This is a genomic window from Tropicimonas aquimaris, from assembly GCF_042676185.1.
GTDB classification, from domain to species: Bacteria; Pseudomonadota; Alphaproteobacteria; order Rhodobacterales; family Rhodobacteraceae; genus Tropicimonas; species Tropicimonas aquimaris.
The window spans coordinates 384,211-440,594 of sequence record NZ_JBHTJT010000007.1 but is presented as its reverse complement, the minus strand read 5'-3'; the positions used below and the strand labels follow the sequence as shown (position 1 = coordinate 440,594).

Genomic DNA, 56,384 nt, shown 5'->3' with positions numbered 1-56,384 from the left:
TTTGTGCCGTCGCTCTCTTCGTTCTGGTCTCCACATTCGGATGGCTGGTCTGGGGGAGATATGTGATGAACGTCACTCCGACATGGGTTGAACAGCTCGGGCTTCTTCTGGTTGCCTACATCGCGTTCCTCGGCGCCGCGGTCGGCATCCACGAACAGTTCCATCTCAGCGTGACACTCTTCCGCGACGCATTCGGCCCGCGTGTCTCCGGGTTCCTGCGCTTCTTCATCGACATCATCCTTGCCTGCTTCGGCGCGGTCATGTTCTACGGCGGTATCGTGCTGTTCAACTTCGGCTGGGAAACGCTTCTGCCGATGCTGAACATCCCCGAGAGCTTCCGTACCCTCGCCATGGTGACGAGTGGTGGCCTGATCTTCATCTTCGCCGGCTTCCGCGCAGTCTTTCGCGTCATCTATTGGCGGAACGGCGAAGTCTATCCCGACCCCATCCATCACGAGGAGAACTGAGCAATGGGTCTTGGCATTCTCCTTGGCGTCTTCTTCGGAAGCGTGATCATCGGTGTGCCCGTGGCATTCGCAATGGGCATCGCGGCGGCCTCGGCCATGTGGTTCGAAGGTTTCCCGCTGCTGCTGACCTTCCAGCGGACCATGGCGGGCATCAACGTGTTTGCGCTGCTGGCGATCCCATTCTTCGTCTTTGCGGGCGAGATCATGCTGCATGGCGGGATCGCCATCCGGCTTGTGCGATTTGCCTCCACCCTCGTGGGCCATATCCGCGGCGGCCTGGCGACGGTGAACATCCTGTCCTCGATGCTCTTCGGCGGCATTTCGGGCTCGGCCATTGCCGACATCTCGGCGCTCGGCTCGATCCTGATCCCGGTCATGAAGGAACGCGGATACCGGGCGGATTACGCGGTGAACGTCACCGTCACCTCCTCCATCGCCGGGATCGTCATCCCGCCGAGCCACAACATGATCATCTATGCCGTGGCGGCGGGCGGCGGCATCTCGGTGTCCAAGCTGTTCCTCGCCGGCGTCATTCCCGGGGTGCTCATGTGCCTCTGCCTGGCGGTTGCGGCCTATGTCATCGCGATCAAGCACAAATATCCGGCCGAACCCTTCCCCGGCTGGGGTGAGGTCGCGCGCACCGGCGCCATCGCCGTGCCCGGCCTGATCACCGCCGTGATCATCGTCGGCGGCGTGCTCTCGGGCATCTTCACGGTGACCGAGTCCGGTGCCTTCGGTGCGATCTACGCGGTGCTGCTGACCGCCTTCGTCTACCGCTCACTCGGCTGGAAAGGCTTCACCACCGCGTTGACCTCGGCGGTGCGCACTACCGCGATGGTGATGATCCTGATCGGCTTCGCCGGCGCCTTTGCCTATCTTCTGGTGATCTTCCAGGTTCCGGACAAGCTCTCTGCGCTGCTGCTCAGCATCTCCGAGAGCAAGATCATGATCCTGCTGATGATCAACCTGATGCTGCTGGTGCTTGGCATGATCATGGACATGGCGGCGCTGATCCTGATCTGCACACCGATTTTCCTGCCGATCGCCAAGGATCTCGGGATGGATCCGATCCAGTTCGGTATCATGATGCTGGTCAACCTGGGCCTCGGCCTTTGCACCCCGCCGGTGGGCACTTGCCTGTTCACCGGCTGCGCGGTGGGCCGGATCCGGATCGAGGACGCGGTGAAGTCCATTTTCCCGTTCTACCTCGCGATCCTGGCCGCGCTGATCCTGGTGACCTACTTCCCGGCAGTCTCGCTGACGCTGCCGGCGATGCTGGGCCAGTAGGCAGAGCTCCCGCCCCGTACACGACACCGACCGGCGCCCCATCCCTTCTCGGGTGGGGCGCCAGCCCCTCTCCGCCCCGAGCGGAGCTGGCCTGGCCCGACAGGGCGCCCGATTGACGGAAGAACGGCCAAACCGCCTGCCCCGCAGGCACCTGCTCAAGACCCTCGCCGGATAACCAGGGACGTTCCCGCAGCCAGCCCGTGGCGGATGTGAAAGAGCCCGCGACGACCGACGCAGTGTGCCACCATTTGCGATCTGGAGTGCCGATGTCCGATACCCAGGCATCACCGACGATTCCGACCAACAGGGCCGTTCTCAACCTGGCCTGGCCGCTGACACTCAAGGCGATGATGCTGCACGGCATCGTCGTGATCGACGCCTGGCTGGTCTCGGCGCTTGGTGAACCGGCGCTGGCCGCGATGGGCCTCGCCGCCTCGTTCGGCGCCCTGCTTCTGGGGGTGCTCGCCGCCTTCGCGAATGCGACCCAGATCCGGGTGGCACAGGCCTTCGGCACCGGCGAGCCGGTCAACCTCAAGACCGCCTTCGTGGCCGGAATGATCATCAGCCTTGTTGTCGCGCTCATCGGCCTCGTGATCGTCTGGTCGCTGGCTGGCACCTTCATCGACCATTTCGCCCATACCCCCTGGATCGCCGGCGAGGCGCGGAGCTATCTCTCGGTGTTCCTCTGGGTGGTCATGCTGGAAGCTGTCGGCCAGTGCATGGGCAGCTATTTCAACGGTTGCGGCAAGACCAAGGTGCCGTTCCTGAGCTACCTCGTCGCGATCCCGATGAACGTCGGTATCAGCTACGCGCTGATCCACGGCCATTTCGGCCTGCCGGAGATGGGCGTCACCGGCGCCGCGGTCGGCAGCGCCGCCGGCGCGCTCGCCAGGGTGCTGTTTCTCGCTGTGGGTCTTCTCGGGATAACCGGCGGCTTCCGCAATGTCTCGGGTTGGCGCAACACCACCCTTCGGGTCTCGATCCGGCGGCATCTGGCCTTTTCCCTTCCGATTGCCGGCACTTTCGCCAGCAACACGGTCGCCAACTACGTTTCCACCCTGCTCTTCGTGAAGATGACGGTGAACGACTTCGCCGCGATGACGCTGATCCAACCTTGGGTGATGGTGGCGGGCACCTTCAGCATCTCCTGGGCGATGGCGACGGGGATCGCCGTGGCGCAGCTTCTGGGACGGGACTGCCGGGGGCCGGAGCTCGATAGCTTTCTCCGCCGGGCCTGGCGCGGCGCGCTGATCGCCGCCGGCATCGTTGCGCTCGCGTTTTTCGGAATCATCCTCGCCTCCGGCACGCTCTACGACAATCTCGAGGCCGGAACCCGCGCGGCGCTGCTGAGCTTCCTGCCGTTTCTGCTTATCCTGCCCTTCCCGAAGGGCTCGAACGCGATGTGCGGCCACACGCTCCGGGCGGGCGGCGATACGGTCTACGTGATGAACATCTTTCTCGCCGCACAGTGGCTGTTCCGAGTGCCGTTGACCGCGCTGTTCATCCTCTATCTCGACCTTTCCGTGACCTGGGTCTTCGCGCTGTTTCTGGCCGAGGAAGTTGTCAAGTTCCCGTCGTTCCACCTGCGCTTTCTCAAGGGTGAATGGAAGCGCGGCCTGGCGGACGACTGAGCGTCGGGCTCAAAGCTCCCAGGCCGCGAGCTTGCGGTCGATGGTCTTGCGTGACACGCCGAGCCTGCGGGCGGCCTCGGCCCGGTTCCCGCCGCAGTGGTCGAGCACGTGCAGGATGTGCCGTTGGACCACCATGTCGAGGTTCTCCTTCGCCTCCGGCCCCTTGACCGCGCCGCTGCCGGCGAATTCCTCGGGGAAATCGCCAAGGATGACAGAGCGTTCGATCAGGTTCCGCAGCTCCCGCACATTCCCCGGCCAGTCGTAGCGCCGCATCTTGAGCAGGGTCTGCTCATCCAGATCCAGCGCCGGCATACCCAGCGTGTTCGAGAATTGCTCCATGAAGCGGGCAGCCAGTTCAACGATATCCTCGGATCGCCGACGCAGGGGCGGAATCTCGATCGTGACGACATTGATCCGGTGGTAGAGGTCCATGCGGAACCGACCCTCCTCCACAGCCTTGTGAAGGTCGGCGTTGGTCGCGAAGAGGAAGCGCAGATCCAAGGGGATTTCGCGTTCCGCGCCGAGGGGGCGCACCTTCTTGTCCTCCAGCACCCGCAACAGCGCGGCCTGCAGTTGCGCGGGCATCTGGGCCACCTCGTCGAGAAACAGCGTGCCGCCATCGGCGAGTTGGAAGAGGCCCTGCTTCAGCTGCCCGCTGTCGTCGACCACGCCGAACAATTCGGCGACGATCCTGTCAGGATCGATGGCGGCGCAGTTCACCGCCACGAAAGGCGCCTCCGCCCGGTCCGACATCTCGTGCAAATGGCCGGCCGCGAGCTCCTTGCCGGTCCCGCTCTCGCCGAGAAACAGTACCGGCGTCGGCAGTGGCGCGAGTTTCTTGAGCATGGAATGCACGGCCGACAGCGCCTCGGACTTGCCGATCATCTCGCCGCGCAGGTTGTTGGCATAGAGTTCCCGGCGCAGCAGCGCGTTCTCCCGGCGCAGGTGCTTGCGGTCCAGCGTTCGCTCGATGGCGCCCAGGATCTGGTTGGCCCGGAAGGGCTTCAGAACGAAATCGCTCACGCCGGCGCGCAGCGCGCTGATCGCCGTTTCCAGGTCGGCATAGGCCGTGATCAGGATCGTGTCACCAAAGAATCCCTTGCGGCGCTGCTCGTCCATCCAGTCGAGCCCCTTGATCCCCGGCATCAGGTTGTCGAGGATCAGCAGGTCGAAATGCGCTCCGTCGAGCTTCTGGGTCGCCTCGCGCGGGCTCGCGGCCTGCTCCACCCGTTTCACGCGCGGCTCGAGCACCTTGGTCAGAAAGTTCCGCATCCCCGGCTCGTCATCGATCACGAGCACCGAGGCCCCCGACAGATTTCTGCCGTAGTCATCTGCCGCGCTGTCAGCCGCGCGCTGCCTTGGAGCGGTCATTGCGCTGTTGCCGCCTACTCCAGCCGCACATTGGTGCCGGTATAGACCTCCTGCGAGGAGAGCCCGAGGTGGTGGGCGCCGTACCAAGCGCCGATCGCGATGACGACCGAGGCCGCGAACCCTGCAAGCATGGCTTTCATTTCTGGTTCATTCTCCCGTTGTGGCCGTCTCGAGATAGCGGATCAGGTCGTCCCTGTCGCTGGCAGCAGCAATGACCTGCATCGGCATCTTCGAGCCGGGAATATAATGGTCCGGTCCCTCGTCGAACAGGGCGTTCACCGTCTCTGCGGTCCAGACGATATCAGACCCGTCGAGGGTCGGCGAATAGAGGTAGCCGGGCACCGTGCCGGCGCGGCGCCCGAACAGGCCGTGCAACGTCGGGCCGGCCTTGCGCGAGGGGCCCGGGCTCACATCGTGACAGATCGAGCACTTGCGCATGAACTGCCGCTCGCCGTTGGGCATGGTCTCGGCGTCGCGCAGGAAGCTGCGCTCCTGCCCCATTGCGGGATCGAACTCGCCGAGCGCCGACACAGGCCAGGCATAGACCACGTCGTCCAGTCCGCCGGCGTGAATGACCGTGCCGTCCGGCGAGAAGGCCAGCGCCCAGACCGGCCCTTCCCGCGTCGCGCGGAAGTCGCGGGCGATCCGCCAGTCGGCGGTGTCGAGCATCATGATGTAGCCCTGCCCGTCGCCAACGGCGATCTGGTTGGTCTCGGCGTGCCGCGCCATCGCGAGGATCGGCCGCCGCTCGAGGGTGAAATCGGCGATCTCGTCGCCGGTTTCTGCATCGATCACCCGTGTCTGGCCGTCGACCGCGCCATAGGCGACCCAGCCCTCGCCGAGGACGAGCCGGTTGATCCCGAACCCGTGCCGGGCCAGCGGCATCGGGGTGCCGCCGTTTGCGAGATCGTAACGGAGCAGATCGCCGCCATTGGTGGCGGCAAAGAGAAACCGGCCATCGGCCGAGAACGCCACGTCATTGACGCCCGCACCGGGGTCGGGAAGGCTTTCCTCCGCCCCGCCATCAAGCGGCCAGAGGCGGATCGAGCCGTCCCAACTGCCACTTGCGATCCTGTCCCCCGAAGGCGCGACGGCGACGCAGGCAACCTTTCCCTCGTGCTTCCCGAGGATTTGCGGTGTCTCGCCCCAGGTTCGGACGGCGAAATCGTCCCCTCCGCTCACCAGCAGCCCCTCGGGCCCGTAGGCGATGGCCGTCACCGCCGCGTCGTGGCCTTCCAGCCATTGCGGCGGGCCGCCGTTCCAGCGCCCCACCGAGTTGTCGAAGCTCGCGGTCGCGACCACCCCGTCGGGCGACACAGCGATGCCCATGATCGGCCCGCCGTGGCCCTTGAGGGTCTGGAACTCCTGCGCGGCCAGCATCCCGGCGGGTGCCGCCAGCCACAGGCCCAGCAGGCAACCCAGCGGCCTATTCCGCCGGCTGCGCCGCACGCTCATCCGCCTTCACCTCCTCGAGCCAGATCGAATGGTGCTCGCGCGCCCATTGCTCCTCGACATAGCCCGTGCCCATGGCGTCGAAGGCGCCCTCCATGCCGAGCGTTCCGATGTAGATGTGGCCGATGATCATCGCCATGAACAGGAACGCAAAGACGGCGTGGACGATCTGGGTATATTGCATCTCCTCCTGCGGCGAGAGGTGTACCGGCAGATCGCCGAACCCGAACCACGACAGCACCCCGATCCCGTTCACCCAGGCGAAGATGTCCCCCATGACCGCGAAGCGGAACGGCAGCAGCAGGCTGATACCCGTCGCAACCACGCCGGCTGACATCAGCATGACGGACCAGAAGATGATCTTTTGCCCGGCGTTGAACTTGCCCGCCGGCGGGTGGATGGAATCGTCGAATAGCCCGCCCATGACGCGGAGCCAGCGCAGGTCGTTCATGTTGGGGATGTTGAAGCGCACCCATTTCAGGAAGATCAGGATCACGCCGAGGATGAAGGCGAAGCTGACGCTGTTATGGATCAGCTTGGACCAGTGGGCGAGGTCGGCATGGGCCTCCTTGCCCATGACAGAGATCAGCCACGGCCGGCCATACATCGAAATCAGCCCGGTGATGCCGAGCAGAATGAACGAACTGGCGGTCAGCCAGTGGCAGAATCGGTCGATGCTTCCGAAGCGGAGGACCAGCCGGCCGGTCTTCTCGCCGGCGATCGGCACCCGGCCGCGGGTCAGGTAGAAGAACCCCAGAAGGCCGATCATGCCGACCAACAGCCATCCGCCCCACTTGGCGATGATGTTTTCGCGAAAGTTGAGCCAGGTCATGCCGCCATCCTGAATCAGGACGTTGGTCGCGGGACCACGGGCCGAGGCGTTGATATCGGCCGAGTTGTAGCGGAGCGCCCGCCACAGCTCGGGGTCGGAGACCCCGCCAAGCGTGCCGAGCTGCTGGTTCGGGGCCGCCCCCGCGGCGGGATCGCCGATTGCGGAGCTACGGAAGGTGTCGTCGATGGAGAGACCCCGCTGGCGGGCCATGATATCCTCGCGGGTCTGCGCCCCGCCCGTCGCCTCGCGGGCCGCCGCAAGGGCCGCCTCGTCCACGCCATTCGCATCGGGCGCGGCCAGAGATGCCACCAGCGCGGCGATCACGACCACCACGGTCAGGGCAAGGAATGCGCCGAAGCCGGAGTTTCGATTGCTCATGTTGTCTCACTCGATCCTAGCTTGGAAATTGCCGGACAACGCAGACCCGCCCCGGATCCGAAGATCCCGGGCGAGCCGCGCATTCAGGGCAAGTGGGTGCGGCGGCCGGCGCGTGTCCGGCCGCCATTCCCTCGGTCAGCCGCCCTTCTGGTCGTAGGCGGTTCCCCAGCCCCAGGCTCCGGAGCCGAAGCCACGGGCCACGACCCGCTCGCGATAGATCGCGGAGACGACATCGCCGTCGCCTGCGAGCAGGGCCTTGGTGGAGCACATCTCGGCGCAGATCGGCAGCTTGCCTTCCGCGATCCGGTTGCGACCGTACTTGGAGAACTCCGCATTGGAATGGGTCTCTTCCGGACCGCCGGCGCAGAAGGTGCACTTGTCCATCTTGCCACGGGAGCCGAAATTGCCCGCCTGCGGGTACTGCGGCGCGCCGAAGGGGCACGCGTAGAAGCAGTAGCCGCAACCGATGCAGAGGTCCTTGGAGTGGAGAACCACCCCCTCCTCGTTCTGGTAGAAGCAGTCCACAGGGCAGACCGCCATGCATGGCGCGTCCGAACAATGCATGCAGGCCACCGAGATCGACCGTTCACCGGGTTGACCATCCTGGATGGTCACCACGCGGCGGCGGTTGATGCCCCACGGCACTTCGTGCTCGTTCTTGCACGCTGTAACGCAGGCGTTGCATTCGATGCAGCGCTCGGCGTCGCAGAGAAATTTTGCTCTAGCCATTCTCTATCTCCTTACGCTGGCATGATCTTGCAGAGGGTGGCCTTGGTCTCCTGCATCTGGGTGACCGAGTCATAGCCGTAGGTCTGCGCGACGTTGGTGCTTTCCCCCAAGACGTAGGGGTCCGCCCCATCGGGGTACTTGGATCGTTGATCCTCGCCCTGATAGTGCCCGCCGAAATGGAAGGGCATGAAGGCAACGCCCTCGCCCACCCGCGGTGTGACCATCGCCATGACCTTGACCTTGCCGCCCTCCGGACCCTCGACCCAGACCTGCGCACCGTCCCGCACACCAAGGTTATTGGCGTCGCGCGGGTTGATCTCGATGAACATGTCCTGCTGGAGTTCTGCGAGCCAGGGGTTCGAACGCGTCTCGTCCCCGCCGCCCTCGTATTCCACCAGTCGCCCGGAGGTGAGGATGATCGGGTAATCCTTCGAGAAGTCGTTCTTCTGGATCGACTCGTACATGGTCGGCACCCGCCAGAACATCTTGTCCGCGTAGGTCGGGTAATCCGCCACGAGATCGCGCCGGTTGGTGTAGAGCGGCTCGCGATGGATCGGCACCGGGTCGGGGAAGGTCCAGACCACGGCGCGCGCCTTGGCGTTGCCGAAGGGCGCACAGCCATGCGCGATCGCAACGCGCTGGATGCCGCCCGAAAGGTCGGTCTTCCAGTTTACGCCCCCGATCGCATCGGCGAAGTCCGACGGATACGGGCCAGTCTGCGACTGCTCGCCGACCTCCGCACCCATCTCGGGACGCTCGTCGATGAAACCGGCGACGTACTCGATCATCCGCCGTTCATAGGCCGTAAGATCCTTGTCCCAGCCGAGGTCGATCAGCATCTGCATGGTGAACTCGGGATAGCCGTCCTGGATCTCCGAGCCTGCCGAGTAGACGCCGTCTGCCAGCAGGTTCTGGCCGTCCCGCTCGACGCCAAAACGCGCGCGGAAGGTCAGACCGCCCTCTGCGACAGGCTTCGACATGTCGTAGAGGTTGGGCGTACCGGGGTGGTCCATCTCCGGAGTTCCCCACGCGGGCCAGGGCATACCGTAGTAATCCCCGTCGGCCGGACCGCCGACCGCCTGCAGCGTCGTGCGATCGAAGGTGTGCTGGTTCTCCATGTGGAGTTTCAGCCGCTCCGGGCTCTGTGCGGTGTAACCGATCGTCCACATGCCACGGTTGAACTCCCGCGTCAGGTCCTCGATGTTCGGCTCGAGTTCGCCATCCATCGAAATGTTGCGGAAGATCCGGTCGTCGAACCCGAATTTCTTCGAGAACATCGCAAGGATCACGTGGTCCGGCTTGGACTCGAACAGCGGATCCACCACCTGCTCACGCCACTGGAGCGAGCGGTTCGAGGCGGTCACCGAGCCACGGGTCTCGAACTGGGTCGCAGCCGGCAGCAGGTAGCAGCCGTCGGTGCGGTCGTGCAGGATCGCCGAGACCGTCGGGTACGGGTCCACCACGACCAGCAGGTCGAGCTTCTCCATCGCCGTCTTCATCTCGGTCATCCGGGTCTGGGAGTTCGGCGCATGCCCCCAGAGCACCATGGCCCGGGTGTTGTCCGGCTGCTCCAGGTTCTCCTTGGCTTCAAGGACCCCGTCGATCCAGCGGCTCACCGGGATACCGGTGAGGTTCATCATCTGCTTGTCCTTGCCGTCGGCGCCTTTCATCGTGGCGAAACGGCCCTTCAGCCATTCGGGATCCTCTTCCCACACCCGGGCCCAGTGGCCCCAGGCGCCGGCCGAGAGGCCGTAGTAGCCCGGAAGCGTGTCGGCGAGCACGCCGAGGTCGGTCGCCCCCTGCACGTTGTCATGGCCGCGGAAGATGTTGGTTCCGCCACCGGCAACGCCCATGTTGCCGAGCGCGAGCTGCAGGATGCAGTAGGCGCGGGTGTTGTTGTTGCCGTTGGTGTGCTGTGTGCCGCCCATGCACCAGATCAGGGTGCCGGGACGGTTGTTGGCCAGCTGCATCGCCACGCGGCGAAGCTGGGACTCGGGCGCGCCGGTCACGCGCTCCACCTCGTCGGGCGTCCAGCGGGCGACCTCCTCGCGGATCTGGTCCATCCCCCAGACACGGGTGCGGATGAACTCCTTGTCCTCCCAGCCGTTCTCGAAGATGTGCCAGAGGATGCCCCAGACGAGCGCCACGTCCGAGCCCGGACGGAACCGGACATATTCGTCGGCATGGGCCGCCGTGCGGGTGAACCGCGGATCGCAGACGATCAGCGGGGCGTTGTTCTGCTCCTTGGCGCGCAGCACGTGCAGCAGCGAGACGGGGTGCGCCTCGGCCGGGTTGCCGCCGATGATCAGGATCGCCTTGGAATTGTGGATGTCGTTGTAAGAGTTGGTCATGGCGCCGTAGCCCCATGTGTTCGCAACCCCGGCAACCGTGGTGGAGTGACAGATACGGGCCTGGTGGTCCACGTTGTTCGTGCCCCAGTAGGCGGCGAACTTGCGGAACAGGTAGGCCTGCTCGTTGCTGTGCTTTGCCGAGCCGAGCCAGTAGACGCTGTCAGGGCCGCTTTCCTCGCGGATCGCCAGCATCTGGTCGCCGATCTCGTCGATCGCCTGCTCCCAGGAGATGCGCTTCCACTCGCCACCCTCTTTCTTCATCGGGTACTTGAGGCGGCGCTCGCCGTGAGCGTGCTCGCGGACCGACGCCCCCTTGGCGCAATGCGCACCGAGGTTGAACGGGCTGTCCCAGCCGGGCTCCTGCCCGATCCAGACACCGTCGGAGACTTCCGCGATCACGGTGCAACCGACGGAACAATGGGTACACACGGATTTCTTCAGTTCCACCGGCTTCGGTGCAACGGTCTGGGCGGTGGCCTGGGTGACGGTGCCGCCTGTCGCCGCAATGGCCGACAGACCCCCGATCACGAGGCCGGATCCGCGCAAGAAGGCGCGGCGATCGACAGAGGCGCTCGCGGCCTCGGTCAGGAGGGTGTTCCGCTGGGGGCGTCTCGCAACCCCGTTGGTCTTCTTCCTCAACATGGTTTCACTCCCTGGCTTGCACGGACTGGCGCCGCGCTCGCGTGGTTTCTCGATGGTGGCTCGGGCGGTCGGGCGTCACGCAACCAGTAGCCCAGGGCCGGGGGTGCCTCGCGCAATTGCAACTGCGCGCAGCGTGCATCGTGCGATCAGAATCGCGCGCTGCTGTAGTAGGCGCGGGTGTGCGCGGTATCCTGCATCGTCTCGACGCTCGGATCGGGTTCGGCGGCTTCGGCCCCCGAGGCCCCCGCGGTCACCGCCAGCGCGGCCACCGGCGCGGCCGTTCCCGCCAGCTTCAGGAAGTCGCGACGGCTCGTCGCGTCCTCTGGCTTCTTGGTCATGAAAGGTGCCTCCTCTCTCCTGTGGGTGGCGGCATGCCGCCGTTGTTGCGGGCCTCGTCAGCCCGCGCTCATCCGAAAGGCTTCCGCCTCGATCTCCATGAACAGACGGCCAACAGTGCCGACCGGCGCGTAGAAGACAGAGTTCTTCGCCCCTTCGAGATCCGTGAAAAAGTGACCGGCCCAGGGCCGGATGTGCTTGTTGAAGAAGTCCTTCTGGGTCGCGAGGTCGGCCGGCCTGCCGAAGCGGCCGACGATCATCGCCCCCATCATCTCCATCAGGCTCGCGATCCCGTCCTCGGGCTCGAACTTGTCCTCTGCGCGGACCATGCCGCGCGCGACCATGTCCCGGCGCAGGGCGGCCAGCGGCTTCTCGTTGAGAAATCCGGTAAGGTAATAGCTCGCATAGGGCAGCAGCTCGCCCCGGCCGAGACCGATGAACAGCCGGCCGAACTCGCCCTCGACCTTCTTGGGGCGGGAGACCTTGGCGACGCTCGAAAGCGTGTCGATGGCGCGGCCCAGTTCGCTGTCGGTGCCACTGAGCGCGGCCGTCTGCGCGAGCAATCCCTCGTCGGGCGGTGCGGCAAGGAGCAGCCCGAGGAAATTGTAGAGGTCGGCCCGGAAGCGATCCTCCTCGGCGATGGTCCTGTCCAGGGCTGCGTCAGCTGCGGTCATCTTCGTCTCTTCCGTCATCAACCTGTCTCGAAGCGAAAGCGCATCCGGCCGACCGTCGGCGCGGCCTCCTGCGCTGTCGCGATTTCCTGTGGCGCATCGGTTTCGGCGGGCTCCTCCGCCGACGGCGGCTCGCTGGCCGCGACCAGTTCTTCAGGCGCCTCTATCTCGTCCGGCGCATCCTGCTCTGGGGCGGGGTCCGCCGGCACTTCGAGCGCCCGGTCGACCATCCCTCGGCCCACCTTGTAGAGCGTCTGGATGTTCTCCACGCAGGTCGCGGCATCGGTGAAATCGGTGTCGTAGTCGTTCAGACCATCGAGGTTGGCGAGCACCGGATTCGTCGTCCAGAGCCGGCGCAGGGCGCGGGTCTTCAGGCGCTGTGGCACCGCAGAGGTGAGAAAGGCGCGCACCTGCTCCGAGGTTTCCAGCGTCTCCGGCTCGGGCAGACCCAGCTCGGCCAAGATCTCGGCATCGTCGCGTTCCGCCAGCGCGGCCTCTGCCTCGGCCTCGCTGGCCGCCTCGACAGCTGCCGCCTCAGTCCGGGCCTCGGCCTCGACCGCCGCCTTGCGACGGCTCCAGAAATCGCCGCCCCTCATTGCAGCCGCCTCCGCTTGAGCGCGGGAGACGCATAGACATCCGCCGGCTTGTCGACCCGCGGATCGCCGATACCGTCCTCGACGATGTCGATCCGCTTCTTGTCGCGACGGCGCTTCACGAAGACCTCTTCCTTATGGAAGGCATCGACGAACTCCCAGACCCAGGCCTCGAGCCCTGCAGTCATCGGCACCTTCTCGACAATCTCCTCGCCGCTGTCCGCGTAATCCTGCGCCTCGTAGGGCGAGGCGGTGGCAAGCACCACCTCCAGCGGCCATTCGCCGGTTATGGATCGCAGGATCACGTAGATGCAGGGAACCTCGGCAGTCAGCCCGTGCAAGTAGGCCTCCGTCTCGGCCCCGTGCAACTCGAGGGGAACGGTCGCAGCGTGGAATTCGACGCGCTCGACGTCGCGGCGCAGTTCCCGCCAATCGGCGGCCGCGGCACCTGGCAGCACGGCGGTCGCCTTCCAACTCCACCGAGCCCAGCGGGTGACGCCGGGCGAGCGGCGGATGACCACCCCGATGGGCAGCGTCCGATACTGGCTAGGATTGTGAAACACGCGCGCAACTCCTCCGGCCTCCACAATGGGGCAGCAACCCGCATCTGCGAAAGGGTTTTTTGTGCACCATCGTCGACAAGTGATCGCCAAGGACAATTTGCCCTGCCCCGGAGGCTGCTTCCTGACGCCAAGGACGAATTGTCCAACCTGAGTGTTTTTGTCTGAGTTACGCCCGCACCGAACGGTCGAATCAAATCCCCTCCTCGCCCGCGAAACCGATCGCTCGAAGCGGCCTTCGAAGCTCAGCGAAATCGGTTGTCCCCGGCTGCGAATCGCGGCTAGGCTGCCCGCGCAGAACCGCTCGGATGCCCCTGTAACGCACCGTCCGGCCAAGGGAGGAACCATGCCCAAGTCTTTGATAACATGCGATTGCTTGGGCAGTCAGCATGTCGACACCGACGGACTTCGCAAGACAACCGGGCTCGACGTCAAAAGCCCCTGCACCGCGCTCTGCACCAGTCAGATCGACCGCGCCGCGGCGGCCCTTGCGGCGGGTGACGCGATTATTTGCTGCACCCAGGAAGCACGCACATTCGAGGCTCTGGCGGCCGAGATCGGGGTCGATCCGGCCCCTGTTCTCGACCTGCGGGACCGGGCGGGCTGGAGCGCCGACGACGCCCCGAAACTGCCCAAAATGTCCGCGCTGGCGGCTGAGGCCATGCTGCCCGCCTTTCCGCAAAAGACGCTCGACATCGTGTCCGAGGGGCTGTGCCTGATCCTCGGCGCGCCCAAGGTCGCGCTGGCGGCCGCCGAGCAGCTTCAGGACCATCTCGGCGTGACCGTGCTGCTGGAAAGCGCCGACGAGTTGCCGGAGAACCGCGCCTACGACGTCGTCGTCGGACGGCTGCGCCGCGCGAGCGGCGCTCTCGGGCGGTTTGACGTGGTGATCGACGCCCTGCAGCAGGTCGAGCCCGGCGGTCGCGGCGCGTTCACCCTCACCGAGCCACGCGATGGCGGCCGCTCCCAGTGCGACATAATCCTCGACCTGCGCGGGGAGTCTCCGCTGTTCCCTGCGCACGAGAAGCGCGAGGGCTACCTGCGGGCAGATCCCGGCCATCCGCCGGCAGTGGCCGCGGCGACCCTTGCGGCCTCGCACCTGGTCGGCACCTTCGAGAAGCCGCTTTACGTCCGCACCGAGCCGCTGCTCTGTGCCCATTCCCGCGCGGAGCAGACCGGCTGCACCAGGTGCCTTGATCTCTGCCCGACCGGCGCCATCACGCCGGACGGCGACCATGTGACGGTCGACCCGGAGATCTGCGCCGGCTGCGGCGCCTGTTCCGCCGCCTGCCCCTCCGGCGCGATTTCCTACGACGCGCCGACGGTGGAGCTGATCTTCCGCCGGATTCAGACGCTGGCCCGCGCCTATCTCGAAGCCGGCAGCACCGCGCCGCGGCTTCTGGTGCATGATGCCGACGGAGTCGAGATGATCGCACTCTCCGCCCGCTATGGTGCGGGCCTGCCGGCCGACGTCATCCCGATGGACCTGCCGGCCATCGGCGCCTTCGGCCACGCGGAGGCCGTCGCGGCGCTCGCGGCAGGCTTCGCATCGGTCAGCCTGCTGCCCGGCCGTGGCGCGGATCGCGACGCGATGGAAGCGCAGGTCGCGCTCGCGCGGGCGATTGCCGGTGAGGAAAAGGTACGCATACTCGACCTGACCGATCCAGACGCCATGTCGGACGCGCTCTACACGGAATCGGCCCCTGCCCCAATCGCCGCGCCGATCCGCCCGATGGGCACCCGCCGCCAGATCACCCGGCAGGCCGCGAAGGCGCTGCATCCCGGAACCGACGCCCTGCCGCTGCCCGAGGGTGCGCCCTATGGCGCCGTTCTGGTCGACACCGAGGCCTGCACCCTCTGCCTGTCCTGCGTGTCGCTCTGCCCCTCCGGCGCGCTTGGCGACAACCCGGATCTGCCGCAGCTGCGCTTTCAGGAGGATGCCTGCCTGCAATGCGGGCTCTGCGCCCATATCTGCCCCGAGGACGCGATCGCCTACGAACCGCGGCTGAACCTCTCGGACAGTGCCCTGCAGCAGGAGATCCTGAACGAGGAAGAGCCCTTTGCCTGCATCGAATGCGGCGCGCTCTTCGGCGTGAAGTCGACCATCGAGAAGATCACGGCCAAGCTTGAAAGCCACTCGATGTTTGCCGGGCCCGACAAGCTACGGATGATCCAGATGTGCGACAATTGCCGGGTCAACGCGCAGTTCCATTCCCAGGACAACCCCTTCGCCGGCGGCGAGCGCCCGAGACCGCGCACAACCGACGATTACCTCAAGAAGCGTCGCGATCACTGATGATGCAGGGGCGCCCCGAGATCCGCGGCCTCCATCGCCGCGACAAAGGCCAGCACGGCCTCCACCTCCTCCAGCGACAGCTGGATCGGCGAGATGGGGGGCGGCCGGTTTTCCGGAAACGGCGGCGTCACGTCCTCGATGATGGTGAAGGACGGGTGCGGGTTGAGCGCGTAGAAGGTGGAGAACCGGTATTCCCAGTCGCCCAGGCTGCGCAGGACGCTGAAGCTCGGGGTGGAGCCGATACCGGCCATCCGGCTTTCGTCGTCCACCGCGTGGCAGCGGGTGCATTTCTCTCGCGACACCGTCCAGCCGAGGGCCGCGTCTCCATCGGGCGCGATCGCCACGGTCTCCGTCTCGGTCGGGCCGGGAAGAGCGAAGATCGCCACGCCGTCGGGGGCGAAGCCCGTCACCGTGTTCCGGCCGACATCGGAGCCGAGCCACTCCGCGAACCGCTCGGCCGCCGCGCCGCCCGCGCCCTGCCTCCCCAGATGCCAGACCTGGCCCGCCCCTTCGAACAGCGCCGTCCCATCGCCGCCCAGCAGCAGCTCGGCTTCCCCGGCGCTGTCGACCAGTTCGACCCGGATCTGCGTCTTGAGAGAGAAGCGCGGCAAGATGTGCTGCATGAGCCCGGTTTCCACCAGCTCCGGCGGCACGTAGAGACGCACGAGCTTCTCGTCCGCCCGCCCCGCTGCCGGGGGCAGGAGAAGCACGGAACAGAAGAGCAGAACGCGCATTCCCATGGACAAACCTAGGCAGGTAGGCTTCGGTCCGTCAATCGAGTGAAAGGAAACAGGCCATGAGCGACGATTTCAACATGTCGATGCGAAAGTTCCTGAAGCAGGTCGGCGTGACCTCGCAGCAGGCAATCGAGGAAGCACTGCGAGGCGCCGAGACCGAGGGCAAGAGCTATGCCATCAAGGCGGTCGTCACCATCGAGGAACTCGGCATGACCCACGAGGTCACCGGCAAGATCTCCGGTCGGGAGTAACCCCTTGGCCATCGACAGGGAAGCCGTCCTGGCGGCGCTCAAGAAGATCTCCGATCCGGTCGCAGGCACCGACATCGTGGGCAGCGGCGTGGTCCGTGCGCTGAACGTCTCGGACGCGGGCGCGGTGCGTTTCGTGCTTGAGATCCCGCCGCAACACTCCGCCGCCTATGAGACAGCAAAGGCCGAGGCCGAGGCCGCGCTCGGCGCACTCGAGGGCGTGACGGCGGTGTCCATCGTGATGACCGGCCACACCGAGAAGGCCCCGCCCGACCTGCGCCCGCAGCGCCCGGCCGAGCCGAAAGGGCCACAGAAGATCCCCGGGATCGCGCATATCGTGGCGATTGCCAGCGGCAAGGGCGGCGTCGGCAAGTCCACCGTGGCCGCCAACCTCGCCTGTGCACTCGCGCAGATGGGACGCCGCGTGGGCTTGCTGGATGCCGATGTCTATGGCCCCTCGCAGCCACGGATGCTCGGCGTCTCCGGCCGCCCGGCAAGCCCGGACGGCAAGACGATCCTGCCGCTGCGCAATCACGGCGTGACCATGATGTCCATCGGGCTGATGACCAACGAGGATCAGGCCGTGGTCTGGCGCGGACCGATGCTGATGGGCGCGCTGCAGCAGATGCTGACCCAGGTCCAGTGGGGCGCGCTCGACGTTCTGCTCGTGGACCTGCCGCCTGGAACCGGCGACGTGCAGATGACGCTCAGCCAGAAGGCGCAGGTGGACGGTGCGGTCATCGTCTCCACCCCGCAGGACGTTGCGCTGCTCGATGCCCGCAAGGGGATCGACATGTTCCGCCAGCTTAACGTGCCGATCCTTGGCATGATCGAGAACATGAGCACCCACATCTGTTCGCAGTGCGGCCACGAGGAGCATGTGTTTGGCCACGGCGGAGTGGCGGCGGAGGCCGCCAAGCTAGGGGTTCCGCTGCTGGCTGAAGTGCCGCTAGACCTGCAGATCCGGCTGGCCGCAGATGGGGGCGCACCGATCGCGGTGAGCCAGCCTGACAGCGCACAGGCGAAAGCCTTCGAACAGGTCGCGCGGTCTCTCGTCGAGGCGGGCGTGGCATGACGATGACGGAGACCGAAGAGCTGACCTTCCCGCCGCTGATGTGGGGCGAGGAGACCGGCGACGACGCGGTCGAGCATGCCGTGATGCGCGCGACGCTTGGGTGCGACGCGGGGCTGGTGGCCTACAACCTCGGCGCCTCGCGGCTGCAGGCGGCTCTGGTGTTCGCGCCCGACGTGCCGCTGGGCAAGGCGATGGCGATGTTGCCGCTCTGCGGGGTCAGCTTCCAGAACGCGCTCGGCGCGCTTGCCCCGCCAGAAGTGGCGGTCCACCTCGGCTGGGACGGCAGGATCCTCGTCAACGGCGCGAACTGCGGCGGCCTGCGTATCCTGGCCGACACGCGAGACCCGGGTGCCATTCCCGGCTGGATGGTCGTCGGCCTGACCCTGCCGCTTATCCCGGAGACCGACCGCCCCGGCGACACGCCAGACCGCACGGCGCTCTACATCGAGGGCTGCGCCGATGTTTCGCCGCCGCGGCTGCTGGAAGCCTGGGCGCGGCACACGCTCAACTGGATTGCCAGTTGGGAGGACGACGGCGCGCGCGCGCTCCATGCGGAGTGGCGCGGGCTGGCGCAGGGGATTGGCGAGGAAGCCACCTCCGGCGATCTCACCGGCACCTTTCTCGGTGTCGACGAGGATTTCGGCATGCTCCTGCGCGACGCGCAGACCACCCACTTGATCCCCTTGACGACGATTCTGGAGACCACCCCATGAACCTCGCCCGCGCCATCCATTTCGACGAGAGCGACCAGCGGGTCTATGCCGTGCCGGCGCGCACCGGGGAATGGTGTATATCCGGCGGCTTCGAGTTCTCCGACTGGACCGAGAGCGACCTGAGCGGCAAGGCGCGGCAGGCCTTCGCGAACGGCTGGTTCGGGCTCGAGACCAGCGGGCGCGTGACCTTCGTCGCGGTGACGCAGATCGAGGCCGCCGAGCTCGAAACCCTGAGGGACCTGCTGGCACAGCATTTCGTCACCTACTACGGCGCGCCGTCCGTCGAAGCAGCCCGACCGGTGGCTGCCGAAGAGATCGCCCACATGCGCGATCTTTGCGACGAACACGAGCCGAACACCCTGCTGACGGTTGCCCGGGAACTGACACCATCGGGCGTGCGCGAGGCCTACAGGCTCATCAGTCCAGAGAACGCGGGACTTGAGCAGTTCGCCATTCACGGCTCGCTCGACGAATAGGCGCCGACCGGCCCCCCGGCCTGCGCGCGCCGCTCACATCGGCTCGGCGTTGAAGACGAACAGCGTCTCACCGCCGATCGTGTAGCCGTCGATCAGACCCTTCGCCTTGTCGGAGGTCAGCCAGTATTCCAGCTTCATCGCCAGGTCATTCCGGACATGGCCATGCTTCTCCGGGTTGACCGGCAGGAATGCATACTGGTTGAACAGCACCGGATCGCCCGAAAAGAGCAGCCCCAGATCGGCCTTGTTGCCAAAGTTCAGCCAGCTCGCACGATCCGAGAGGATGTAGGCGTCGAGCCCCGCGGCGGTGTTCAGCGCCGCGCCCATGCCGGCGCCCACGGCGCTGTACCATTCCCCGAAGCTCCCGGCGTCCAGCCCGGCCGTCTTCCACAGGCTCAGCTCCATCTTGTGGGTGCCGCTGTCATCGCCCCGGCTGACGAACTTCGCTTCGGCGGAAGCGATCTTCTGCAGGCTGTCGACGGCGCTCTCCGCGCCCTTCACGCCCGCCGGGTCGGCCTCCGGCCCGATGAAGACGAAATCGTTGTACATGATCTCGCGACGATGGGTGCCGAAGCCCTGCTCGACAAAGGCTTCCTCGGCCGCGCGGGAGTGAACGAGGATCGCGTCCACGTCGCCGGTCTCACCCAGCTTGAGCGCCTGGCCAGTTCCGACGACCAGAAGCTGCACTTCCAGATCCAGATCGGTCAGGATCTCGGGCAGAAGAACCTCGGCCAGACCAGAGTTGTGAAAGGAGGTGGTAACGGCCATCTTCATCACGTCTGCCGCTTGGGCAGCGGTGCCGATGGCAAGCGCGCAGAGCGCGACAGAAAGCTTCCTGATCATTCGACAATGTCTCCATGCAGAAATGCCCGGGCTTCGGGCGTTGCGGGGTGATTGAAAAAGGTTTGCGCAGGGCCGGTTTCGTGCACCTTGCCGTGCAGCATGAAGACGACCTCGTCCGCCAGCCGCCGCGCTTGCCCCATGTCGTGCGTCGACAGGATCAGGCGTGTGCCGGAGGCCCGGGCCGCCACAAGGATCTCCTCGATTTCGCGCATCGCTCGGCCGTCGAGAGACGCACAGGGCTCGTCGAGAAACAGGAGCGCCGGTTCGGCGATCAGCGCACGGGCAAGCGCGAGCTTCTGCTGCTCGCCACCGGACAGGACGGTTGCCTGCCGGTCGAGCATGCCGCCGAGGCCCACGCGCCCCGCCCAGTCCGTGGCGCGCTGCATCGCCTCCCGCCGCCGAACACCGCGGATCCGCAGCGGATAGGCGAGGTTCTCCAGCACCGTTCGGCGCAGCATCACCGGCCGCTGGAACACGAAGGCCTGCGCCCGGCGCGCCTTCGACGTCGGGCAGGACCAGCGGATCGAGCCTGCCGTCAGCCGGGCCGCCCCGTGCATCAGCCGAAGGAGCGAGGTCTTGCCAGCGCCGTTTGGGCCGAGCACGACGCAGATGCCCTGCCCGCCCAGCGTCAGGTTCACCGGGCCGGCCAACACCTGCCCGCGTCGCGCCGTCTCGGCGCCTTCCAGCACGACGGGGAAAAGCGAACTCACCAACTGCCCTCCCGTTCGGTACGACTGAGCCAGTGGATCGCCAGGCTCACCGAGATCGCCAGCGCGATCAGCACGAAGCCGAGCGCCAGGGCCAGCGCGAAATCGCCCTTGCCGGTCTCCAGCGCGATCGCCGTGGTCAGCACCCGGGTCGCATGGTCGATGTTGCCGCCGACAATCATGATCGCCCCGACCTCTCCGATCGCCCGTCCGAAGCCCGCGAGCGCCGCGGTCAGCAGCGCACGGCGGGCATCCCACAAAAGCGTGGAGACCTTCTGCATCTGTGTGACGTTCATCGAGATCAGCAGGTCGTGGTATTCCTGCCAGAGATCTCGCAGCGACTGGTGGGCGATGCTGGCGATCAGCGGCACGATGATGATGACCTGCGCGATCACCATCGCTGTCGGGGTGAAGAGCAGCCCCAGAACCCCGAGCGGCCCGGAGCGCGAGAGCAGCACGTAGACGACAAGTCCCACGACGACCGGCGGCAGGCCCATAAGCGCGTTGAGCACCGCGATCACCACCCGCCGCCAGCGGAACCGCTTCACGGCGAGGATCGCGGCGAGGGGCATGGCGATCAGCGAGGCGACGAGCAACGCCGTGAACGACACCCGCAGCGAGCGGAGCGCGATCTCGACGAGTTCCGAATTGAACGTCACGACCAGCCAGAATGCCTGGACCAGCCCGCTCCAAAGATCGACCATCCGTCGACCACCCTCCCTGTTTGGGGGCGAACCTGTCAGGCCGCTCCCGGCAGTTCCAGCACAAATGGCTGGCACGGCGACAAAAAAAGCAGAATGACCCAATCGGCACGGAGACCGGTGCGCCGGCTGGACAATCTGTCCACGCCGCCCGACGGAGCATTAGAATGCCATGGGCTGGCGGCTTGCAACTTGCACTGGCAGCCGACAGGATGGCCGACGTAAACGATAGCCCACCCCCGACAGGACACCCAGCGTGACACCTCCGGATTACCCAATCCTCCCCTCCCCGACAGATCCCCGCCTGACGCGCCGGATATCGGGCACCGATCACACCGGCGCCGAGACAGAGATCTCGGTGGTAGAAGAACGTCCGCTAACGATCTTCCTCAACCGGCAGGAGGTTGTCACCGCCATGACCATCGGCGACTACCCCGAATACCTGGCCCTCGGGTTCCTGCGGAACCAGGGCATGCTGTTGGACGACGACGAGGTCACCGGGGTCGATTTCGACGAGGAGATCGAGACCGTCGTGGTTCGCACCGCGCGCGAGACCTCCTACGAGGAGAAGATGCAGAAGAAGATCCGCACCAGCGGCTGTGCGGTCGGCACGGTATTCGGCAACATGATGGAGGGGCTCGAGGGTCTGGCATTGCCGCCGGCCGAGATCCGTACGAGCTGGCTCTACGCGCTGGCGAAAGAGATCAACACCACCCCCTCGCTCTACCTCGAAGCCGGGGCGATCCACGGCACCGTGCTGTGCCAGCGGGACAGGCCGCTCGTCTACATGGAGGATGTCGGCCGGCACAACGCGGTCGACAAGATCGCGGGCTTCATGTTCCGTCACGGCGTGCCGGCGGAGGACAAGATCCTCTACACGACCGGGCGGCTGACCTCCGAAATGGTGATCAAGACCGCCCAGATGGGCATTCCGGCGCTGGTGTCCCGCTCGGGCTTCACCGCCTGGGGCGTCGAAATTGCCCGCCAGGTCGGGCTGACGCTGGTAGGCCGGATGCGCGGGCAGCGCTTCGTCTGCCTGTCCGGCGAGGAACGGCTGTTACGCGACGCGGACCCGTCCGCCGTCTCGGAAGAGGCGTCGAAACACCGGCGCAAGGCGGCCTACGATGGCTGATATCGCAGGGGTAATCCTCGCCGGCGGCCTCGCGACACGCATGGGCGGCGGCGACAAGGGGCTGCGGCCACTGGGCGACCGGCGGCTGATCGACCACGTGATCTCCCGGCTGGCGCCGCAGGTCGGGGCAATGGCGCTCAATGCCAACGGGGACCCTGCGCGTCTGGCCGAGTTCGGCTTGCCGATCCTGCCGGACCCGATACCGGGCCACCCCGGTCCGCTTGCGGGCGTTCTGGCCGGCCTGGACTGGGCCGCCGAGGCGGGCGTCCCTGCCATCGTGACCGCCGCTGCCGACACCCCCTTCTTCCCGGAGGACCTCGTCGCCCGGCTTTCCGCCGCCGCCGGCCCCAAGGGCCTGGCGCTGGCCGGGTCCCGCGACAGCGACCGCAAGCTCTGGCGCCAACCCACCTTCGGGCTCTGGCCGGTGTCGCTTCGGCACGATCTGCGGGCCGCGCTGGAGGACGGGCTGCGCAAGGTCGTGCTCTGGACCGACCGTCACGAGGCCGGACTCGCCGAGTTCGACGCCACGACCCGCGACCCCTTCTTCAACGTCAACACCCCCGAGGACATACGCGCCGCCGAGCGCCTGCTGGAGGCGCAATGAGGCTCTATGGGGTGACTGGCTGGAAGAACGCCGGCAAGACCGGGTTGATGGAGCGGCTGGTCGCGGAAATCGCCGCGCGGGGGCACAGCGTGTCGACCGTCAAGCACGCCCACCACGACACCGATGTGGACCAGCCCGGACGGGACAGCTTCCGCCACCGGGAGGCCGGGGCACGCGAGGTGCTGCTGGCCTCGCCCAACCGATGGGCCCTGATGAACGAGCTGCGTGGCGCAGCCGAGCCGGCGCTCGACGAGTTGCTGACCCGCATGTCCCCGGTCGACCTGGTCCTGATCGAGGGCTACAAGCGCGCGCCGCATCCGAAGGTCGAGGCCTACCGGCAGGAAACCGGCAAGCCGCCGCTCTCGGATGGCAACGACTCGATCCGGGCGATCGCTTCCGATTGCCCTTTGCCGGATGCAACGCTCCCGGTCTTCGACCTCGACGACACAGCCGCCATCGCCGGCTTCATCCTGAAGGAGGTCGGCCTGTGAAGTGCGACCGCGTCGCCATCGTGACCCCGGCGGAGGATGGCCTCTGGCTGGCCATCGCCACGTCTGGGAGCGTTACGGCCCATCGCTGCACTGACCCCGCCGAAGCCGTCCTGATGCTCTCCGAGGCACCAGCCGGCGCGACCCTGCTCGGCGTGAACGACGCGCCCGAGGCCTGGCGTGAGCCATGCGGCCCGGAGGCCGCCACCTGGCCCGGCGCAACCTCCGCCCCCTTGCTCGTCGCCCGCATCGATCCGGCCTTGCTGGCGGCCGAAGCACATGCTTTCGCCGAAGCGCACCCCGGAACCACCCCGGCCGAAGCACAGGCCCGGCAGATGGCCATGGCGCTGCTCGCGCTGTCCGAGGAAGGCGCCCTGCCCGACCTCCTCGCCGCCACGTTCGCACCGGTTCTTGGCGCCGACCACGTGCTGGACCTGCGCCGCGCCCTGCCCGCGACGCTGGAGCCGCCGCGGCTGCGGGACGATTGTTTCGCCATGCCGCAGGGCGTGGACTGGGTGCCGGTGGACGAGGCGCTGTCGCGGCTGCGGCAGGCTCTGATCCCCGTTGCCGGGATCGAGACCTGCGCCACGGCGGACGCGGGTGGAAGAATCCTGGCCGAGCCGTGCCGGGCCCGGCGCTCCAACCCGCCCTCGCCCAACTCCGCGGTCGACGGCTACGGCTTCGCCCACGCCGCCACCGGTGCTGGGCCGCAGCGCCTGCCGCTGGTCGACGGCCGCGCCGCAGCCGGACAACCCTATGGCCAGCCCGTGCCCGAGGGCGCCGCGATCCGCATCCTCACGGGGGCGATCCTGCCCGAGGGCGTGGATACGGTCGTGCTGGAGGAGGACACGGCGAGCGATGGCGCTTCGGTGGTCTTCGACGGACCTGTGAAGCCACGCGCGAACACCCGCAAGGCGGGCGAGGACGTGGACGAGGGCGGCACGGCGCTGCCAGCGGGGCAGCGCCTCAGGGCGCCCGACCTGGCGCTGCTGTCCGCCCTCGGCATTGCGGAGGTCGCGGTGCATCGGCGCTTGCGGGTCGGCGTGCTGTCGACCGGAGACGAGATCATCCCCTCGCCCGATCTGCCCGCCCAGCCGCACCAGATCTGGGACGCCAACCGGCCGATGCTGCTGCGCCTCGCGGAGGGCTGGGGCTACGCCCCGGTGGACCTCGGTCACGTCAGGGACGACTCCACGGAGATCGAACGCCGACTGAATGACGGCACGGAGCAGGCCGACGTGATCCTCACCTCCGGCGGAGCTTCGGCGGGCGACGAGGACCACGTCTCCGCCCTGCTGTCCTCACGCGGCACCCTGTCGAGCTGGCGGATCGCGCTCAAGCCCGGCCGGCCGCTTGCGCTGGCCACGTGGCAAGGCGCGCCGGTCTTCGGGCTGCCGGGCAACCCGGTCGCGGCGTTGGTCTGCGCGTTGATCTTCGCGCGTCCTGCGCTGTCACTCATGGCCGGCGCGGGCTGGGTCGCGCCGATGGGGTTCGACGTGCCGGCCGCGTTCACCAAATCCAAGAAGCCCGGACGGCGAGAATACCTCCGCGCCCGACTGAACGACCAAGGGGCAGCCGAAGTCTTCGCCTCGGAAGGCTCGGGCCGGATCAGCGGGCTCAGCTGGGCGACCGGGCTTGTCGAGCTGCCGGATGGGCCGATTGCGGTCGAGCCGGGCATGCCGGTACGGTTTCTCCCCTACGCGGGCTTTGGCATCTGACGGCGCAAACTCGGTTTCGCGCGGAGGATCAAGAAGGCTTTTCAAGTATCCGAAATGGAATGGGATTTTCGATCCGATAAGCATCACTTGAATCATGCATCTTCCCCCAATGGATCGGTGACCGGAAGCCAGACGCGGAACTCTGCTCCGCCCTCCGGACGGTTTCGGGCCGTGATCAGACCGCCAGCCCGCTGCACGAGCGTCTGCGAGATCGAGAGCCCCAAGCCCGTCCCTTCCGCCTGCTTGGTCGTGAAGAACGGATCGAACACCGCGCCAAGCCGGCCTTCGGGGATGCCAGGCCCGGTGTCCGCAACGCTCAGGCCTACGCCTTCGCGCCCTTCCCGAGCCTCCGGGCGCAGTGACAGGTCGATCCGGCCGCCCTGCTCCATCGCCTGCGCCGCGTTGACGATCAGGTTCACCACGACCTGCTGCAACTCTCCCAGATCGATCCGCACCGGCGGCGACGGGTCGAGGGCCTTTCGTACCTCGATCCCGCGACTCGATATCTCGTGCTCGACGAAGACCAGGCAATCCTCGACCGCCGCCCCTAGGTCCACCCAAGGATCGCTGCCGGCGAAGTCGCCGGGCCGGGCGAATTGCAGGAGTTTGCCGACGATGGTCTGGATCCGGGCCACCTGCCGATCGATCAGGTCGAGCTCGGTCGCTACCGGCTCCGCTTCGCGCCCGAGGATCTCGTGGATCACGTCCACATTGCCCTGGATCACGGCGACGGGGTTGTTGATCTCGTGCGCCACCCCGGCGGTAATCTCTCCGATCGAGGCGAGCTTCTCGCTCATCACCAGCTGCTGGAAGGTCTCCTCCAGCTTCACGTTGGCCTCCCGCAGCTCTGAGGTCCGTTGCTCTACCCTCTCGTGCAGCACGTCGGCCCATTCGCGCAGCCTGCGGTCGCGGTCCTGGACCTGGTCCAGCAGGTCGTCGAGATGGGCCGCGACGAGGCCGATCTCGTCCCGGCTGCCGCGGTGGTTGTTGCGGGCCGACAAGTCACCCTGCCCGACCCGCCGCATCGTGTCGTTCATGCGCTCCAGCGGCGCGAAGATCCCCTTGGCCATCCACAGGAACACCGGCACCGAGAGCGCCAGCACCGCCGCAAAGGCCACCATCATCCACAGGTATGCGGCCTGTTTGGCGGCGTCGAACGGCGCTTCCAGAAACCCCACATAAAGCATGCCGACCCGCTCGCCGAAGCTGTCGGTCAGCGGCAGGTAGCCGGAGATGTACCAGTCGTTGACCACGAAGGCGCGGTCGAGCCAGGTGTGGCCCTCGCCCAGCACCTCCCCGCGCACCGCTGCGGAAACCCGCGTACCGAGCGCGCGCACGTCCTCGAAGAGCCGCACGTTTGTCGAAATGCGCACGTCGTCGAGAAAGAGCGTCGCCGTGCCCTGCCGCTCGCCGCCGGTCACCGCGTTCAGGTAGACCAGCGCGTTGATCGAATCGATGAAGTCGAGGTTCCGGTTCAGCAGGATGCCGCCCACCAGAACGCCCGTCCGGCCGCCAGGCCGCACAGGGCTGGCCGCATGGACGACCATGCCACGGTCCTCGGCGAGCCGCGTGGTCGGTACGGCGGCCTCCGTCTCGATCAGCGGGATCCGGGCGCGCGCCGCAAGTTCGGGGGACAAACCCGCGAGATCGGAAGCGCCGAATATGTCGATCCGCGTGTCCGCCCGTCCGGCCAGCCCGGAGGCGATCACCGGCCAGTGATCCGCCACACCCGCGGCCTCATCGGCGGAGAGGTAATAGAGGAAATCCAGACCCATCGCCGCCTTTCGGCGTTCGAAGAAGGCGGCTGTCTCGTCCCCGCCGCCGTCGAGCACCCGGGCGAACTCCGCGGATTCGGCCACGCCGCGAAGTTCGTCGCCCGTGCCGGCCATGATCCGGGACAGGTACTGCTCCGCGATCCTGAGGTCGCTTTCCACGTTGGCGATCAGAACCTTGTCGTAATCGGCTGTCCAGCGGGTCATCCCGATCAGCAGGAGCGCCGGCATCAGCACGACAAGCGGCGCCAGCGCCAGCACGAGCAGGCGCAACCGGACGGAGCTCATGTGGGCATTCCCTGAGGCAGCATGCGGGTCAGACTACAGGCCGGAACCGGCGGCGGGCAAGCAGCAGACCCACGCGGGCGCGCCCGCGGCCCGCAGCAGAAGTGTATCGGAGGGCTCTGAAATCGCGGCGAAAACGAAGCCGAAGACAAAGCCGGATTTCTGTCCTACAGTCCCGACAGGAGCCCACCGAGAGGCTCCACAGCAATTTCACAGGGAGTTTACGATGAGATCTAGCATAGTGTTGCCCGGCCTTGTGGCCGCCACGGCCCTGATGGCGTCAACCGCCAGCGCCGAAACCCTTCGCCTGTTGACCTGGGGCTCCTACGCGCCCGAGGAGCTGATCCAGAAATTCGAGGAGAAATACCCTGACATCAAGGTCGAAGTGACCTTCTCCAACAACGAGGAGATGATCGCCAAGCTCCGCGCGACCGGCGGCGCCGGATTCGATCTGGCCCAGCCCAGCCACGACCGCATCTACGCCGCGCAACTTGAATACGACATTTACAAGCCGCTCGACCTGTCCCAGATCAACACCGACATGATGTCGCCGGTGCACTTGGAGGCGGTGAAGGCCAACACCACGATCGACGGCAACGTCTACGGCGTGCCGCACCAGTGGGGCACCACCGGCCTGATGGCAGACATTACCCAGGCGCCCGACGTGAACGGCTGGGAGGATCTCTGCGATCCGGCCTACAAGGGCAAGACCTCGATGCGGCTGAAGCGGACGATCCTGCTGGCCACGGCCTTCTCGATGGGCGAAGACCCCTTCGCGATGTACTCCGACCTCGACAAGTACCAGGAACTGCTGGACAAGGTCGCGGACGAGCTCATCGCCTGCAAGGAAAACATCAAGGCCTATTGGCAGGGTGGCGACGACTTGTCGGCGATGATGCTCTCGGGCGAGATCGTCGCGGCTGAAACCTGGGATTCGACCGCCTACAAGCTCTACGACCAGAACCAGAACATCGTGTTCATTCCGCCAGAGACCGGCGCGCTGACCTGGATCGACACCTTCGCGATCCCCGCCAAGGGCAAGGCCGACGACGCCGCCTACAAGTGGATCAACTTCGTGCTCGAACCCGAGAACATCACGATCATGTCTGCCAGCACCGGCGCCATCGCGGCGGTCAACGGCGGCGCGGACCTGCTGCCCGAGGACAAGAAGGCGGCGGTGAACGCGGCCTTCACGCAGGCCGACATCGACAACCTGAAGTTCTTCGCCAACATTCCGCCGGGTGTCGAGGACATGGAAGGCAAGACGCTGGAGAAGATCAAGGCCGCCACCGGAGGCTGACCTGACACGACCGGAGCGGCGCCAGGTGCGCCGCTCCGACCCCTTCCCCGAGAATTCAAGACAAAGACACGGGACGCCATGACCGCAGCGGACGCCTATGACCTCGAATGCACGGGGGTGAGCAAGGATTTCGGAGACTTTCGCGCAGTCGACGATGTCTCCTTCCGGATTCCGAGCGGCACCTTCTTTTCCATTCTGGGGCCGTCGGGCTGCGGCAAGACCACGCTGATGCGGATGATCGCCGGTTTCGAGGATCCGTCCGCAGGCGAAATCAGCATCAAGGGAAAGTCCGTGCTGTCGGTGCCGCCGAACAAGCGCAACGTGAAGATGGTGTTCCAGCACCTCGCGCTGTTCCCGATGATGAATGTCTACGAGAACATTGCCTACGGGCTGCGCTGCGCCGGGGCCTCCAAGGACGAGATCGCGCGCAAGGTGGCCGACGTGCTGGAGCGCGTCGCCCTGCCCGACCTCGCCCGGCGGGAGATCCACCAGCTCTCGGGCGGACAGAAGCAGCGCATCGCGATCGCCCGCTGCATGGCGCTGAATCCCGACGTGCTGCTGCTCGACGAGCCGCTCGGCGCGCTCGACCTCAAGCTGCGCGAGGCGATGAAAATCGAACTCAAGCTTTTGCAGAACCAGTTCGACACCACCTTCGTTTACATCACCCACGACCAGTCCGAGGCGCTGGTCATGTCCGATTACGTCGCCGTCATGAATGCCGGACGCTTCGAGCAGGTCGGACGGCCGGAAGAACTCTACCACGCGCCGGAAACCGCCTTCGTGGCCGGGTTCGTGGGGGATTCGAACCGCTGGCAGGGGCGTGCCGTCGATGTGCAGGGCGGCGAGGTCAAGGTCGAGACCGAGGCCGGCCTCACGGTAGTCGGCACCCCGCGCGGCGCGCGTGAAATCCCCCCCGGCGAGGCCGTCGAGGTGTTCATCCGCCCGGAGTTCGTCACCGCGAGTCCGCTGGATGCCTCGCCCCCGCAGCCTGCCGCCGAGAACACGGTTCGCGGCAAGGTCGACGGCGTGCTCTTCAACGGCGCCAACAGCCGCGTCCTGGTCCGCGGCCCTGCGGGCGACCTGATCGAGGCCGACGTCGTGGTCACCGGCGGCCCACAGGACCTACGGGAGGGCGACGCGGTGCGGCTCGACTGGGCAAGTGCTCAGACCATGTGTTTCGCCAGTTGAGGAGCAGGTCATGTCCGCCGATGCCAAACGCCTGTCGCTGATCCTGCTCTTCGCCCCCTTCGCGCTGTGGATCTCCCTGCTGATCATCCTGCCGCATATCGGCATGGTGGCCCTCTCGCTGCGCGAGAAGGTGGCGCCGCGGGTCTACGAATTCGGCTTCGGCAACTACATCGACTTCATCAACGAGCCGATCTACTGGAACACGCTGCTGCGAACCGGTTCCATGTCGCTGCTCGTGACCGTACTGGCGCTGCTGATTGGCTTCCCGGTCGCCTATTACATCGCCAAGATCGCCGGCAAGCGGTCCCGCGGCGCGCTGTTCCTGATGTGCCTGATCCCGCTCTGGGTGAGCGACCTGATCCGCGCCTTCGGCTGGATCCTGCTGCTGCGCGAAACGGGCGTGGTCTCCAGCATGCTGATCTGGACCGGCATGACCACCGAGGGCATCGAGTTCCTCTACAACGACGTGACGGTCGTCGTGGGCCTCGTCTACACGGTGATCCTCTTCATGATCGTGCCGCTGGTCTCGACCCTCGACGGCATGGGCGACGACATGATCGAGGCCGGCTACAACCTCGGCGGCAACACCCTGACCGTGCTCAGGCGGATCATCATCCCCTACGCCATGCCCGGCATCGTCGCCGGCTGCATCGTCGTCTTCATGCTGACGGCCGGGAGTTACCTGACGCCGATCCTGCTCGGCGGCAAGAATTCGAGCTGGTTCACCGAGCAGATCTACGACCAGTTCATCACCCGTTTCAACTGGGAGTCCGGTGCGGCCTTCGGGATCCTGCTGCTCGCCTTCACCTCGCTTGTCGTCTGGCTCGGGCTGCGGCTCAGCGGGCAGTCGCTTGCGAACACCGTGGCAAAGACCTGAGGCGCGGCGCATGGCACGGGCAAACACAAATCGCGCGCTGATGTTCGGCTACAGGGCCTATGTCGTGGCCTTCTTCGTCTTTCTCGCCGCGCCGCTGGTTGCGGCGGGCACGTTCGCCTTCAACGACTCGCTCTTCCCCGCCCTGCCCTGGCAAGGCTTCACGCTGGACTGGTTCTTCAACGACACCGAACCCAAGCTCGGCATGTTCCACGACAGGCGGCTGCTGCGCGGTCTCTACTATTCCTTCGTGATCGCGCTGATGGTCTCCGCCCTCTCGGTCGCGGTCGGCACCACCAACGCCTTCCTCTTCGTGCGCCGCGACTTCCCGTTCAAGAACGTGTTCTACATCATGATGATTGTGCCGCTTGTCATTCCAGGCGTCATCCTCGGCATCTCCATCCTCGTGCTGGCGAGCAACATCGCGAACTCGATGGAGAACCGGTTCGGGATGGAGCTGGAATTCCTGCGACCCGGGATCTTTCTCGTCGTGATGGGGCAGTTCTCCTTCGTCACCACGATCACCTCGCTCGTCATCACCGCCCGCTTGCGCAAGTTCGACCAGTCGCTCGAGGAAGCCGCGCTGAACCTCGGCGCCGGGCACGCACGGGTGTTGCGCACGATCACCTTGCCCTTCCTCCGCCCGGCAATGATCGCGGCGGGCATCGTGGCCTTTCTCGTCTCCTTCGAGAACTTCAACACCACTCTGTTCCTGGTGGGGTCCGAAAGCCCGCTCACGATCACCATGTATGACCGCATGGCCAAAGTCGGCTCGACGCCGGTGCTCAACGCCGTCTCCTTCTTCCTGATGGTCGGCTCGGGGATGCTGGCGCTGATCTCGGTCGCGGTGCAGCGCCCACCACGGTCCGACTAGCCACATGCCCCGCGCTTCCGCCTTCGCCCCGGACTACAAGGCGGCCCCCTACTGGTGGGAAGCGAGCCCGCCCGACAGCGCCACGGCCGATGCCCTCCCGGCAGAGGCAGATGTGGTCGTCGTGGGCTCCGGCTACACCGGGCTGCACGCAGCGCTTCAGGCGGCTCGCGCGGGGCTCGGCACGGTGGTTCTCGAGGCCGAAACGCCGGGCTGGGGATGCAGCACGCGCAACGGCGGGCAGGTCTCGACCAGCGTGAAACCCTCTTTCGCAATGCTCACGGCGCGCTACGGCGCGGACACGGCGGAGGCGATCCTACGGGACGGGCAGGCCTCGCTGGACTTCACGCAGGCGTTCATCGCGGAGGAAGGGATCGACGCCGATTTCCAAAGCGTCGGGCGCTTCCACGGAGCACATCTCGCCAAGAGCTACGACCATCTCGCCCGCAGCATCGCCACTCCGAATCCGGCCTTCGAGACCGGCGCCTACATGGTGCCACGCGCCGAGATGTCGGCGGAACTGGGGACGGAGGCCTACCACGGCGGGGCAGTCTTTCCAAAGCACGCGAGCCTCGATCCGGGGAAGTATCACGCCGGGCTGCTCGCACTCTCCCGGGCGGCGGGGGTGCGGATCGTGCCGACCTGCCGGGCCACCGAGTTGGAGCGGCTGGACGCGGGTTTCCGGGTGCGGACCGAACAGGGCGCGATCAGGGCTGGGAAGGTCGTGCTCGCTACCAACGGCTACAGCGGGCCACTGTCGCCCTGGCACCGGCGGCGGGTCATCCCCATCGGCTCCTACGTCATCGCCACCGAGCCCATCGCCCCGGAATTGATGGACCGGCTGTTTCCGACCGACCGCGTCCTCTCGGACACCCGCAAGCTGGTCTATTACTACCGCCCCTCGCCTGACAGGACACGGGTACTGTTCGGTGGCCGGGTGTCGCTGGCGGAATCCGATCCGGACAGGAGCGGACCGATCCTGCTCGCCGAGCTGATCCGGCTCTTCCCCGACCTAGAAGGCACCCGCATCAGCCATTCATGGGCTGGCACGGTCGCCTACAGCTTCGACACGCTGATGCATTGCGGCGAGGATGCCGGGCTGTTTCACGCCATGGGGTATTGCGGCTCCGGCGTCGGGATGGCCGGCTACCTCGGCATGAAGATCGGCCGGCAGGCGGCCGGGCTGGACGGGGGCGAGACGGCCTTCGACCGCATCCCGCACCCGACCCGGCCATTCTACTCCGGATCGCCGTGGTTTCTCGCGCCCTCGGTGCTGGTCTACCGCATCCGGGATCGTTTCGGCTGGTAGCCGACGGTCAGTGGATGCGCACGCCCTGGCGCTGCAATTCCGCCTGAACCGCGCCCAGATCGACCTCCGCGAAATCGCGTCCGGACTTCACCGCCAGCGCGGCGGCGACGCCCGCCCCCTGCCCCACGACCGCACAGCAGGACATGTTGCGCGTGGCCGCATGGGCGATCCGGTCGCCCCCGGTCGACCGGCCTGCCACCAGCAGGCCCTTGACCCGTTGCGGCAACATCGAGCGATAGGGCAGCTGCATGTAGCGCCCGGTCGTCGGCAGGATCAGGATGCCGTAGCCGTCGATGAACTCGGGATAGATCCCGATCGAATCCTCGAACCGTCCCTGCTCGCGCACATCGGTCTCGGTCATGTTGTAGGCGGCGTCGATCTTGCGCGTGTCGCGGATGCCGATGGTCATGCCGAAATTCCTCAGACGCGCGCCCTCGCAGCCCGGCATGAAGCGCCGGAGCGCCTCGACCGCCAGCATCGCCTGCCGACGCCCCTCGATCTCGCCGCGGGTGAGGCTGTCGGGGTCGGTGCCGTCCACCTCGTCGAGATGGATCAGGTTCATGTAGGTCAGCTCGCCGGTATCGTGCATCGCGCCCCAGGTGCCTGCGATGGTGTTCAGATGCGGCGGGATCAGCCCTTCCTCGATGGCCCGCTCGAAGGGCTTCTTGATGAAGGGCGAAAACATGTCGTCCTCCTTGCCGGAGGTCTCGATGGTCCATTCGCCACCGCCGCCCCAATCCTTGTAGGTCTGCGGATCGGCCTTGATCCCCTCCATGAAGGCCCGCTTGTCGACGCCCGCGAGGTGGAACATCACGGAGGCCGCCATCATCTTCTCCGGGGGCGTCATCAGGGTCGGAGCGCCGGCCCGGTGGGCAACGTCAGCGTCGCCGGTGGCGTCGATCACCAGCTTGCCGAGGATCGCCTCGCGCCCTGCCTTGGACTCGGTGATGATCCCGATCACGCGGTCGCCGTCCATCACCGGCGCGACGAACTGGCGATGCATCATCGGCCGGATGCCAGCCTCCTCGACCAGGCGGTCGGCGACGATCTTGAAGCCCTCGCTGTCCAGCTCGTAGCTCAGCGACTGGCTCTCGGGCACCGCGGCGCCCATGTCCCTTGCGCGGTCCTCGAACTCGCGCCCGATACCGCCGGCCTCGATGGTGGCCTCGTGGCGATACCAGGCAAAGCCTTCGACCCCGACGGCGGTGATGTTGCCGCCGAAACAGCCGAAGCGCTCCACCAGCGCCACTTCGACACCGGCCCGGGCCGCCGCGAGCGCAGCGGCCAGCCCGCCGGGGCCGGAGCCGACCACGATGACATCGGTTTCGTGGATGACATCCACGCTGCGGGCGGGTTCGGTGATCTGGCGCATGAGGGCTCCTGTGTGGCCGGCGCGAATCCGGGCCACCGGCGCGCACACGTTAGGTGGCCGGATCACAGCTTGGCAACTGGCGTTGGACGCGCCGCGCTCTGTCCCTCAAAGACGCGCCTCTGCCCCCTCGCAGCCGTCCAGCAGGCGGCCCCGAACCCACGCCTGCGACGCGGCCTCGAACATGTCGGCCCAACTCGAGAACGCCGTGGTCTCGCGCACGATCCTCTCCCACTCTGCATCTGGAATGCGCTCCAGCGCAGCCTCGTCCACCCGCGCCTCCCCGGCCAGCGCGAACATCGCGGCGACCGACGGCAAGGACGTGAAGGCCGTCATGAACTCCGGCGTGAGCAACTGGGCCAGCGATACCGTCTCCTCCGCCCGCAGGCGTTGGGCATTGGCCATGATCATGTCGATGTTGTTGTAGATCAGGTCGCGGGCGGAGGTGGCACTGCTCATCGTTTCTCCTTTGGTCGGGTCGGTGTGGCGGGCGCGGCAGCTTGCCCTCTAGCGCATGTGCAGGCCGCCGTTCACGTCGATGCTCTCGCCGTTCACGAAGTCGTTCTGGATGACGAACCGGATCGCGTCGGCAATGTGCTCGGCCACGCCATTGCGCTTGAGCGGGTTGGCCTCGGCCCAGGCGGTCATCATCTCGGGCGTCGCGGCCTTTTCGTGGAACGGGGTGTCGATCACACCGGGCGAGATCGAGTTGACGCGGATGTCGGGTGCAAGCTCCTTGCACCAGCCGCGGGTCAGCGAATCCACTGCGCCCTTGGCGCTGCCGTAGATCGTCGCTCCCGGCGCGCCGTGGCGCGAGGCGACGGAGGTGAGATTCACGATGCAGGGGTTGGTGCCACGCCGCAGCAGCGGGATCGACAGCGAGGTGATCTTCATCAGCGAGAACACGTTCAGCGCATAGATCTCCTCCATCAGCCGCCATTCCAGCCCGTCGACCGGCTGCCGCCGGATCAGGCCGCCGGCGTTGTTGATCAGTACGTCGAGCGTGTTCGTCAGTTTGGCGATCTGGCGGAACAGGTCGATACAGGCGATTTCGCTGGTGATGTCGCATTGCAGGAGATGCACCTTGGCGACGTCCGACAGTTCCGCCTTCAGCGCCTCGGCCTGCTCCACCGACCTGTTGTAGACGAGAAACAGCTCGTTGCCCGGGGCCAGCAGGCGCGCTGTCGCCGCGCCAATGCCGGTGCTCGCGCCGGTGATCAGAAGTTTCGACATTGCCATGTCCTTTCCGTTATCAGGTTCCGCTGTCCGGCTGTTGCCCGCCGTGCGACGTTCCGAAGAGTTTCGTCAGGTACATCACCAGGAAGAACACCGAGACGACGGTCATGTAGAGCCCGGCTGCCGGCATCACGACGTAGAACAGCTTTCTCGGGATCTGGAAGACCGGCGACGCCGCGCTGGCCTTGGTGACCAGCGACCAGGCGAACCAAGTGAAGGCGGACAGGAAGAAGATGTTGATGCACTCGATCACGCTGAGCAGCAGGTATTTCGCCCGCGTGCCTTCCAGCAGCGCCTCGACCAGGTCGATCTTGGGGTGATGCTGGTTCCGCCACAGCACGGCGGCGGTGGCAAAGACGATCCATGCGAAGCTCAGCTCGACGATCTCGTCGAACCACCCCATCGAGAAGACGGGGTAGAACCGCAAGATCACGTTCAGCGACAGCAGAACGAAGAGCAGGCAGAGCAGCGAGACGGCCATCACCCGCAGGGCCCGGACCAAAACGCTGTCGATCTTGAAGATGAAATCCAGCATCGCCTACTCCATCAACCAGACTGTGGACAGGGACACGGCCGGAACGAAGGCCACCAACAGCAACACGACGAAGATCCCGAGAATGTAGGGAGCCACCTCGCGACTTAGGGCCGTGATCTTGACGTTGCTGATCGAGGCGACCGCGTAGAGGCACATGCCGACCGGCGGGCTTAGCAGACCAATCATCGACGCCAGGATCATCACCACCCCGAACTGGACTGTGTCCATCTCGATCAGATCGATCACCGGCATGAAGATCGGCACGCAGATCAGGATCACCGCGATCCCTTCGAGGAACATGCCGAGCACCAGCAGCGCCCCGATGATGATGAGCAGCAGAAGCACCGGGGATTGCGTGACCGTGGTGAGGCCCGAGACCATCGCCTGCGGCACCTGGTTCATGGTGAGCACCCAGGCGAAGAAGCCGGCGGTCGCCATGATGAACATCACACGCACAGTGTGGAGCAGTGTGTCCTCGAGGATGTGCCAAAGCTTGGCCCAGGTGAGTTCGCGATAAACCAGTCCGCTGAGGCCGAGGGCGTAGATACATGCGATCACCGCCGCTTCGGTGGGCGTGAACCAACCGCCAAGAATGCCGCCCACGATGATGATCGGCGTCAGCAGGGCCAGAAACGCCTCGCTGAAACTCTGCCGCAGCTCGCTTCCGGGCAGTTTCGGACGGCGCGGGTAGTTACGTCTCCTGGAGATGAAATAGACGGCGACCGCCATCGCGATGCCCATGAGCACGCCGGGCACGATCCCGGCGACGAAGAGCTTGCCGACCGAGACACCCGTCATCGATCCGTAGATGACGAAAGGGATGCTCGGCGGGATGACCGGGCCGATGGTGGAGCTGGCGGCCGTCACAGCAGCGGCGAATTCCGGGTCGTAGCCGTCATCGACCATCGCCTTGACCTCGATCTTGCCGAGCCCGGCAGCATCGGCGACAGCCGCGCCGGACATGCCCGAAAAGATTAGCGAGGCGAAGATGTTCACCTGCCCCAGCCCGCCCCAGTAGTGGCCGACCGCGGCCTTGGCGAAGCGGAAGATCTTCTCGGTAATCCCGCCGGTGTTCATCAGGTTGCCGGCAAGGATGAAGAAGGGAATGGCGAGCAACGTGAAGCCGGTCGTGGATGAATACATCCGCTGGGCCATGAGCCCGAGGGCCGGCAGGTTGTCCTGCATCGCGACCAGAGAGATGGCGCCAAGCGCAATCGCAACCGGAACGCCCATCATGATAAGGAAAACAAGGCCCACGAAGATGAGCGTCGGCGACATCTGACCCTCCTGAATTACGGGGAACCTGACGGCCCGGACGGACCGTCAGGCAGTGGTGTCAGAGCATGTCGAGGAAGGCTTTCAGATTGTCCTCGCCGGCGTATTTGCCGATGGCCTCGTAGGCCGGACCCATCTTCGCCTTGAAGAGTTCGCGGTCAGGATAGGTCACCTTCATCCCCTGCGCTTCCAGCTCGGAGATCAGCTTCTCGTCCTCTTCCGTCATCAGCTCGCGCATCAGATTGCCGGCAGCGGCGCTTTCTTCCTTCAGGATCGCCTGCTGCTCCGGCGTCAGCTTGTCCCAACTGCTCTTGGAGATGACGCTCACCATCGAGTTGTAGACGTGCTGGGTGATGGCCAGGTTGTCCTGCACTTCGTAGATCTTGTTGTGGAAGATCACCGAAAGCGGGTTCTCCTGCCCGTCGACGACGCCCTGGCGCAGGGCCAGATACAGCTCGTTGAAGGCCAGTTGCGTGACGTTGCCGCCAAGCGCGGACATGGCGGCCTGAAGCTGGAGTTCCGGCGGCGTGCGCAGCTTGAGCCCTTCGACATCCTCGGGCACGTTCACGGGGCGCACGCCGTTGGTCAGGTTGCGGAACCCCCAATCCCAGTTGGACAGGTACACAAGGCCTTGCGCCTCAAGGTCCGGACCGGCCCATTCGATGAAGGGTCCATCAAGCACCTGGTAGACGTGCTCGCGGTCGCGGAACGCAAAGGGCGTCATGACGGTCGCGAACTTCTTGGAGTACTTGTCAAGGTGCCCTTGCGTCGGCAGCGACATGTCGATAGCGCCGAGCACGTTCTGCTCCAGCACCTCGTCGGGCGCGCCCAACTGGTTGGCGGGGAAGATCGTGATCGTGACCTCGCCATTGGTGCGCTCGGCCACGCGGTCGGCCATTTGCTGAGCCGCAACATTGGCGGGGTGGTCGATCTCGGCATAATGGCCGAGCTTGAGCGTCACCTCGGCCTGTGCGGCGCCCAGAGCGATCACGCTCAGTGCGGCGCCGTAAGCCGTGGCCTTCATCATCGTCGACAGCATTCCCATGGTTTCCTCCCTTGAAGTGTCGATACGTGGTGTCGTTGGCGTGTCTGGTCGGGGTCGTCAGTCCTCGATGTTGTTCTTGGCGGGATATGTCCCGTCGGCGTTCGGCATGGTGCCGTATTGCGCCATCTTGGCCAGGTGCTCCGGCCGGTGCGGCGCGAAGATGTCGATCGCCTTCATGCCGGTTTCTGTCTTGCCGCCATGCGGTACATTCGAGGGGTGTACCGCGACATCGCCTGCCTTCATCGGCATGAGCTGGCCGTCGATGATGTGATCCTCGGTGCCCTCGGTCATGATCATGATCTGCTCGCACTCGTGGTGATGGATCGGGAAGGTCGCCCCCGGCGGGTTCTCGATGAAGCTCACCATGATGTTGTCGCCGAGCAGGAACCGGGTACTGATTCCCTGGTCCTCGACGATCGGCGTCAGCGGCAAATCCTTGATGGTGTAAACGTACTGCTTTCTCTCGCTGCCCATTGGCGTGTCTCCCTGTCTCGCCGGCCGTCGGGGATCGGGCCCGCTTGCCATGACTGTTCATAAATGAAAGCATTTCGTCAAGTATGAAATCTTGATGGCCGCGCGACTGCGCGCCGCACAGCTCCGCCCATACGAAGGCCAGGCGTGCGACATCCCGATCCAAAACACAGGAGGGAGTTCGGGTTTTTTCTTAATTATTCATCTGGTTAAGCGAAAGCTCACGTCGCACCGAACCCTGCGCCTATTTTCATATGCAAATAACATTGCTTGCATATAAATTTTTGATACTCTGAGGACGCTGAAGACAGCCATGTGCCGGCCATAAGGCTCCAGGTTCGGTCGGCCTTGCCGACAGACATGCTGGGCAGTACTGGCCGGTAGGATGGAGAAACCGGCCGGGGGAGAATGCCATGACAGAACAGACCGCCGTGACAGACCAAGCCGACAAGTACCGGGCCCCCGCCCTGGAACGCGGACTGGATGTTGTGGAACTGCTTAGCATCCGCGACGAGCCCATGTCCAAGAAGGAGATCGCCGACGCCCTGGGGCGGTCGGTGAACGAACTGTTCCGGATGCTGGTCGTGCTGGAGCGCCGCAACTACATCGCGCTCGAGAAGGGCACCGGCAAGTACCGGCTGACCCTCAAGATGTTCGAACTTTCCAACAAGCACCCGCCGATTGAGCGGTTGCTCAGCGCCGGACGGCCGGAACTGGCCAAGCTGGCGGAACTGACCCAGCAATCGTGCCACATCGCCGTCTATCACGACGGGGCGATGCTGATCGTCGCCAAGCAGGAAAGCCCCTACAAGATGGGCTTCTCGATCCGGCAGGCCGCCCGCATCGACGTTCACGGGTCGGGTTCCGGCCTTGCGATGCTGGCCTTCAAGACCCCCGAGCAACGAAACGCGATCCTTGCGGCGACCACCGCAACCCCCGAGCAGGCCCGGAGCGCGCTGTCGCAGATGGACACGATCCGCCGCCAGGGGTTCTTCTTCGGCGCGAGCCCGCAGGTGAGCGGCATCACCAACATCAGCTACCCGGTGTTCAACTCGGAAGGCGAGGTCGAGGCGGTTCTGACCATGCCCTTCCTGACGCTGAACTCCGACAGCCTCCATCACCAGGTCGTGAGTTTCGAGGATTCGCGCAACGCGGTCGCACGGTCGGCGGCAAATCTGATGGCGGCGATCGGGGGCAGACCTCCAGAGCCCTCGTCCGAGACGTAACCGCCCGCGAGGCAATCGCGGACGGCAGAAGAAGTTGCGGCGCAAGAGCAGGTTGCCCGGGCGCCGGCCCCCAGAAAGGAGTGGCTACATGAAAGCGCTGGTCTACACCGCACCACACAAAGTCGAGGTGCAGGATATCCCCGTCCCCGAGGGGCGCAGCGGGCAGGCGAAGGTGCGGATGCGCTATTGCGGTGTCTGCGGAACGGATATCGGCATCTTCACCGGCAAGCACCCGCGCGCCAAGGCGCCGCTGGTCCTCGGGCACGAGTTCGTCGGCACCATCGAGGAGGTGCGGGCCGGCTCCGGCAAGTTCGCGCCCGGCGACCGGGTGGTCGCCTATCCGCTGATCTCCTGCGGCGAATGCCAGCCCTGCCGCACCGGCCATCCGCATGTCTGCAAGACCCTCAAGCTCATCGGCATCGACCGGGACGGCGGCATGGCCGGTTACGCCTGGATCGACGAAGACGTGCTCTTCAAGGTGCCCGACACCCTGAGCGACGAGATCGCCGCGCTGGTCGAACCGCTCGCCGTGATCGTCCGCTCGCTCCACCAGGCCAAATTCAACCTGCTCGACACCACCGTCGTCACCGGCGCGGGGCCGATCGGCGTGCTGACCGCGATCGTGCTCAAGCACTCCGGCGCCTCGCGCATCGTGATCTCCGACATAGACCAGGCCCGGCTCGACCTCTGCAAGAGTTTCGGCTTCGAAACGGTGAATGTGGCTCGGGGAAACCTCGTCGAGTATATCGACACCACGACCGACGGCGAAGGCGTCGACATCGTCTTCGAATGCTCCGGCGTGGAGAGCGCCGCCGCCGAGATGACCCGCCTCGCCCGCGTCGGCGGCACCATCTGCATGACCGGCATCCACAAGGCGCCACGCTCCGTCGATCTGCGCGACATTAATTTCAAGGAGCAGATCCTGATCGGATCGCGCGTCTATACGAAGCGCGAGTTCGAGATGTCCGTGGCCTATGCGGAGACGCTGGCCGAGGACCTCGCCAAGGTCGTCACCCAGACCGTGCCGCTGAGCGGGGCCGCGACGGTGTTCGACATGATCGCCGACCCTGCGGTGAACGCTGTGAAGGTGCTCGTCGATTGCGAGGCGTGACGCGGGTGCCCGGCCCGTCCGATATCGCATTCCCGCCGCTCCCATGGTCGGTGGCCCAATTGGCCACCGCCCCAGAGTTCGGACAACGAAGGAAAACCCGATGAAGATTGTCGTCGCCGATTGCGACCACGAGTCGATGGAGATCGAGAAGAACATCCTCGCCGACGCGGGGCTAGATTACACGCATTTCGCCTGTCGCACCGAGGAAGACTTGATCACGCAATGCGCGGGGGCCAATGTCATACTCACGCAATACGGCCCCTTCACCGACCGGGTCCTTGCCGCGCTCCGGCCCGATCTCGGGCTGGTCGTGCGCTACGGGGTCGGCGTCGACACCGTCGATCTCGACGCAGCGACGCGGCACGGCGTTCAGATCTGCAACGTGCCAGATTACGGTATGTACGAGGTGTCTGACCATGCGCTCGGGCTGATGATGGCGCTGGTGCGCAAGATCCCGATGATCGCGGCCGCCACGCGCCGGGGCGAGTGGGATTACCGGATGGCGATCCCGGTGCGACGGATCAGGGACATGACGGTGGGTGTTCTGGGAGTCGGTCGGATCGGCCGGCTCTTTGCCGAGAAGGTCGCGGCCCTGGGCAGTCGGGTGGTGCTCTGCGACCCCTACAAGCCAGGGCTGTGCGAGCTTCTGCCCGGCGCCGAGCAGCTGACCTTTGACGAGATGATCGCGATCGTCGACGTGGTCTCGATCCATTGCCCCCTGTCGGAGGAAACCCGCGGCATCATCGGCGCGTCCGAGATCGCGCGCATGAAGCCCGGTGCGATCATCCTCAACACCGCGCGCGGCGGCATAGTCGACGAGGACGCGCTGGCCGAGGGGCTTGCCTCCGGCAAGCTGGGCGGGGCCGGGATCGACACGGTGGAGTCCGAGCCTCTGGCGGCCACCTCGCCCCTGCTCTCCTTCGAGAACTGTATCGTGACGCCACACATGGGCTGGTATTCCGAGCAATCCGCGCAGGAACTCAAGCGCAAGGTCGCCGAGGAAGCCGTCCGCTTCGCGCGTGGCAAGCCGCCCGCCTACCCGGTGAACCAGCTCGCGTCTGAGGCCTGAAAACACTTCGGCACGCCCTTCCGGTACCCGCTATGCCAACGAAGAAATGCCGGCCCCGCCCGGCGGGCGTGCGATCAGTGCGGTTCGCAGGTTCTTCGCATGGCGTTCCACCAGTCGGATCTGCCGTTTCCGACTGGGGATCGTTGCCGCGGGCTCCGGGCACCAGGCCGCGTCGGCCATCTCGGGAAAGAGCGTGAGGATCTCCTCGCGGGCGGCGGGCGACAGCGCCTTGAGCGCGACCGGGCCGGCGAGGAGCGCCTCCGTCGGCGCGCCGTTGGCTGTTACCACGACATGCTCGTCGAAGAGCATGTGGAAGTACCGGACACCTTTCATCTCCGGCTCGATCTCGAACCCCGGAAGGGCCGTCAGGCGGATCGCACTGACTAGCACGCCGTGCGCATGAAACATCCGCTGTGCGATCTTCGAGCTCACCAGCAGGCGATGTTGGCGCGAGGTCCGGAGGTCAGCTTTGGGCAGGCCGTGGCCGAGCGCGCCCGCCCGGATACGGATCGGACGCAGCTTGGGGTTCTGCGCCATCTCTTCCGCCGTCACCCGCCGCGAGCCGATCCAGCGGATCGGCAACGGCCCCTTGCTGGTGGAGACAACGTCGCCGGGCGCGAGATCCTCGATCAGGCGGTCCCCCGACGGCGTCTCGATCCGGGTGCCATCGGCCAGACAGACCATGATCGAAATGTCATCGACCAACGCCCCATAGCTGTCGTTCGGCCCGATCTCCGTTAACCGTAGCGTGTAGTCCCCGGCGACGGGAAAGGTGATCTCGAAACTGTATGTCATGAAATCCGTCGTGGTCGGAAGGATCGTCTCGCTGAAAATGACGCTTCCATCCGCATTGAGCAGTTCCACCGTGAAGCCGTCCTGTCCGGCTTCCACCGGACCGGATGCCCGCAGCGCGGCATCGAAGACCAGATCGGTTGTCACCGGATTGCTGACCGAGAAGGTCTGCTGCATGACGGTTGTCTGGTCCTTGCTACCGTTCATCTCCGCGACCCGGTCGGTCGACCCGTTCCGCTGGTAGGTGTTCTCGGTGTGTTGAGCTTCGATGTCGGTTCCAGACCAGCCGCTGGCCTTGTCATCGAAGCTCCCGTTCACGATCAACTCTATCGGCACCCCACACCTCTCCCGTGTACTCGTTCAAACCTTTACCGTTATCGGATGAGGGAAAACCTAACGCGTGTGGCGAAAGTTGAGCGAAACGCGGGCGCGAGCATGGGAGGGCGGGATTTCGGCGGCCTCACCTGTCATCCCGTGGGCGCCACTGTCTCCTCGCGAGCGCAACGGTACCGCGGGATGCGGACAGGCCTCGTTTGATAATCGAAGCCGCGGCCCGCCATCTGGTGGCGGGCTGCGGGGTCAGATCAGGATTTTCCCTTCCAGGGCACGAGGACGCGCTCGGCCATTCGCATCAGGATATCGATCCCGTAACCGATAATGCCGATCAGGATGATGCCCATGATCACGATATCGGTGAGCTGGAACTTGGAGGCCGCGATGATCATCATCCCCGCGCCTTTCTGGGCGGCGACCAGTTCGGCCGCGACCACCGTGCCCCAGCAGACGCCCATCGCAACCCGCGCACCGGTGAAGATCTCGGGCAGGGAATTCGGCACGATGATATGCGTCAGCACCTGCCGCTTGTTCGCACCGAGCGAATAGGCAGCGTGCACCTTGCTGATGTTGACGCCCGAGACCCCTGCCCTTGCCGCGATGGTCATGATCCAGAGCGCGGCGAGGAACAGGAGCACGATCTTGCCGGTTTCCCAGATACCGAACCAGATGATCACCAGCGGGATCAGCGCCAGCGGCGGGACCGGGCGCATGAACTCCACGATCGGGTCGAACCAGCCGCGGAACCAGCCGGAGAGGCCCATCGCATAGCCTAGCGGAATCCCAACGAGCGAGCCGAGAATGAAGCCGGCGATGACCCGCATGAGCGACCATCCGAGATGTTCCCAAAGGGTGAAGTTCTGGTAGCCTTCTGACGCGATCTCGACAAAGCGCGCGACCACGGCTTCGGGTGACGGCATCCAGATCGGCTCCATCTGAAGCCCCTTGGCCGGCTCGAAATTGAGCGACCCCTTGGCGGTCATCGTGACCTTTCCGTTTCCCACCCGCACCGTTTCGCCCGGCGCAATCGGTTTCCCGTCGACCGCCGTGACAGAGGCGCCGTCGCCATCGTTGTCGACAGCCCGGATCAGCGTCGAACGCCAGGCGCCGACAGCCACCATGTCGTCCGCTGCAAAGCCGTCTCCCGGAGCAACATCTGGCAAATCGACCTTGTCGCCGACTTCGTGGACGATCACATGAATCACTGCATCGTCCGTGGCGCCCGAGGCGTCGGTCGCAGAATAGCTGAAGCTGGTATCGCCGATGAAGGGTCCCGGCATGTGGAACGGCGCCCATTTGGAGCCGGTGAAGGCACCCCAGATCAGGAAGATCACCAGAACCGAGATGATCGAGCCGGCGCGGTCCGGCCGGATCGCGCTCTCGTCTCCGAAGGTCACGGTCTTGAGCGAGTTGTAATCGTGCTCCGACTGCATCAGGCCGCGCACGAAATGCACCACCATGTAGGAGCCGGCGAAGAGCGCGACATACAGGATGAGGATGATCCAGCCGGTCATTTCACCGTCTCCGAACGTCCCATGATCTCCTCTTCCATTTCCCAGATCATCGACAGGATCTCGTCACGCGTCTCGGAAAAGCCCTCGCTCTTCTTGACCTCGCGCAGATCCGCATCGACGCCCCTGTCGGCGAAAGGAAGGTTGTATTCGCGATAGATCCGACCCGGCCGCGGCGCCATCACGATCAACCGCTCACCAAGCAGCAGCGCCTCTTCGACCGAATGTGTGATAAGGATCACCGTCTTGCCGGTCTCTTTCCAGAGTTTCAGAACCAGCCCCTGCATCTTTTCGCGGGTCAGCGCGTCGAGCGCGCCGAGCGGTTCGTCCATCAGGATCACGTCCGGATCATTGGCGAGGCAACGCGCCAGCGCCACCCGCTGCTGCATCCCCCCGGACAGTTCATAAACGGCCTTTTCCTTGAAATCCCGCAAGCCGACGGTCTCCAGCAGGTGATCCACGATCACGCGCCGTTCGGATTGCGGCATGCCCTTCATCCGAAGGCCGAAACTAACGTTCTTGCGCACGCTCATCCATTCGAAGAGCGCGCCCTTCTGGAACACCATGCCGCGTTCCGCATCCGGTCCCTTGACGACGTGACCGTTCATCCTCACCCGGCCGCTGGTCGGGGCAAGAAAGCCCGCGAGGATGTTGAGCAGGGTGGTCTTTCCGCAACCAGAAGGGCCGAGCACCGACACGATCTCGCCCGTCTTGATTTCCAGCGAGACGTCCTTCAACGCCTGAACATGCGTCTTGTCGGGCAGATCGAAGCGCATGGAGATATTCTCGATATGAAGGCCGTCCATCGTGCGGCGCTCTCCTTCGGGTCTGTGGGAGGGAATGGGGCGGCACCGGACGGCGCCGCCCTCGCTTGGGTCACATGCCGCCGATGGCGCTCAACGGTCCGGTGTTCACGGCGTCGGAATAGGTGTCCAGCGCGGCGTCGATGCTGCCGGCTTCCTTGAACACGCTCGCCACGCCGAGCATGAATTCCTGCGCACCGCCACCGAGCCACTTTTCGCTCAACTGGTCCTCGACCGAGGGGAAGATGAAGGTGTCGATGGTCTCACGGGTCGCTTCGAGGTCCATGCCGGCGTCCTTGGCAATGACCTCGAGCATCTCGTCTGTCTTCTCGCCGGAGTTCCACATGGCGTTCGCATCCGCCGTGACCTTAAGGAACTTGGACAGAAGCTCCGCGTTCTCGGCCGCGAAACTGGCCGGCACCGAGGTCACGTCGAACACGAGGATGCCGAGTTCTTCCTTCTCCGCGCCGGTCAGCAGCACGTTGCCATGCTCCTTCATCCGCCGCAGGGCGCCACCCCAGCCGCAGACCATGTCCAGGTTGCCCTGGGCAAAGGCCGCCGCGCCATCCGGCGGCGCCATGTCGACGATCTCCATCGTCGTGATGTCGACGCCGAAGTGGTTCATCTGCTTGAGGAAGCCGTAATGGGCGGCGGTGCCGATCGGAACACCGACCTTCTTGCCCTCGAGTTCCATGGCGCTGTCCTTGTCGATCTCCAGCGCTTCGGCGACGACGCAGTTGTCGTTCTCCGAATAGCTTACGGCGACGTCGACGATCTGCAGGTCCTGCCCGGCCGAGGTGGCAACGACGAAGGGCGGTACGCCCTGGCTGACGGAGATCTGAACGTCGCCGGATGCCATGGCTGCCGACATCGCGGTCCCGGCATCGAAGGACACCCAGTTCACCTTCACGCCCATCGCCTCGTCATAGAGCCCCATGGATTTCGCATACTGGAAGGGCATCGGCCATTCGAGGAAGTAGCCCACGGTGATCTCGTCCATCGCCGCGGCAGCGTTGGCGGACAGCGCCATGGCGCTGCCGGCGAGGAGGGCCTTTAGTGACATATTCATATGTAGTGCTCCCTGTTGGTGGAGTGATGCACGGCTTTGCGTGCGTTGGTTATGGGGCGTCGCGCCCCTTCGGTTCCGGTTGCCGGAACCGCCTGCCTGCGAAGCATTGCACAGCGCAGGCAACCTGCAAACCTTCGGCTCGAAGCCGTACGGTTCAACGGCCGCCGCCGAAGAACGCTGCGGATGGCGCCAGGCGCTGGCGAAATGGCGGACCGGATCCACCGATACCGCCGCCCTGCGCCGCGACATCACCCACCCCGGGGCAGCACCCGGCCGGGGCGGCCGCATCGCCGCAAGAAGCCACCCGGTGACTTGAACCATCCAGAAACGCCCCTGTTCGCCTTGCCTGCATGCCACCCCTGCTCCGCGATCCGCTTTCGCCGGCGTGCCATGCGCTTCTTGCAAATCGAGCTTAGAGACCCGCATAGGTCTGGCAACAACGCCCGCCATCTGGACTTATGCGATCTCCCGATTTGGCCCTATCACCTGCTTGAACTTCGTGCAGATGTAAAACAGGTTGGCCGGTTGACGGAGTTCCCGGCACGCCCCCTCTCGACCCTCCTAAGGAACCGCGCCATGACGCTCGACACCCCGTCCAACGATCTCAGCCATATCATCGAGGCCGACCGCGCCCATGTCTGGCACCACCTGCTCCAGCACAAGCCGCTCGAGACCACCGATCCCCGGATCATCGTGGAGGGCAAGGGGATCAACGTCTGGGACGCCACCGGGCGGGAATATCTCGATGCGGTCTCCGGGGGGGTCTGGACCGTCAATGTCGGCTACGGGCGCGAAAGCATTGCCGACGCGGTGCGGGAGCAACTGGTCAAGCTGAACTACTTCGCGCAATCCGCCGGCTCGATCCCGGGCTCGCTGTTTGCCGAGAAGCTGATCAGCAAGATGCCGGGGATGAGCCGGGTCTATTACAACAACTCCGGCACCGAGGCGAACGAGAAGGTCTTCAAGATGGTGCGCCAGATCGCTGAGAAGCGGCACGGCGGGCGCAAGCACAAGATCCTGTTCCGCGAGCGCGACTACCACGGCACCTCGATCACCGCGCTCTCGGCCTGCGGCCAGCCGCAGCGGAGCGCGCAATACGGGCCCTACACGCCGGGCTTCGTGGAGGTGCCGCATTGCCTCGAGTACCGCGCCCAGTGGGATGTCGAGAACTACGGCGAGCGGGCGGCCGACGCCATCGAGGAGGTGATCCTGCGCGAAGGGCCGGACACCGTCGGCGCGCTCTGCCTCGAGCCGATCACCGCCGGCGGCGGCGTCATCACCCCGCCGCAGGGTTACTGGGAGCGGGTGCAGGAGATCTGCGCGAAATACGAGGTCCTGTTGCATATCGACGAGGTCGTCTGCGGCGTCGGGCGCACCGGCACCTGGTTCGGCTACCAGCATTACGGCGTGAAGCCCGATTTCGTGACCATGGCCAAGGGCGTGGCCTCCGGCTACGCCGCCATCGCCTGCACGGTCACCACCGAGGCGGTGTTCGAAATGTTCAAGGACGACCCGAGCGATCCGATGAACTATTTCCGTGACATCTCCACCTTCGGCGGCTGCACCGCAGGGCCGGCGGCGGCGCTGGAGAACATGCGGATCATCGAGGACGAGGGGCTGCTCGACAACACCAATGCGATGGGCGCACGGCTGATCGCCAACCTCGAGACTCTCAAGGAGAAGCACGCCGTGATCGGCGACGTGCGCGGCAAGGGCCTGTTCTGCGGCGCCGAACTGGTCGCGGATCGCGCCAGCAAGGAGCCGGTGGACGAGAAGCAGGCCCAGGCGGTCGCCGCGGACTGCATGGCGCAGGGCGTCATCATCGGCGTCACCAACCGCTCCCTGCCCGGGTTCAACAACACGCTCTGCCTGTCGCCCGCCCTGATCGCGACGCCGGACGATATCGACCGGATCACCGACGCTATCGACGGCGCGCTCACCCGCGTATTCGGCTGATCTGACCAAGGACCGCTCCGACGGTCCTCCCGCCGACTTTCGGGGCATCGGGGATGCCCCGAAACCCGTTGGGCCGGGCCGCGCCTTCGGCGCGGTGGGTCGGCCGTGTTCGCCCCGTGGCGCTCCTGCTCCCGACACGCTAGCCTGCTGGCCGAACCTCCGCAGAGCGGCCCCGCATGGCAATACCGGCAGATACCTTCTTCCTCGATCCGGACAGCGACCGGACCCTGCAGCAGCAGATCCAGCAATGCGTCACCGAGGCGATCCTGTCGGGGCGGTTCAGCCCGGGGGAGCGGATGCCCTCGACGCGCCGGCTGGCCGAGCATCTCGGTATCGCCCGGATCACCGTCACCATCGCCTACACCGAGCTGGTCGCGAACGATTACCTCGTCTCACGCGGCCGCTCCGGCTATTTCATCTCGGAGAACGCGCCGCTGCCGCCGGCCTTTCCCGAGAACAAGGTCGAGGCCGCCGGCCCGGTGGACTGGTCCCGCGCCATCGGGCGCCGCTTCTCCGGCTACGCGCCGCTGATCCGCCCGCCGGACTGGCGCTCCTATGCCTACCCGTTCATCTATGGCCAGGCGGATTCGCGGCTCTTCGACCACCAGAACTGGCGGCTGTGCGCCCTGCAGGCGCTCGGGCAGAAGGATTTCGAGGCGCTCACCTCGGATTACTACGAACAGGACGACCCGCGGCTCGTCGAATACATCCTGCGCCACATCCTGCCGCGGCGTGGCATCGCCGCCCGCCCGGAGGAGATCCTGATCACCATGGGATCGCAGAACGCACTTTGGACGGCCGCGCAGATCCTGCTCACCCAACGTCGAACCGCCGCGCATGAGAACCCCTGTTACCCGGGGCTGCGCGAGATCCTGGCCCAGACGCGGTGCAACACCGTCTCGATCGACGTCGACGCGGGCGGGCTGCCCCCCGAGGCGCTCCCCGGTGGCATAGACGTGGTCTTCACCACCCCAAGCCACCATTGCCCGACCAACGCGACGATGCCGCTCGACCGGCGCAAGGCCCTGCTGGAGCGCGCCGTCAAGGAAGGTTTCGTGATCGTCGAGGACGACTACGAGTTCGAGATCGCCTTCGCGAAATCCCCCTCGCCCGCGCTGAAATCGCTCGATCGATCGGGCTCCGTGATCTACACAGGCTCCTTCTCCAAGTCGCTCTTTCCCGGGCTCCGTCTCGGCTACCTCGTCGCCCCGGCGCCGGTCATCGTCGAAGCGCGAGCGCTGCGGGCGCTGGTGCTGCGTCACCCGCCCGGGCATATCCAGCGCACGGCCGCCTATTTCCTGTCGCTCGGCCATTACGAGGCCCAGATCGGGCGCATGGGCCGCGCTTACAGGCAGCGCAGGGCGGTGATGGAGCGGTGCCTGCGGGAGAACGGGCTGACGCTCGCCGGTCGCGAGACCTCCGGCGGCTCCTCCTACTGGATGCGGGCGCCCGAAGGCGTGAACACCACGCAACTGGCCGAACGCCTGCGCGCCGACGGCGTGCTGATCGAGCCCGGACGGGCGTTTTTCGGGCCGGGACGGGCCAGTGACCGCTACTACCGGCTGGCCTATTCCTCGATTGCCGCCGACCGCATTCCCGAAGGGATCGCGCGGCTGGCGCGGGCCATCGAGGGTGGATGAGGTGGTGCGCCTGAGCCGTGGGCCGCACGTCCCCTGAATGCTGAAGGCAGTCTTGCGCACCGCTGGAGAGGCGCGCCGAAAATTGGCCCTATCGCGCCGACGCATCTGGACCTAACGCCAACGCTGGCGCCAAGGGTAAAACGGCCTTCAATCCTGCCCCTCCCGGGGCATCTGCCTGCAGGAGCTTTCCCATGAAAATGACGACCGAAGAAGCCTTCGTCAAAGTTCTCCAGATGCACGGGATCGAGCATGCATTCGGCATCATCGGTTCCGCCTTCATGCCGATTTCCGACCTGTTCCCCCGCGCCGGGATCACCTTCTGGGACTGCGCTCACGAGGGCTCCGGCGGAATGATGGCCGACGGCTACACCCGTGCGTCCGGAAAGATGTCGATGATGATCGCGCAGAACGGCCCCGGCATCACCAACTTCGTGACTGCGGTGAAGACGGCCTACTGGAACCACACGCCGCTCCTGCTGGTCACCCCGCAGGCGGCGAACAAGACGCTGGGCCAGGGCGGCTTCCAGGAAGTCGAGCAAATGGCTCTCTTCAAGGACATGGTGGCCTATCAGGAGGAGGTCCGCGACCCCTCCCGCATGGCCGAGGTGCTCAACCGGGTCATCCTGAACGCGCATCGCGCCTCCGCCCCGGCCCAGATCAACGTGCCGCGCGACTACTTCACCCAGGTCATCGACATCGACCTGCCGGCGGTGGTCGAGTTCGAGCGTCCCTCCGGTGGCGCAGAGGCCATCGCCGAGGCCGCCAGGCTGCTGTCCGAGGCGAAGTTCCCCGTCATCCTTAACGGCGCGGGCGTGGTTCTCGGCGGCGCGATCCCCGCGTCGATGGCGCTGGCCGAACGGCTCACCGCGCCGGTCTGCTGCGGCTACCAGCACAACGACGCCTTCCCCGGCTCGCACCCGCTGTTTGCCGGTCCGCTCGGCTACAACGGCAGCAAGGCGGGCATGGAACTGATCGCGCAGGCCGACGTGGTGCTGGCGCTCGGCACCCGGCTGAACCCGTTCTCGACCCTGCCCGGCTACGGGATCGACTACTGGCCGAAGAACGCCAAGATCATCCAGGTCGACATCAACCCGGACCGTATCGGCCTGACCAAGCCGGTCAGCGTGGGCATCGTCGGGGATTCGAAGAAGGTGGCCGAGGCGATCCTCGAGCAATTGTCCGGCACTGCCGGCGATGAGGGGCGCGAGGCGCGCAAGGCCACCATAGCCCAGACCAAGTCCGCCTGGGCACAGCAGCTCTCGTCGATGGACCACGAGGAGGACGATCCCGGCACCACCTGGAACGAGCGTGCCCGCGCCGCCAAGCCGGAGTGGATGAGCCCCCGCATGGCCTGGCGGGCGATCCAGGCGGCGCTGCCGAAGGAGGCGATCATCTCCTCCGACATCGGCAACAACTGCGCCATCGGCAACGCCTACCCGACATTCGAACGGGGCCGGAAATACCTCGCCCCCGGCCTCTTCGGCCCCTGCGGATACGGCCTGCCCTCGGTCGTCGGCGCAAAGATCGCCTGCCCCGACACGCCCGTCGTGGGCTTCTCCGGCGACGGCGCCTTCGGCATTGCGGTGACCGAACTCACGGCCATCGGCCGCGGCGAGTGGCCCGCGATCACCCAGGTCGTTTTCCGCAACTACCAGTGGGGCGCCGAGAAGCGGAACTCGACGCTTTGGTTCGACGACAATTTCGTCGGCACCGAACTGGACGAGCAGGTTAGCTATGCCGGCATAGCCAGGGCCTGTGGCCTGCAGGGTGTCGTGGCCCGCACGATGGACGAGTTGACGGACGCGCTGAACCAGGCGCTCAAGGACCAGGCCGCCGGAAAGACGACGCTGATCGAGGCGATGATCAACCAGGAACTTGGCGAGCCGTTCCGGCGCGACGCCATGAAGAAGCCGGTGGAAGTCGCCGGCATCGACCCGGCCGACATGCGGCCCCAGAAGGGCGCCTGACCGCGCAGCGGCAGATCTCTTGCCATCTCCCCGCCAGAGGGAGGGGCCTTGACCCTGAGCCCCCGGAGCAACCGCCCGGGGGCCTTTTCGTGGGTTTCAGGCCCGTTGCAGACCATAGTAGAGCTGCGAGACGTGTTCGGCCTCGGCGAAGAAAAGCCAGCGCTCGACCAGCAGGCCGCCAGCGGCCGAAAGCACGCCCAGCACGAGGAGCGGCGCCGACCAGCCGGTGATCAGGCTCAGGACCAACAGCACGGCGGGCACGGCAAACAGCGCCAGCAGCACCCCTCGCCGCAGCTTCACCGCATGCTTGCGGCCGACCGAATAGCCCATCTCGCGCATCACGAAGTTCGGCATGGTGTGCGGCGGGTCTAGCGGGCGCGGCGTGCCGAGGTCAGGCATGCCAAGCGCCATATCCACGGTATAGGCGCCGGGGTCGGCATCCACAGCCGCCCAGTAGCGGGCCTTGAGCAAGGCCGCGGCGAGGAGCGCGACCAGCGCCAGCGGCCCGGCGAGCCCGAGCCCGTGGCCGCCGAGCGCCAGCAGAAGGCAGAAGAGCAACCCACCGGACGCCACTGCCAGCGCGAGGTAGATCCAGACCACGTCCTCCCGGTTCCAGTGCCGGATCGTGCGAAGGGAGGCATAGATCCGCGCTGTGCAATAGACCGTCGCTGCCGCACCCAGGGCGCTGAGCAGCGCGGCGAACGACGCGAGGGCGGACGCGCCCCCGAAGGCGGCGAGGAGTAGCAGCAGGCCCGCCGGCACATAGGTCGCCGCCGCCGCGACCGCCTCGCGCGAGAGCCAGGAACTCCGCCATTGCGAGAAGGCGCCGAGCGCCCGCTCCGGGTGCCCGAGGTGCCTGGCGGAGGACAACAGGCCAAAGGTCACCAGCGCCAGCGCCAGCAGCATCCCCGCGACCATCAGCCAGCGGCCTCCGGGCATTGCGCCGACCAGCGCGGCGAGGGACAGCCAGAACAGCAGCCCATAGCCTGCGCCGGAGGCCACGGTGAAGAAGATGACGGAATAGGCTGGATGCATCTTTTCCCTCAGGATGACAGCGTGCGGTCGACCCACGCGAAGAGTATCTCGATGGCCGTGGTCCCGGTGGCCGCCTCCGCCTGCGGCGTCTCGGGCAGGTCCAGATGCACCGAGGTCTTGCGTGGCGGCAGGTACTTGTTGACGGGCCGGTAGCCAAACTCGTCGAGCAGGTTGAACCCGTCCCGCTCGGCAACAGAGCGCGAAACATCGCTGTCGGGGTCGCCAAGGTCGCCAAAGGCCCGCGCCCCTGTCGGACAGGCCCGCACGCAGGCCGGGATACGGTCCTCCTCGGCAAGCGTCTCGTTGTAGATCCGGTCCACGCAGAGCGTGCATTTCTTCATCACGCCATCGTCGTAATCGTATTCCCGCGCACCGTAGGGACAGGCCCAGGAGCACAGCTTGCAGCCGATGCAGGTGTCCGGGTTGACCAGGACAATGCCGTCTTCCGCGCGCTTGTAGGAGGCACCCGTCGGGCAGACCGTCACGCAATCCGGCGTCTCGCAATGCAGGCAGGAGCGCGGGAAGTGGACCGTCTTCGCCGCCGCGCCTTCGCCGAACTCGTAGGAATGGATCCGGTTGAGCCAGGCGCCACTTGGGTCCGCGCCGTAAGGGTCGTGGTCCGACAGCGGCGCCGAATAGCCGCCGGTGTTCCACTCCTTGCAACTCGTGGCGCAAGCCTGGCAGCCGACGCAGATGTCGAGGTCGATCACCAGCCCGAGCTTCTTGTCTGTGGCGGGGGGCAGCGTGGTCATCGGGCTTTCCCCCTGAACTCGGCGCCGAAGGCGAGCTTGTCGGGCGACGCCGGCTGCGTGCCGGTTCCCAATGGCTCGTAATAGGGCTCCACATGGTCGCCCGCCTCGGCCTTCTCGATCCTGACCCGCAGGTCGAACCACGCGGCCTGCCCGGTGATCGGATCGGAATTGGAATAGCGGTAGCCGCCCTCCCGCTCCGGCAGCAGTTCGCCGATCAGGTGATTGAGCAGGAAGCCTTCGTTGCTCTCGGGCGCGTCGTCCGAGAGGCCCCATGCGCCGCGGCGCTTTCCGATCGCGTTCCACGTCCAGACCGTGAACGGGTTGACCCCCTCCATCAGCCGCACCTGGCACTTGACCCGCCCGAGATGCGAGCTGAGCCAGACCCAGTCGTCGTCCGCCACGCCGATGGCCGCGCCGACCTCTCGGTGGACATAGAGCCGGTTGGCCGCCGTGATCTGGCGCAGCCACGCGTTCTGACTGCCCCAGGAGTGATACATGTGCATCGGCCGTTGGGTGATCGCGTGGAGCGGGAAGGCTGTCTCATCAATCTGGCTGCCCTCGAACGGCGGATACCAGAACGGCAGCGGATCGAAGTAGCGCTCCACCCGCGCGCGGGCCCGTTCGGGCGGCTGCCGCTCGCCATGCCCGCGCGCGGCAAGGCGGAAGCGTTGCAGCGGCTCGCTGTAGAGTTGAAAGATCGTCGGCTCCGGCGACAGGCGGATGCCCTTCTGAATCCCCCAATCCAGATAGCCGCGGTTCGCGTGCTTGAAATACGCATGTTCCGGCGCCACGCGATGCTCGAAGAAGGCGCCGTTCTCCTTGTAGCGCTGGATCTGGTCGTCGTTGGGTGCGCCGACGCCAAATTCGCTGCCGTCCTCTCCCCGCCAGCCGGCGAGCGGCCCGATCCCCGGCTTGCGCTGGTGGTGGACCATGTAGTCGGGATAGCCGCCCGGGTACTTGGGCGAGCCGTCCTCGTTGGTGAAGGCCGGCAGGCCGATCCGTGCGCCGAGGTCGATCAACACGTCCTGGAAGCCGCGGACGTCGCGGTCGGGCTGAACCACCGGGTGACGGATCGAGTCGGCGATGAAATCCGGGTCGGAAATCGGGCGGTCCAGCATCGAGATGCAGTCATGCCGCTCGAGGTAGGTCGTGTCCGGCAGGATAAGGTCCGCGAAGGGAACGGTCTCCGAGTAATAGGCATCGGAGTAGATGATCTTCGGGATCACATAGTCGCCGTTCTCGTCCATCGCGGTCAGCGCATCGAGCGTACCCGGCACGTTCATCGACGAGTTCCACGCCATGTTCGCCATGTAGAGGAACAGCACGTCGATGCCGTAGGGATCACGCTTGGCCGCGTTGTTGATCACCATGTGCATCAGCCCGTGCGCCGACATCGGGGCATCCCAGGAGAACGCCTTGTCGAGCCGGCTCGGGTTGCCCTCCGCGTCGAGCAACAGGTGCTCCGGCCCATGCGGGAAGCCGAGGTGCGGGCCGCCGAGCGGCATTTCGGGCCGGATGTCGCCCGTGGCGCCGTGCGGCAGAAGGTTCGGCGGGGTCTGCTTGGGATAGGGCGGCTTGTAGCGGAACCCGCCGGGGCAATCGATCGTGCCCAGCAGGATCTGCAGGACATGGATCATCCGGCAGGTCTGGAAGCCGTTGGAATGGGCCGAGATCCCGCGCATCGCGTGCATCGACACTGGCCGGCCGATCATCCTGTCGTGCTTGCGGCCGGCCCAGTCCGTCCATTCCCGCCCGATCACGATCTCCTCGCGGAACGCCACCTCGGCCAGCTCCGCGGCGATCCGGCGGATCTGGTCGGCGGGAACGCCGGTCTGCCCGGCCACTGCGTAGGGGGTGTACTCGTCCGACAGGAAGCGTTCGGCCATCAGTTCGAACACCGGCCGCGCGGAGCGCCCGTCCGGCAGCTTCCGGCGCCCGGACAGCGCGGGCTTCGCCGCCACGTCCATGCTGCTGGCCAATGCATTGCCCGCGGTGTCGAACACCAGCGCCCGCCCCTCCGCGTTGCGCGCGAAGAGCCCGTCGTCGGCCTCGCCGGGAGCGTCGATCACCAGCCAGGCAGCGTTGGTGTAGCGCAGGAGGTAGTCCAGATCGACCTGTTGCGTCCGGAACAGCTCGTGGATCAGCGCGCCGACGAACAGCCCGTCGGTTCCGGGGCGGATCCCCACCCATTCGTCGGCCACGGCCGAATAGCCCGTCCGCACCGGGTTCACCGACAGCACCTTGGCCTGCCGTTTCTTGAGCTGTCCGATCCCGGCCTTGATCGGGTTGCTGGCGTGATCTTCGGCCACGCCGAACAGCATCAGGTACTTGGTATGCTCCCAGTCCGGGTCGCCGAACTCCCAGAAAGCGCCGCCAAAGGTATAAAGCCCGCCCGCCGCCATGTTGACCGAGCAGAACCCGCCATGCGCAGCGAAATTCGGCGTGCCGTACTGCATGGCCCAGAAGCCGGTCAGCGACTGGCTCTGGTCCCGGCCGGTGAAAAAGGCGAGCTTGCGCGGGTCGGTGCGGCGGACGTCCTTCAGCCATTTCGT

52 protein-coding genes (2 of these 52 only partly in view) are annotated in these 56,384 nt (G+C 65.9%); 23 read left to right on the top strand and 29 right to left on the bottom strand.

From position 1 onward, the window contains the following. The 3 genes from ACFQ2S_RS05870 to ACFQ2S_RS05860 all read left to right on the top strand — a co-directional run. Nucleotides 1–467, top strand: the 3' portion of a protein-coding gene (locus ACFQ2S_RS05870) for a TRAP transporter small permease (protein ID WP_386073481.1). The gene continues 73 nt to the left of window position 1, outside the view; the window shows 467 of its 540 coding nt (coding positions 74–540); its start codon lies off the left edge, out of view; the stop codon is at nt 465–467. Nucleotides 468–470: 3 nt separating this feature from the next. Further along, on the top strand, nt 471–1,754 hold the full coding sequence (locus tag ACFQ2S_RS05865; protein WP_386073479.1) for a TRAP transporter large permease: 1,284 nt from the start codon (nt 471–473) through the stop codon (nt 1,752–1,754). A 266-nt stretch (nt 1,755–2,020) separates the two neighbouring features. Further along, nucleotides 2,021–3,385 (top strand): MATE family efflux transporter, encoded by a 1,365-nt coding sequence (locus ACFQ2S_RS05860; protein WP_386073477.1) that lies wholly within the window; start codon nt 2,021–2,023, stop codon nt 3,383–3,385. Between the two features lie 9 nt (nt 3,386–3,394). Here ACFQ2S_RS05860 and ACFQ2S_RS05855 read toward each other — a convergent pair whose 3' ends face one another. The 10 genes from ACFQ2S_RS05855 to ACFQ2S_RS05810 all read right to left on the bottom strand — a co-directional run bounded on the left by ACFQ2S_RS05855 (nt 3,395) and on the right by ACFQ2S_RS05810 (nt 13,273). Next, nucleotides 3,395–4,756 (bottom strand): sigma-54-dependent transcriptional regulator, encoded by a 1,362-nt coding sequence (locus ACFQ2S_RS05855; RefSeq protein WP_386073475.1) that lies wholly within the window; start codon nt 4,754–4,756, stop codon nt 3,395–3,397. 14 nt (nt 4,757–4,770) lie between these two features. Next, nucleotides 4,771–4,896 (bottom strand): hypothetical protein, encoded by a 126-nt coding sequence (locus tag ACFQ2S_RS05850; RefSeq protein ID WP_386073474.1) that lies wholly within the window; start codon nt 4,894–4,896, stop codon nt 4,771–4,773. Nucleotides 4,897–4,903: 7 nt separating this feature from the next. Then, complete coding sequence (locus tag ACFQ2S_RS05845) at nt 4,904–6,211, bottom strand: c-type cytochrome (RefSeq protein WP_386073473.1); 1,308 nt, start codon at nt 6,209–6,211, stop codon at nt 4,904–4,906. Continuing rightward, nucleotides 6,183–7,418, bottom strand: coding sequence for a formate dehydrogenase subunit gamma (locus tag ACFQ2S_RS05840; RefSeq protein ID WP_386073471.1), 1,236 nt, complete (start codon nt 7,416–7,418; stop codon nt 6,183–6,185). Before ACFQ2S_RS05840 ends, ACFQ2S_RS05845 begins: the two co-directional genes overlap by 29 nt. 135 nt (nt 7,419–7,553) lie before the next feature. Next, the gene (fdh3B, locus tag ACFQ2S_RS05835; RefSeq protein WP_386073470.1) at nt 7,554–8,147 is read right to left on the bottom strand and encodes a formate dehydrogenase FDH3 subunit beta; all 594 of its coding nucleotides are present in this window, start codon (nt 8,145–8,147) and stop codon (nt 7,554–7,556) included. 11 nt (nt 8,148–8,158) lie between these two features. Then, a complete protein-coding gene (locus tag ACFQ2S_RS05830) occupies nt 8,159–11,140 on the bottom strand; it encodes a formate dehydrogenase subunit alpha (RefSeq protein ID WP_386073468.1) in 2,982 nt (993 codons plus the stop codon). 146 nt (nt 11,141–11,286) lie between these two features. Further along, complete coding sequence (locus ACFQ2S_RS05825; RefSeq protein ID WP_089231191.1) at nt 11,287–11,478, bottom strand: twin-arginine translocation signal domain-containing protein; 192 nt, start codon at nt 11,476–11,478, stop codon at nt 11,287–11,289. Nucleotides 11,479–11,535: 57 nt separating this feature from the next. Beyond that, nucleotides 11,536–12,150 (bottom strand): TorD/DmsD family molecular chaperone, encoded by a 615-nt coding sequence (locus tag ACFQ2S_RS05820; RefSeq protein ID WP_386073467.1) that lies wholly within the window; start codon nt 12,148–12,150, stop codon nt 11,536–11,538. Nucleotides 12,151–12,167: 17 nt separating this feature from the next. Further along, the gene (locus ACFQ2S_RS05815) at nt 12,168–12,743 is read right to left on the bottom strand and encodes a DUF3306 domain-containing protein (RefSeq protein ID WP_386073466.1); all 576 of its coding nucleotides are present in this window, start codon (nt 12,741–12,743) and stop codon (nt 12,168–12,170) included. After that, nucleotides 12,740–13,273, bottom strand: a complete 534-nt coding sequence (locus tag ACFQ2S_RS05810) for a DUF3305 domain-containing protein (RefSeq protein ID WP_386073638.1) — start codon at nt 13,271–13,273, stop codon at nt 12,740–12,742. The genes ACFQ2S_RS05815 and ACFQ2S_RS05810 overlap by 4 nt, the downstream gene beginning before the upstream one ends. 373 nt (nt 13,274–13,646) lie before the next feature. On the opposite strand from ACFQ2S_RS05810, the gene ACFQ2S_RS05805 reads away from it, so the two are divergent. Beyond that, nucleotides 13,647–15,596, top strand: coding sequence for a 4Fe-4S binding protein (locus ACFQ2S_RS05805; protein ID WP_386073464.1), 1,950 nt, complete (start codon nt 13,647–13,649; stop codon nt 15,594–15,596). On the opposite strand, the gene ACFQ2S_RS05800 is transcribed toward ACFQ2S_RS05805, so the two are convergent. After that, nucleotides 15,590–16,336: a hypothetical protein gene (locus ACFQ2S_RS05800; protein ID WP_386073463.1), complete on the bottom strand. Its 747-nt coding sequence runs from the start codon at nt 16,334–16,336 to the stop codon at nt 15,590–15,592. The genes ACFQ2S_RS05805 and ACFQ2S_RS05800 overlap by 7 nt on opposite strands. 56 nt (nt 16,337–16,392) lie before the next feature. Between ACFQ2S_RS05800 and ACFQ2S_RS05795 the strand changes: the two genes are divergently transcribed. From ACFQ2S_RS05795 to ACFQ2S_RS05780, 4 genes are read left to right on the top strand one after another with little or no spacing between them, the layout of a single operon-like run. Next, nucleotides 16,393–16,584 (top strand): DUF6494 family protein, encoded by a 192-nt coding sequence (locus ACFQ2S_RS05795; RefSeq protein WP_089231182.1) that lies wholly within the window; start codon nt 16,393–16,395, stop codon nt 16,582–16,584. A gap of 4 nt (nt 16,585–16,588) precedes the next feature. Then, on the top strand, nt 16,589–17,656 hold the full coding sequence (locus ACFQ2S_RS05790; protein WP_386073462.1) for an Mrp/NBP35 family ATP-binding protein: 1,068 nt from the start codon (nt 16,589–16,591) through the stop codon (nt 17,654–17,656). 2 nt (nt 17,657–17,658) lie between these two features. Next, on the top strand, nt 17,659–18,369 hold the full coding sequence (locus tag ACFQ2S_RS05785) for a biotin/lipoate--protein ligase family protein (RefSeq protein WP_386073637.1): 711 nt from the start codon (nt 17,659–17,661) through the stop codon (nt 18,367–18,369). Beyond that, complete coding sequence (locus ACFQ2S_RS05780; RefSeq protein WP_386073460.1) at nt 18,366–18,845, top strand: DUF6505 family protein; 480 nt, start codon at nt 18,366–18,368, stop codon at nt 18,843–18,845. The genes ACFQ2S_RS05785 and ACFQ2S_RS05780 overlap by 4 nt, the downstream gene beginning before the upstream one ends. 33 nt (nt 18,846–18,878) lie before the next feature. Here ACFQ2S_RS05780 and ACFQ2S_RS05775 read toward each other — a convergent pair whose 3' ends face one another. Genes ACFQ2S_RS05775 through ACFQ2S_RS05765 form a run of 3 tightly spaced genes read right to left on the bottom strand, consistent with a single transcriptional unit; the run spans nt 18,879 to nt 21,099 of the window. Continuing rightward, a complete protein-coding gene (locus ACFQ2S_RS05775) occupies nt 18,879–19,688 on the bottom strand; it encodes a substrate-binding domain-containing protein (RefSeq protein WP_386073458.1) in 810 nt (269 codons plus the stop codon). Next, on the bottom strand, nt 19,685–20,398 hold the full coding sequence (locus ACFQ2S_RS05770) for an ATP-binding cassette domain-containing protein (RefSeq protein ID WP_386073456.1): 714 nt from the start codon (nt 20,396–20,398) through the stop codon (nt 19,685–19,687). The genes ACFQ2S_RS05775 and ACFQ2S_RS05770 overlap by 4 nt, the downstream gene beginning before the upstream one ends. Next, the gene (locus ACFQ2S_RS05765) at nt 20,395–21,099 is read right to left on the bottom strand and encodes an ABC transporter permease (protein ID WP_386073455.1); all 705 of its coding nucleotides are present in this window, start codon (nt 21,097–21,099) and stop codon (nt 20,395–20,397) included. Before ACFQ2S_RS05765 ends, ACFQ2S_RS05770 begins: the two co-directional genes overlap by 4 nt. Before the next feature lie 253 nt (nt 21,100–21,352). Between ACFQ2S_RS05765 and ACFQ2S_RS05760 the strand changes: the two genes are divergently transcribed. The 4 genes from ACFQ2S_RS05760 to ACFQ2S_RS05745 are packed head-to-tail and all read left to right on the top strand — an operon-like array spanning nt 21,353 to nt 25,038. Next, nucleotides 21,353–22,228 carry a formate dehydrogenase accessory sulfurtransferase FdhD gene (locus tag ACFQ2S_RS05760; RefSeq protein WP_386073453.1) on the top strand — a complete coding sequence of 292 codons (876 nt, stop codon included), beginning with the start codon at nt 21,353–21,355 and terminating at the stop codon, nt 22,226–22,228. Then, nucleotides 22,221–22,832: a molybdenum cofactor guanylyltransferase MobA gene (gene mobA / locus ACFQ2S_RS05755; RefSeq protein WP_386073452.1), complete on the top strand. Its 612-nt coding sequence runs from the start codon at nt 22,221–22,223 to the stop codon at nt 22,830–22,832. The genes ACFQ2S_RS05760 and mobA overlap by 8 nt, the downstream gene beginning before the upstream one ends. Next, complete coding sequence (gene mobB, locus ACFQ2S_RS05750; RefSeq protein ID WP_386073450.1) at nt 22,829–23,323, top strand: molybdopterin-guanine dinucleotide biosynthesis protein B; 495 nt, start codon at nt 22,829–22,831, stop codon at nt 23,321–23,323. Before mobA ends, mobB begins: the two co-directional genes overlap by 4 nt. Continuing rightward, entirely contained in the window at nt 23,320–25,038 is a 1,719-nt protein-coding gene (locus ACFQ2S_RS05745) for a molybdopterin-binding protein (protein ID WP_386073448.1), read from the top strand. The genes mobB and ACFQ2S_RS05745 overlap by 4 nt, the downstream gene beginning before the upstream one ends. Nucleotides 25,039–25,130: 92 nt before the next feature. On the opposite strand, the gene ACFQ2S_RS05740 is transcribed toward ACFQ2S_RS05745, so the two are convergent. Beyond that, nucleotides 25,131–27,098 (bottom strand): sensor histidine kinase, encoded by a 1,968-nt coding sequence (locus ACFQ2S_RS05740; protein WP_386073447.1) that lies wholly within the window; start codon nt 27,096–27,098, stop codon nt 25,131–25,133. Between the two features lie 223 nt (nt 27,099–27,321). On the opposite strand from ACFQ2S_RS05740, the gene ACFQ2S_RS05735 reads away from it, so the two are divergent. From ACFQ2S_RS05735 to ACFQ2S_RS05715, 5 genes are all read left to right on the top strand, one after another. After that, nucleotides 27,322–28,395: an extracellular solute-binding protein gene (locus ACFQ2S_RS05735; RefSeq protein ID WP_386073446.1), complete on the top strand. Its 1,074-nt coding sequence runs from the start codon at nt 27,322–27,324 to the stop codon at nt 28,393–28,395. 78 nt (nt 28,396–28,473) lie between these two features. After that, complete coding sequence (locus ACFQ2S_RS05730) at nt 28,474–29,583, top strand: ABC transporter ATP-binding protein (RefSeq protein WP_386073444.1); 1,110 nt, start codon at nt 28,474–28,476, stop codon at nt 29,581–29,583. A 10-nt stretch (nt 29,584–29,593) separates the two neighbouring features. After that, complete coding sequence (locus tag ACFQ2S_RS05725; protein ID WP_386073442.1) at nt 29,594–30,460, top strand: ABC transporter permease; 867 nt, start codon at nt 29,594–29,596, stop codon at nt 30,458–30,460. Between the two features lie 10 nt (nt 30,461–30,470). Then, entirely contained in the window at nt 30,471–31,331 is an 861-nt protein-coding gene (locus ACFQ2S_RS05720) for an ABC transporter permease (RefSeq protein WP_386073440.1), read from the top strand. Nucleotides 31,332–31,335: 4 nt separating this feature from the next. After that, nucleotides 31,336–32,637, top strand: a complete 1,302-nt coding sequence (locus ACFQ2S_RS05715; protein WP_386073438.1) for an NAD(P)/FAD-dependent oxidoreductase — start codon at nt 31,336–31,338, stop codon at nt 32,635–32,637. Nucleotides 32,638–32,644: 7 nt separating this feature from the next. On the opposite strand, the gene ACFQ2S_RS05710 is transcribed toward ACFQ2S_RS05715, so the two are convergent. The 7 genes from ACFQ2S_RS05710 to ACFQ2S_RS05680 all read right to left on the bottom strand — a co-directional run bounded on the left by ACFQ2S_RS05710 (nt 32,645) and on the right by ACFQ2S_RS05680 (nt 38,571). After that, the gene (locus tag ACFQ2S_RS05710) at nt 32,645–34,009 is read right to left on the bottom strand and encodes an FAD-dependent oxidoreductase (protein ID WP_386073436.1); all 1,365 of its coding nucleotides are present in this window, start codon (nt 34,007–34,009) and stop codon (nt 32,645–32,647) included. A gap of 105 nt (nt 34,010–34,114) precedes the next feature. Then, nucleotides 34,115–34,465 carry a hypothetical protein gene (locus ACFQ2S_RS05705; protein WP_386073434.1) on the bottom strand — a complete coding sequence of 117 codons (351 nt, stop codon included), beginning with the start codon at nt 34,463–34,465 and terminating at the stop codon, nt 34,115–34,117. A 48-nt stretch (nt 34,466–34,513) separates the two neighbouring features. Beyond that, nucleotides 34,514–35,239 carry an SDR family NAD(P)-dependent oxidoreductase gene (locus ACFQ2S_RS05700; protein ID WP_386073432.1) on the bottom strand — a complete coding sequence of 242 codons (726 nt, stop codon included), beginning with the start codon at nt 35,237–35,239 and terminating at the stop codon, nt 34,514–34,516. Between the two features lie 19 nt (nt 35,240–35,258). After that, complete coding sequence (locus ACFQ2S_RS05695) at nt 35,259–35,777, bottom strand: TRAP transporter small permease (protein WP_386073430.1); 519 nt, start codon at nt 35,775–35,777, stop codon at nt 35,259–35,261. A 3-nt stretch (nt 35,778–35,780) separates the two neighbouring features. After that, complete coding sequence (locus ACFQ2S_RS05690; RefSeq protein ID WP_386073428.1) at nt 35,781–37,055, bottom strand: TRAP transporter large permease; 1,275 nt, start codon at nt 37,053–37,055, stop codon at nt 35,781–35,783. Between the two features lie 58 nt (nt 37,056–37,113). Continuing rightward, nucleotides 37,114–38,097, bottom strand: a complete 984-nt coding sequence (locus ACFQ2S_RS05685) for a TRAP transporter substrate-binding protein (protein ID WP_386073426.1) — start codon at nt 38,095–38,097, stop codon at nt 37,114–37,116. Nucleotides 38,098–38,154: 57 nt separating this feature from the next. After that, nucleotides 38,155–38,571, bottom strand: a complete 417-nt coding sequence (locus ACFQ2S_RS05680; RefSeq protein WP_386073425.1) for a cupin domain-containing protein — start codon at nt 38,569–38,571, stop codon at nt 38,155–38,157. Between the two features lie 410 nt (nt 38,572–38,981). Between ACFQ2S_RS05680 and ACFQ2S_RS05675 the strand changes: the two genes are divergently transcribed. The 3 genes from ACFQ2S_RS05675 (at nt 38,982) to ACFQ2S_RS05665 (ending at nt 41,974) form a co-directional block, all read left to right on the top strand. Then, entirely contained in the window at nt 38,982–39,794 is an 813-nt protein-coding gene (locus ACFQ2S_RS05675; protein ID WP_386073423.1) for an IclR family transcriptional regulator, read from the top strand. Between the two features lie 88 nt (nt 39,795–39,882). Then, nucleotides 39,883–40,905: a zinc-dependent alcohol dehydrogenase gene (locus ACFQ2S_RS05670; protein WP_386073421.1), complete on the top strand. Its 1,023-nt coding sequence runs from the start codon at nt 39,883–39,885 to the stop codon at nt 40,903–40,905. Between the two features lie 100 nt (nt 40,906–41,005). Further along, entirely contained in the window at nt 41,006–41,974 is a 969-nt protein-coding gene (locus ACFQ2S_RS05665) for a C-terminal binding protein (protein WP_386073419.1), read from the top strand. A gap of 30 nt (nt 41,975–42,004) precedes the next feature. On the opposite strand, the gene ACFQ2S_RS05660 is transcribed toward ACFQ2S_RS05665, so the two are convergent. The 4 genes from ACFQ2S_RS05660 to ACFQ2S_RS05645 all read right to left on the bottom strand — a co-directional run bounded on the left by ACFQ2S_RS05660 (nt 42,005) and on the right by ACFQ2S_RS05645 (nt 46,476). After that, the gene (locus ACFQ2S_RS05660; protein ID WP_386073417.1) at nt 42,005–43,102 is read right to left on the bottom strand and encodes a Hint domain-containing protein; all 1,098 of its coding nucleotides are present in this window, start codon (nt 43,100–43,102) and stop codon (nt 42,005–42,007) included. 248 nt (nt 43,103–43,350) lie between these two features. After that, nucleotides 43,351–44,613, bottom strand: a complete 1,263-nt coding sequence (locus ACFQ2S_RS05655; RefSeq protein WP_386073416.1) for an ABC transporter permease subunit — start codon at nt 44,611–44,613, stop codon at nt 43,351–43,353. Beyond that, the gene (locus ACFQ2S_RS05650; RefSeq protein ID WP_386073414.1) at nt 44,610–45,416 is read right to left on the bottom strand and encodes a taurine ABC transporter ATP-binding protein; all 807 of its coding nucleotides are present in this window, start codon (nt 45,414–45,416) and stop codon (nt 44,610–44,612) included. The genes ACFQ2S_RS05655 and ACFQ2S_RS05650 overlap by 4 nt, the downstream gene beginning before the upstream one ends. A 70-nt stretch (nt 45,417–45,486) precedes the next feature. Next, on the bottom strand, nt 45,487–46,476 hold the full coding sequence (locus tag ACFQ2S_RS05645) for a taurine ABC transporter substrate-binding protein (RefSeq protein ID WP_386073636.1): 990 nt from the start codon (nt 46,474–46,476) through the stop codon (nt 45,487–45,489). Between the two features lie 582 nt (nt 46,477–47,058). Here ACFQ2S_RS05645 and ACFQ2S_RS05640 point away from each other — a divergent pair. From ACFQ2S_RS05640 to xsc, 3 genes are all read left to right on the top strand, one after another. Beyond that, complete coding sequence (locus ACFQ2S_RS05640; RefSeq protein WP_089231134.1) at nt 47,059–48,438, top strand: aminotransferase family protein; 1,380 nt, start codon at nt 47,059–47,061, stop codon at nt 48,436–48,438. Nucleotides 48,439–48,614: 176 nt separating this feature from the next. Continuing rightward, nucleotides 48,615–50,078 carry a MocR-like pyridoxine biosynthesis transcription factor PdxR gene (gene pdxR / locus ACFQ2S_RS05635; RefSeq protein WP_386073412.1) on the top strand — a complete coding sequence of 488 codons (1,464 nt, stop codon included), beginning with the start codon at nt 48,615–48,617 and terminating at the stop codon, nt 50,076–50,078. 191 nt (nt 50,079–50,269) lie between these two features. Beyond that, entirely contained in the window at nt 50,270–52,045 is a 1,776-nt protein-coding gene (gene xsc / locus ACFQ2S_RS05630; RefSeq protein ID WP_386073410.1) for a sulfoacetaldehyde acetyltransferase, read from the top strand. 96 nt (nt 52,046–52,141) lie between these two features. On the opposite strand, the gene ACFQ2S_RS05625 is transcribed toward xsc, so the two are convergent. The 3 genes in view from ACFQ2S_RS05625 to ACFQ2S_RS05615 are tightly spaced (at most 8 nt apart) and all read right to left on the bottom strand, a layout consistent with a single transcriptional unit that may run on beyond the window. After that, on the bottom strand, nt 52,142–53,080 hold the full coding sequence (locus tag ACFQ2S_RS05625; RefSeq protein ID WP_386073408.1) for a dimethyl sulfoxide reductase anchor subunit family protein: 939 nt from the start codon (nt 53,078–53,080) through the stop codon (nt 52,142–52,144). Nucleotides 53,081–53,088: 8 nt separating this feature from the next. After that, entirely contained in the window at nt 53,089–53,832 is a 744-nt protein-coding gene (locus ACFQ2S_RS05620; RefSeq protein WP_386073406.1) for a 4Fe-4S dicluster domain-containing protein, read from the bottom strand. Beyond that, nucleotides 53,829–56,384: the 3' portion of a molybdopterin oxidoreductase family protein gene (locus ACFQ2S_RS05615; RefSeq protein ID WP_386073405.1), read on the bottom strand. 300 nt of this gene lie beyond the right edge of the window; 2,556 of the gene's 2,856 nt are visible here — the last part of the coding sequence; its start codon lies off the right edge, out of view — the gene reads right to left on this strand; it ends in the stop codon at nt 53,829–53,831. The genes ACFQ2S_RS05620 and ACFQ2S_RS05615 overlap by 4 nt, the downstream gene beginning before the upstream one ends.

Coding starts and splice junctions, on each gene's coding strand:
- ACFQ2S_RS05865 (WP_386073479.1), top strand. CDS start 471: ATGGGTCTTGGCATTCTCCTTGGCGTCTTCTTCGGAAGCGTGATCATC.
- ACFQ2S_RS05860 (WP_386073477.1), top strand. CDS start 2,021: ATGTCCGATACCCAGGCATCACCGACGATTCCGACCAACAGGGCCGTT.
- ACFQ2S_RS05855 (WP_386073475.1), bottom strand. CDS start 4,756: ATGACCGCTCCAAGGCAGCGCGCGGCTGACAGCGCGGCAGATGACTAC.
- ACFQ2S_RS05850 (WP_386073474.1), bottom strand. CDS start 4,896: ATGAAAGCCATGCTTGCAGGGTTCGCGGCCTCGGTCGTCATCGCGATC.
- ACFQ2S_RS05845 (WP_386073473.1), bottom strand. CDS start 6,211: ATGAGCGTGCGGCGCAGCCGGCGGAATAGGCCGCTGGGTTGCCTGCTG.
- ACFQ2S_RS05840 (WP_386073471.1), bottom strand. CDS start 7,418: ATGAGCAATCGAAACTCCGGCTTCGGCGCATTCCTTGCCCTGACCGTG.
- fdh3B (WP_386073470.1), bottom strand. CDS start 8,147: ATGGCTAGAGCAAAATTTCTCTGCGACGCCGAGCGCTGCATCGAATGC.
- ACFQ2S_RS05830 (WP_386073468.1), bottom strand. CDS start 11,140: ATGTTGAGGAAGAAGACCAACGGGGTTGCGAGACGCCCCCAGCGGAAC.
- ACFQ2S_RS05825 (WP_089231191.1), bottom strand. CDS start 11,478: ATGACCAAGAAGCCAGAGGACGCGACGAGCCGTCGCGACTTCCTGAAG.
- ACFQ2S_RS05820 (WP_386073467.1), bottom strand. CDS start 12,150: ATGACCGCAGCTGACGCAGCCCTGGACAGGACCATCGCCGAGGAGGAT.
- ACFQ2S_RS05815 (WP_386073466.1), bottom strand. CDS start 12,743: ATGAGGGGCGGCGATTTCTGGAGCCGTCGCAAGGCGGCGGTCGAGGCC.
- ACFQ2S_RS05805 (WP_386073464.1), top strand. CDS start 13,647: ATGCCCAAGTCTTTGATAACATGCGATTGCTTGGGCAGTCAGCATGTC.
- ACFQ2S_RS05800 (WP_386073463.1), bottom strand. CDS start 16,336: ATGGGAATGCGCGTTCTGCTCTTCTGTTCCGTGCTTCTCCTGCCCCCG.
- ACFQ2S_RS05795 (WP_089231182.1), top strand. CDS start 16,393: ATGAGCGACGATTTCAACATGTCGATGCGAAAGTTCCTGAAGCAGGTC.
- ACFQ2S_RS05785 (WP_386073637.1), top strand. CDS start 17,659: ATGACGGAGACCGAAGAGCTGACCTTCCCGCCGCTGATGTGGGGCGAG.
- ACFQ2S_RS05780 (WP_386073460.1), top strand. CDS start 18,366: ATGAACCTCGCCCGCGCCATCCATTTCGACGAGAGCGACCAGCGGGTC.
- ACFQ2S_RS05775 (WP_386073458.1), bottom strand. CDS start 19,688: ATGATCAGGAAGCTTTCTGTCGCGCTCTGCGCGCTTGCCATCGGCACC.
- ACFQ2S_RS05765 (WP_386073455.1), bottom strand. CDS start 21,099: ATGGTCGATCTTTGGAGCGGGCTGGTCCAGGCATTCTGGCTGGTCGTG.
- mobA (WP_386073452.1), top strand. CDS start 22,221: ATGGCTGATATCGCAGGGGTAATCCTCGCCGGCGGCCTCGCGACACGC.
- mobB (WP_386073450.1), top strand. CDS start 22,829: ATGAGGCTCTATGGGGTGACTGGCTGGAAGAACGCCGGCAAGACCGGG.
- ACFQ2S_RS05740 (WP_386073447.1), bottom strand. CDS start 27,098: ATGAGCTCCGTCCGGTTGCGCCTGCTCGTGCTGGCGCTGGCGCCGCTT.
- ACFQ2S_RS05735 (WP_386073446.1), top strand. CDS start 27,322: ATGAGATCTAGCATAGTGTTGCCCGGCCTTGTGGCCGCCACGGCCCTG.
- ACFQ2S_RS05730 (WP_386073444.1), top strand. CDS start 28,474: ATGACCGCAGCGGACGCCTATGACCTCGAATGCACGGGGGTGAGCAAG.
- ACFQ2S_RS05725 (WP_386073442.1), top strand. CDS start 29,594: ATGTCCGCCGATGCCAAACGCCTGTCGCTGATCCTGCTCTTCGCCCCC.
- ACFQ2S_RS05720 (WP_386073440.1), top strand. CDS start 30,471: ATGGCACGGGCAAACACAAATCGCGCGCTGATGTTCGGCTACAGGGCC.
- ACFQ2S_RS05715 (WP_386073438.1), top strand. CDS start 31,336: ATGCCCCGCGCTTCCGCCTTCGCCCCGGACTACAAGGCGGCCCCCTAC.
- ACFQ2S_RS05710 (WP_386073436.1), bottom strand. CDS start 34,009: ATGCGCCAGATCACCGAACCCGCCCGCAGCGTGGATGTCATCCACGAA.
- ACFQ2S_RS05705 (WP_386073434.1), bottom strand. CDS start 34,465: ATGAGCAGTGCCACCTCCGCCCGCGACCTGATCTACAACAACATCGAC.
- ACFQ2S_RS05700 (WP_386073432.1), bottom strand. CDS start 35,239: ATGTCGAAACTTCTGATCACCGGCGCGAGCACCGGCATTGGCGCGGCG.
- ACFQ2S_RS05695 (WP_386073430.1), bottom strand. CDS start 35,777: ATGCTGGATTTCATCTTCAAGATCGACAGCGTTTTGGTCCGGGCCCTG.
- ACFQ2S_RS05690 (WP_386073428.1), bottom strand. CDS start 37,055: ATGTCGCCGACGCTCATCTTCGTGGGCCTTGTTTTCCTTATCATGATG.
- ACFQ2S_RS05685 (WP_386073426.1), bottom strand. CDS start 38,097: ATGGGAATGCTGTCGACGATGATGAAGGCCACGGCTTACGGCGCCGCA.
- ACFQ2S_RS05680 (WP_386073425.1), bottom strand. CDS start 38,571: ATGGGCAGCGAGAGAAAGCAGTACGTTTACACCATCAAGGATTTGCCG.
- ACFQ2S_RS05675 (WP_386073423.1), top strand. CDS start 38,982: ATGACAGAACAGACCGCCGTGACAGACCAAGCCGACAAGTACCGGGCC.
- ACFQ2S_RS05670 (WP_386073421.1), top strand. CDS start 39,883: ATGAAAGCGCTGGTCTACACCGCACCACACAAAGTCGAGGTGCAGGAT.
- ACFQ2S_RS05665 (WP_386073419.1), top strand. CDS start 41,006: ATGAAGATTGTCGTCGCCGATTGCGACCACGAGTCGATGGAGATCGAG.
- ACFQ2S_RS05655 (WP_386073416.1), bottom strand. CDS start 44,613: ATGACCGGCTGGATCATCCTCATCCTGTATGTCGCGCTCTTCGCCGGC.
- ACFQ2S_RS05650 (WP_386073414.1), bottom strand. CDS start 45,416: ATGGACGGCCTTCATATCGAGAATATCTCCATGCGCTTCGATCTGCCC.
- ACFQ2S_RS05645 (WP_386073636.1), bottom strand. CDS start 46,476: ATGTCACTAAAGGCCCTCCTCGCCGGCAGCGCCATGGCGCTGTCCGCC.
- ACFQ2S_RS05640 (WP_089231134.1), top strand. CDS start 47,059: ATGACGCTCGACACCCCGTCCAACGATCTCAGCCATATCATCGAGGCC.
- pdxR (WP_386073412.1), top strand. CDS start 48,615: ATGGCAATACCGGCAGATACCTTCTTCCTCGATCCGGACAGCGACCGG.
- xsc (WP_386073410.1), top strand. CDS start 50,270: ATGAAAATGACGACCGAAGAAGCCTTCGTCAAAGTTCTCCAGATGCAC.
- ACFQ2S_RS05625 (WP_386073408.1), bottom strand. CDS start 53,080: ATGCATCCAGCCTATTCCGTCATCTTCTTCACCGTGGCCTCCGGCGCA.
- ACFQ2S_RS05620 (WP_386073406.1), bottom strand. CDS start 53,832: ATGACCACGCTGCCCCCCGCCACAGACAAGAAGCTCGGGCTGGTGATC.